Source organism: Winogradskyella sp. (assembly GCF_003712105.1).
Classification (GTDB): Bacteria; Bacteroidota; Bacteroidia; order Flavobacteriales; family Flavobacteriaceae; genus Winogradskyella.
The window spans coordinates 57,672-115,342 of record NZ_RHLG01000003.1; the positions used below are offsets into that span (position 1 = coordinate 57,672).

The 57,671-nt window shown below is 33.5% G+C and carries 61 protein-coding genes (2 of these 61 cut by a window edge); 27 read left to right on the top strand and 34 right to left on the bottom strand.

What is annotated here, in order from left to right; genetic code table 11:
* Positions 1 to 270, bottom strand: the 5' portion of a protein-coding gene (locus ED556_RS08125; protein ID WP_296321942.1) for a cation transporter. It extends 36 nt beyond the left edge of the window; 270 of the gene's 306 nt are visible here — the first part of the coding sequence; the start codon lies at positions 268 to 270; its stop codon lies off the left edge, out of view.
* A 238-nt stretch (positions 271 to 508) separates the two neighbouring features.
* Between ED556_RS08125 and ED556_RS08130 the strand changes: the two genes are divergently transcribed.
* The 6 genes from ED556_RS08130 to ED556_RS08155 all read left to right on the top strand — a co-directional run bounded on the left by ED556_RS08130 (position 509) and on the right by ED556_RS08155 (position 9,902).
* Positions 509 to 3,796 (top strand): exo-alpha-sialidase, encoded by a 3,288-nt coding sequence (locus tag ED556_RS08130; RefSeq protein WP_296321944.1) that lies wholly within the window; start codon positions 509 to 511, stop codon positions 3,794 to 3,796.
* A gap of 12 nt (positions 3,797 to 3,808) precedes the next feature.
* Entirely contained in the window at positions 3,809 to 6,637 is a 2,829-nt protein-coding gene (locus tag ED556_RS08135) for a prolyl oligopeptidase family serine peptidase (protein ID WP_296321946.1), read from the top strand.
* Between the two features lie 213 nt (positions 6,638 to 6,850).
* Positions 6,851 to 7,273 (top strand): ABA4-like family protein, encoded by a 423-nt coding sequence (locus ED556_RS08140; protein ID WP_296321951.1) that lies wholly within the window; start codon positions 6,851 to 6,853, stop codon positions 7,271 to 7,273.
* Positions 7,270 to 8,070 carry a hypothetical protein gene (locus ED556_RS08145; RefSeq protein ID WP_296321954.1) on the top strand — a complete coding sequence of 267 codons (801 nt, stop codon included), beginning with the start codon at positions 7,270 to 7,272 and terminating at the stop codon, positions 8,068 to 8,070. Before ED556_RS08140 ends, ED556_RS08145 begins: the two co-directional genes overlap by 4 nt.
* Before the next feature lie 10 nt (positions 8,071 to 8,080).
* On the top strand, positions 8,081 to 9,169 hold the full coding sequence (locus ED556_RS08150) for a histidine kinase (protein WP_296321956.1): 1,089 nt from the start codon (positions 8,081 to 8,083) through the stop codon (positions 9,167 to 9,169).
* Positions 9,150 to 9,902 (top strand): LytTR family DNA-binding domain-containing protein, encoded by a 753-nt coding sequence (locus ED556_RS08155; protein WP_296321960.1) that lies wholly within the window; start codon positions 9,150 to 9,152, stop codon positions 9,900 to 9,902. The genes ED556_RS08150 and ED556_RS08155 overlap by 20 nt, the downstream gene beginning before the upstream one ends.
* On the opposite strand, the gene ED556_RS08160 is transcribed toward ED556_RS08155, so the two are convergent.
* Complete coding sequence (locus ED556_RS08160) at positions 9,903 to 10,352, bottom strand: hypothetical protein (RefSeq protein WP_296321963.1); 450 nt, start codon at positions 10,350 to 10,352, stop codon at positions 9,903 to 9,905.
* A 199-nt stretch (positions 10,353 to 10,551) separates the two neighbouring features.
* Between ED556_RS08160 and ED556_RS08165 the strand changes: the two genes are divergently transcribed.
* The 8 genes from ED556_RS08165 (at position 10,552) to ED556_RS08200 (ending at position 17,747) form a co-directional block, all read left to right on the top strand.
* Positions 10,552 to 11,049 (top strand): CIA30 family protein, encoded by a 498-nt coding sequence (locus ED556_RS08165; protein ID WP_296321967.1) that lies wholly within the window; start codon positions 10,552 to 10,554, stop codon positions 11,047 to 11,049.
* 141 nt (positions 11,050 to 11,190) lie between these two features.
* Positions 11,191 to 11,739, top strand: coding sequence for an RNA polymerase sigma factor (locus ED556_RS08170; RefSeq protein WP_296321970.1), 549 nt, complete (start codon positions 11,191 to 11,193; stop codon positions 11,737 to 11,739).
* Positions 11,739 to 12,395, top strand: a complete 657-nt coding sequence (locus tag ED556_RS08175) for a hypothetical protein (protein WP_296321973.1) — start codon at positions 11,739 to 11,741, stop codon at positions 12,393 to 12,395. Before ED556_RS08170 ends, ED556_RS08175 begins: the two co-directional genes overlap by 1 nt.
* Positions 12,396 to 12,415: 20 nt before the next feature.
* Positions 12,416 to 13,177, top strand: coding sequence for a hypothetical protein (locus ED556_RS08180; protein ID WP_296321976.1), 762 nt, complete (start codon positions 12,416 to 12,418; stop codon positions 13,175 to 13,177).
* Positions 13,178 to 13,665: 488 nt separating this feature from the next.
* Positions 13,666 to 15,741 carry a hypothetical protein gene (locus tag ED556_RS08185; RefSeq protein WP_296321979.1) on the top strand — a complete coding sequence of 692 codons (2,076 nt, stop codon included), beginning with the start codon at positions 13,666 to 13,668 and terminating at the stop codon, positions 15,739 to 15,741.
* Between the two features lie 4 nt (positions 15,742 to 15,745).
* Positions 15,746 to 16,549 carry a hypothetical protein gene (locus ED556_RS08190; RefSeq protein ID WP_296321983.1) on the top strand — a complete coding sequence of 268 codons (804 nt, stop codon included), beginning with the start codon at positions 15,746 to 15,748 and terminating at the stop codon, positions 16,547 to 16,549.
* A 3-nt stretch (positions 16,550 to 16,552) separates the two neighbouring features.
* Entirely contained in the window at positions 16,553 to 17,458 is a 906-nt protein-coding gene (locus ED556_RS08195; RefSeq protein ID WP_296321985.1) for an SIR2 family protein, read from the top strand.
* Positions 17,459 to 17,504: 46 nt separating this feature from the next.
* Positions 17,505 to 17,747, top strand: a complete 243-nt coding sequence (locus ED556_RS08200) for a hypothetical protein (protein ID WP_296321989.1) — start codon at positions 17,505 to 17,507, stop codon at positions 17,745 to 17,747.
* Positions 17,748 to 17,804: 57 nt separating this feature from the next.
* Here the strand turns inward: ED556_RS08200 and ED556_RS08205 are convergent, their stop codons facing one another.
* The 4 genes from ED556_RS08205 to ED556_RS08220 form a co-directional block, all read right to left on the bottom strand.
* Positions 17,805 to 18,143, bottom strand: coding sequence for an HNH endonuclease signature motif containing protein (locus ED556_RS08205; protein ID WP_296321992.1), 339 nt, complete (start codon positions 18,141 to 18,143; stop codon positions 17,805 to 17,807).
* A gap of 123 nt (positions 18,144 to 18,266) precedes the next feature.
* The gene (locus tag ED556_RS08210) at positions 18,267 to 18,668 is read right to left on the bottom strand and encodes a DUF2452 domain-containing protein (protein WP_296321994.1); all 402 of its coding nucleotides are present in this window, start codon (positions 18,666 to 18,668) and stop codon (positions 18,267 to 18,269) included.
* A gap of 8 nt (positions 18,669 to 18,676) precedes the next feature.
* Positions 18,677 to 19,957, bottom strand: a complete 1,281-nt coding sequence (locus tag ED556_RS08215; RefSeq protein ID WP_296321997.1) for an FAD-dependent oxidoreductase — start codon at positions 19,955 to 19,957, stop codon at positions 18,677 to 18,679.
* 18 nt (positions 19,958 to 19,975) lie between these two features.
* Positions 19,976 to 22,462 (bottom strand): zinc-dependent metalloprotease, encoded by a 2,487-nt coding sequence (locus ED556_RS08220; protein ID WP_296322002.1) that lies wholly within the window; start codon positions 22,460 to 22,462, stop codon positions 19,976 to 19,978.
* A gap of 145 nt (positions 22,463 to 22,607) precedes the next feature.
* Between ED556_RS08220 and ED556_RS08225 the strand changes: the two genes are divergently transcribed.
* Genes ED556_RS08225 through ED556_RS08235 form a run of 3 tightly spaced genes read left to right on the top strand, consistent with a single transcriptional unit; the run spans position 22,608 to position 24,629 of the window.
* Positions 22,608 to 23,075, top strand: coding sequence for a VOC family protein (locus ED556_RS08225; protein ID WP_296322006.1), 468 nt, complete (start codon positions 22,608 to 22,610; stop codon positions 23,073 to 23,075).
* Complete coding sequence (locus ED556_RS08230; RefSeq protein ID WP_296322010.1) at positions 23,075 to 23,359, top strand: DUF3817 domain-containing protein; 285 nt, start codon at positions 23,075 to 23,077, stop codon at positions 23,357 to 23,359. Before ED556_RS08225 ends, ED556_RS08230 begins: the two co-directional genes overlap by 1 nt.
* Positions 23,360 to 23,396: 37 nt before the next feature.
* A complete protein-coding gene (locus ED556_RS08235) occupies positions 23,397 to 24,629 on the top strand; it encodes a mechanosensitive ion channel domain-containing protein (RefSeq protein WP_296322012.1) in 1,233 nt (410 codons plus the stop codon).
* Here ED556_RS08235 and ED556_RS08240 read toward each other — a convergent pair.
* The 4 genes from ED556_RS08240 to ED556_RS08255 form a co-directional block, all read right to left on the bottom strand.
* A complete protein-coding gene (locus ED556_RS08240; RefSeq protein WP_296322015.1) occupies positions 24,626 to 25,657 on the bottom strand; it encodes an Ig-like domain-containing protein in 1,032 nt (343 codons plus the stop codon). The two genes, ED556_RS08235 and ED556_RS08240, sit on opposite strands and share 4 nt — an antisense overlap.
* 32 nt (positions 25,658 to 25,689) lie before the next feature.
* On the bottom strand, positions 25,690 to 26,817 hold the full coding sequence (locus ED556_RS08245; RefSeq protein WP_296322018.1) for a hypothetical protein: 1,128 nt from the start codon (positions 26,815 to 26,817) through the stop codon (positions 25,690 to 25,692).
* Between the two features lie 96 nt (positions 26,818 to 26,913).
* Entirely contained in the window at positions 26,914 to 27,315 is a 402-nt protein-coding gene (locus tag ED556_RS08250; protein ID WP_296322021.1) for a hotdog domain-containing protein, read from the bottom strand.
* Positions 27,312 to 28,208: a DUF72 domain-containing protein gene (locus tag ED556_RS08255; protein WP_296322023.1), complete on the bottom strand. Its 897-nt coding sequence runs from the start codon at positions 28,206 to 28,208 to the stop codon at positions 27,312 to 27,314. Before ED556_RS08255 ends, ED556_RS08250 begins: the two co-directional genes overlap by 4 nt.
* A 153-nt stretch (positions 28,209 to 28,361) precedes the next feature.
* Between ED556_RS08255 and ED556_RS08260 the strand changes: the two genes are divergently transcribed.
* The 3 genes from ED556_RS08260 (at position 28,362) to ED556_RS08270 (ending at position 30,224) form a co-directional block, all read left to right on the top strand.
* Entirely contained in the window at positions 28,362 to 28,775 is a 414-nt protein-coding gene (locus tag ED556_RS08260; RefSeq protein ID WP_296322026.1) for a glyoxalase, read from the top strand.
* An 80-nt stretch (positions 28,776 to 28,855) separates the two neighbouring features.
* Positions 28,856 to 29,422, top strand: a complete 567-nt coding sequence (locus tag ED556_RS08265) for a TetR/AcrR family transcriptional regulator (RefSeq protein WP_296322029.1) — start codon at positions 28,856 to 28,858, stop codon at positions 29,420 to 29,422.
* 52 nt (positions 29,423 to 29,474) lie between these two features.
* Positions 29,475 to 30,224: a glucose 1-dehydrogenase gene (locus tag ED556_RS08270; protein WP_296322033.1), complete on the top strand. Its 750-nt coding sequence runs from the start codon at positions 29,475 to 29,477 to the stop codon at positions 30,222 to 30,224.
* A 10-nt stretch (positions 30,225 to 30,234) separates the two neighbouring features.
* Here the strand turns inward: ED556_RS08270 and ED556_RS08275 are convergent, their stop codons facing one another.
* Both ED556_RS08275 and ED556_RS08280 read right to left on the bottom strand, forming a co-directional pair.
* The gene (locus ED556_RS08275) at positions 30,235 to 31,086 is read right to left on the bottom strand and encodes a hypothetical protein (protein ID WP_296322035.1); all 852 of its coding nucleotides are present in this window, start codon (positions 31,084 to 31,086) and stop codon (positions 30,235 to 30,237) included.
* A 3-nt stretch (positions 31,087 to 31,089) separates the two neighbouring features.
* Positions 31,090 to 31,761, bottom strand: a complete 672-nt coding sequence (locus ED556_RS08280; protein ID WP_296322038.1) for a DUF2461 domain-containing protein — start codon at positions 31,759 to 31,761, stop codon at positions 31,090 to 31,092.
* A 172-nt stretch (positions 31,762 to 31,933) separates the two neighbouring features.
* Here ED556_RS08280 and ED556_RS08285 point away from each other — a divergent pair, with 172 nt between their 5' ends.
* Positions 31,934 to 32,185 (top strand): hypothetical protein, encoded by a 252-nt coding sequence (locus ED556_RS08285; RefSeq protein WP_366663747.1) that lies wholly within the window; start codon positions 31,934 to 31,936, stop codon positions 32,183 to 32,185.
* Between the two features lie 57 nt (positions 32,186 to 32,242).
* Here ED556_RS08285 and ED556_RS08290 read toward each other — a convergent pair whose 3' ends face one another.
* On the bottom strand, positions 32,243 to 33,031 hold the full coding sequence (locus ED556_RS08290) for a tRNA pseudouridine(38-40) synthase TruA (RefSeq protein ID WP_296322041.1): 789 nt from the start codon (positions 33,029 to 33,031) through the stop codon (positions 32,243 to 32,245).
* Positions 33,032 to 33,118: 87 nt separating this feature from the next.
* On the opposite strand from ED556_RS08290, the gene ED556_RS08295 reads away from it, so the two are divergent.
* A complete protein-coding gene (locus ED556_RS08295) occupies positions 33,119 to 33,532 on the top strand; it encodes a hypothetical protein (protein WP_296322044.1) in 414 nt (137 codons plus the stop codon).
* 78 nt (positions 33,533 to 33,610) lie between these two features.
* On the opposite strand, the gene ED556_RS08300 is transcribed toward ED556_RS08295, so the two are convergent.
* The 21 genes from ED556_RS08300 to ED556_RS08400 all read right to left on the bottom strand — a co-directional run bounded on the left by ED556_RS08300 (position 33,611) and on the right by ED556_RS08400 (position 54,542).
* A complete protein-coding gene (locus tag ED556_RS08300; protein ID WP_296322047.1) occupies positions 33,611 to 35,419 on the bottom strand; it encodes a GEVED domain-containing protein in 1,809 nt (602 codons plus the stop codon).
* Between the two features lie 101 nt (positions 35,420 to 35,520).
* On the bottom strand, positions 35,521 to 36,120 hold the full coding sequence (gene hisIE, locus ED556_RS08305) for a bifunctional phosphoribosyl-AMP cyclohydrolase/phosphoribosyl-ATP diphosphatase HisIE (RefSeq protein WP_296322050.1): 600 nt from the start codon (positions 36,118 to 36,120) through the stop codon (positions 35,521 to 35,523).
* 85 nt (positions 36,121 to 36,205) lie between these two features.
* Entirely contained in the window at positions 36,206 to 36,961 is a 756-nt protein-coding gene (gene hisF, locus ED556_RS08310; RefSeq protein WP_296322053.1) for an imidazole glycerol phosphate synthase subunit HisF, read from the bottom strand.
* A gap of 2 nt (positions 36,962 to 36,963) precedes the next feature.
* Positions 36,964 to 37,689, bottom strand: coding sequence for a 1-(5-phosphoribosyl)-5-[(5-phosphoribosylamino)methylideneamino]imidazole-4-carboxamide isomerase (gene hisA / locus ED556_RS08315; protein ID WP_296322056.1), 726 nt, complete (start codon positions 37,687 to 37,689; stop codon positions 36,964 to 36,966).
* Positions 37,690 to 37,742: 53 nt separating this feature from the next.
* Positions 37,743 to 38,324, bottom strand: a complete 582-nt coding sequence (gene hisH, locus ED556_RS08320) for an imidazole glycerol phosphate synthase subunit HisH (protein WP_296322058.1) — start codon at positions 38,322 to 38,324, stop codon at positions 37,743 to 37,745.
* Positions 38,324 to 39,457 (bottom strand): bifunctional histidinol-phosphatase/imidazoleglycerol-phosphate dehydratase HisB, encoded by a 1,134-nt coding sequence (hisB, locus tag ED556_RS08325; RefSeq protein WP_296322060.1) that lies wholly within the window; start codon positions 39,455 to 39,457, stop codon positions 38,324 to 38,326. Before hisB ends, hisH begins: the two co-directional genes overlap by 1 nt.
* Positions 39,454 to 40,506 (bottom strand): histidinol-phosphate transaminase, encoded by a 1,053-nt coding sequence (gene hisC / locus ED556_RS08330; protein ID WP_296322063.1) that lies wholly within the window; start codon positions 40,504 to 40,506, stop codon positions 39,454 to 39,456. The genes hisB and hisC overlap by 4 nt, the downstream gene beginning before the upstream one ends.
* Positions 40,499 to 41,830, bottom strand: a complete 1,332-nt coding sequence (hisD, locus tag ED556_RS08335; RefSeq protein WP_296322066.1) for a histidinol dehydrogenase — start codon at positions 41,828 to 41,830, stop codon at positions 40,499 to 40,501. The genes hisC and hisD overlap by 8 nt, the downstream gene beginning before the upstream one ends.
* Position 41,831: 1 nt before the next feature.
* Positions 41,832 to 42,689, bottom strand: a complete 858-nt coding sequence (hisG, locus tag ED556_RS08340) for an ATP phosphoribosyltransferase (RefSeq protein WP_296322069.1) — start codon at positions 42,687 to 42,689, stop codon at positions 41,832 to 41,834.
* 222 nt (positions 42,690 to 42,911) lie between these two features.
* Positions 42,912 to 43,724 (bottom strand): prohibitin family protein, encoded by an 813-nt coding sequence (locus ED556_RS08345; RefSeq protein WP_296322072.1) that lies wholly within the window; start codon positions 43,722 to 43,724, stop codon positions 42,912 to 42,914.
* Between the two features lie 10 nt (positions 43,725 to 43,734).
* Positions 43,735 to 45,762, bottom strand: coding sequence for a VWA domain-containing protein (locus ED556_RS08350; RefSeq protein WP_296322074.1), 2,028 nt, complete (start codon positions 45,760 to 45,762; stop codon positions 43,735 to 43,737).
* Complete coding sequence (locus ED556_RS08355) at positions 45,763 to 46,314, bottom strand: hypothetical protein (RefSeq protein ID WP_296322077.1); 552 nt, start codon at positions 46,312 to 46,314, stop codon at positions 45,763 to 45,765.
* A 13-nt stretch (positions 46,315 to 46,327) separates the two neighbouring features.
* The gene (gene fabG / locus ED556_RS08360; RefSeq protein ID WP_296322080.1) at positions 46,328 to 47,074 is read right to left on the bottom strand and encodes a 3-oxoacyl-[acyl-carrier-protein] reductase; all 747 of its coding nucleotides are present in this window, start codon (positions 47,072 to 47,074) and stop codon (positions 46,328 to 46,330) included.
* A 114-nt stretch (positions 47,075 to 47,188) separates the two neighbouring features.
* Entirely contained in the window at positions 47,189 to 48,061 is an 873-nt protein-coding gene (sucD, locus tag ED556_RS08365) for a succinate--CoA ligase subunit alpha (RefSeq protein ID WP_296322082.1), read from the bottom strand.
* Positions 48,062 to 48,149: 88 nt separating this feature from the next.
* Positions 48,150 to 48,533 carry a nuclear transport factor 2 family protein gene (locus ED556_RS08370; protein WP_296322086.1) on the bottom strand — a complete coding sequence of 128 codons (384 nt, stop codon included), beginning with the start codon at positions 48,531 to 48,533 and terminating at the stop codon, positions 48,150 to 48,152.
* Positions 48,533 to 49,471 (bottom strand): UDP-3-O-(3-hydroxymyristoyl)glucosamine N-acyltransferase, encoded by a 939-nt coding sequence (locus ED556_RS08375; protein WP_296322088.1) that lies wholly within the window; start codon positions 49,469 to 49,471, stop codon positions 48,533 to 48,535. The genes ED556_RS08370 and ED556_RS08375 overlap by 1 nt, the downstream gene beginning before the upstream one ends.
* A 5-nt stretch (positions 49,472 to 49,476) precedes the next feature.
* A complete protein-coding gene (gene efp / locus ED556_RS08380; RefSeq protein WP_296322091.1) occupies positions 49,477 to 50,043 on the bottom strand; it encodes an elongation factor P in 567 nt (188 codons plus the stop codon).
* 10 nt (positions 50,044 to 50,053) lie between these two features.
* A complete protein-coding gene (lpxA, locus tag ED556_RS08385) occupies positions 50,054 to 50,839 on the bottom strand; it encodes an acyl-ACP--UDP-N-acetylglucosamine O-acyltransferase (RefSeq protein WP_296322094.1) in 786 nt (261 codons plus the stop codon).
* Between the two features lie 2 nt (positions 50,840 to 50,841).
* A complete protein-coding gene (locus ED556_RS08390; protein WP_296322096.1) occupies positions 50,842 to 52,248 on the bottom strand; it encodes a bifunctional UDP-3-O-[3-hydroxymyristoyl] N-acetylglucosamine deacetylase/3-hydroxyacyl-ACP dehydratase in 1,407 nt (468 codons plus the stop codon).
* A complete protein-coding gene (gene lpxD, locus ED556_RS08395; protein WP_296322099.1) occupies positions 52,235 to 53,263 on the bottom strand; it encodes a UDP-3-O-(3-hydroxymyristoyl)glucosamine N-acyltransferase in 1,029 nt (342 codons plus the stop codon). The genes ED556_RS08390 and lpxD overlap by 14 nt, the downstream gene beginning before the upstream one ends.
* A 52-nt stretch (positions 53,264 to 53,315) precedes the next feature.
* Positions 53,316 to 54,542: an HD domain-containing protein gene (locus tag ED556_RS08400; protein WP_296322102.1), complete on the bottom strand. Its 1,227-nt coding sequence runs from the start codon at positions 54,540 to 54,542 to the stop codon at positions 53,316 to 53,318.
* A gap of 34 nt (positions 54,543 to 54,576) precedes the next feature.
* Between ED556_RS08400 and ED556_RS08405 the strand changes: the two genes are divergently transcribed.
* From ED556_RS08405 to ED556_RS08425, 5 genes are all read left to right on the top strand, one after another.
* A complete protein-coding gene (locus ED556_RS08405; RefSeq protein ID WP_296322107.1) occupies positions 54,577 to 56,130 on the top strand; it encodes a PglZ domain-containing protein in 1,554 nt (517 codons plus the stop codon).
* Between the two features lie 94 nt (positions 56,131 to 56,224).
* Positions 56,225 to 56,680, top strand: coding sequence for a tRNA (adenosine(37)-N6)-threonylcarbamoyltransferase complex ATPase subunit type 1 TsaE (gene tsaE, locus ED556_RS08410; protein ID WP_296322110.1), 456 nt, complete (start codon positions 56,225 to 56,227; stop codon positions 56,678 to 56,680).
* 158 nt (positions 56,681 to 56,838) lie between these two features.
* Positions 56,839 to 56,982, top strand: a complete 144-nt coding sequence (locus ED556_RS08415; RefSeq protein WP_296322112.1) for a hypothetical protein — start codon at positions 56,839 to 56,841, stop codon at positions 56,980 to 56,982.
* Between the two features lie 31 nt (positions 56,983 to 57,013).
* On the top strand, positions 57,014 to 57,475 hold the full coding sequence (locus tag ED556_RS08420; RefSeq protein WP_296322115.1) for a hypothetical protein: 462 nt from the start codon (positions 57,014 to 57,016) through the stop codon (positions 57,473 to 57,475).
* Between the two features lie 65 nt (positions 57,476 to 57,540).
* Positions 57,541 to 57,671, top strand: partial view of an alanine dehydrogenase gene (locus tag ED556_RS08425; RefSeq protein ID WP_296322119.1) — the 5' end (the start) only. It continues 1,069 nt past the right edge of the window; only the first 131 of its 1,200 coding nucleotides appear in the window; its start codon is at positions 57,541 to 57,543; the stop codon falls past the right edge of the window.

Consider the following 57,671-nt stretch of genomic DNA (forward strand, 5'->3'; position numbering starts at 1 on the left):
TTTTTCTTCTAAATCAATTTTTGAGATTTCTTCAGGCTTGTAAACGACTGAAACTTCTTTTGTATGCAAATTAAGAATGGACTGTTTTACACCAGCAACATTTTGTAAACCACCTTCAATTACCTTTTGACAATTAGCACATCTGGCTTTAGGAACTTGCATTACAAATACCTTATCAGCCTTGTCTTTTTCTAAAACGCGTTTTTCTTCTGGAATTCTATTACAAGACACTAGTGCTAATAAAACACTGAAATATATAATTCTTTTCATTCTAATGAATTTATGTCAATAACAACTATTGCAACTCAGTTGCAAATATATAAATTGTCAACTATTTTTGGTAAGATAAAGTTTACTTAAATATATTTTATAATATAATTCACATTTAATATTCATAAATACAATAATTTTAAAGAGATAAAATTCTCATATTACTAACCATCTATATAACTCAACTTTAAGCATAATCTTTTAGAACTAATACCAACCTTTATATTACCATATTATTATGAACAAATTCGTAGTTGTTGTGCTGACACTAATACTTAGTTTCAGTACATCTAGTCATGCCCAAAAAAAATCAAAAGAAAAAGAAGTAAAAACACCACTTGAAGACATAAATATTTCAGGACTAAAGTGGCGTAATGTTGGTCCAGCACTAACATCTGGACGAATAGCAGATTTTGCATTTAATCCTAATAATCCATTCGAGTATTATGTTGCAACTGCTTCAGGAGGAGTTTGGAAAACAGTGAATTCGGGAGTTACATACAAACCAGTTTTTGATAGTCAAGGATCTTATTCTATAGGTTGTATAACAATAGACCCTAATAATTCAAATGTTATTTGGGTAGGTACTGGAGAGAATAATAATCAACGATCAGTAGCTTATGGTGATGGTGTTTATAAATCTTTAGACGGCGGAAAATCATGGAAAAATATTGGTCTAAAGAATTCTGAACATATTGGGAAAATAATTGTCCATCCTGAAAATTCAGATATAGTTTATGTAGCAGCCATTGGACCATTATGGAGTAAAGGTGGCGATAGAGGATTGTATAAAACTGAAGATGGTGGTGAAACCTGGAGTTCTTTAATTGAGGTTGATGAGCATACAGGTGTAAATGATGTCGTAATGGATCCAAGAAATCCTGATGTATTATATGCTTCAACATTACAAAGAAGACGACATGTTTATACATATGTAGGTGGTGGACCTGGTTCTGCTATGCACAAAAGTGAAGATGGAGGAAAAACATGGACCAAGATAAATAAAGGTTTACCTAGTGAGGAGCTAGGTCGTATCGGCTTAGCAATATCACCAGCAAACCCTGAAATTATATACGCCATAGTTGAAGCCGCCAATGGTAAAGGTGGATTTTTTGCTTCAACAAATAGAGGAGCGAGTTGGAAAAAAAGAAGTTCACATGTCACTAGCGGTAATTATTATCAAGAAATAATTGCTGACCCTATTGATGAACATACTGTGTATTCTATGGATACCTGGATGTCTGTAACTCATGATGGAGGCAAAACATTCAAGTTGGTAGGTGAAGACACTAAACACGTTGATAATCATTGTATGTGGATAAATCCCAATAATAACAACCACTGGGTCGTTGGATGTGATGGTGGGATTTACGAAACCTTTGATGCAGCTAAAACATGGGATTTTAAAAAGAATTTACCTGTTACCCAATTTTACAAAGTTGCCGTAGATAATGATTATCCGTTTTATAATATTTACGGTGGGACTCAAGATAACTTCAGTCTTGGAGGTCCATCAAGAGTTTTAACTAACCACGGGATTCGAAATTCAGAATGGTTTATTACAAATGGAGGTGATGGTTTTGAGTCGCAAATAGATCCAAATAATCCAAATATTGTATATGCCCAATCTCAATATGGTGGTTTGGTACGCTTCGATAAGAAAAGTGGTGAAATTGTTGGTATAAAACCTAAGGCTCGTAAAGGAGAAAATGCATACAGATTTAATTGGGATGCACCTTTAGTAGTCAGTAGGCATGTACCTGGTCGTTTGTATTTTGCAGCAGAAAAAGTCTTTAAATCAGATGATTATGGAAATAGTTGGGATGTCATTAGTGATGATCTATCCAAACAAATAGACAGAAATACTTTAAAAGTGTATGACCGCATTGTAAGTATTGATGCCGTTATGAAAAATGGATCTACGTCTCTTTATGGTAGCATTGTAGCATTTTCAGAGTCACCAATAAATAAAGATCTTTTAGCTGCTGGCACAGATGACGGTTTAATTCATATCTCCGAAGATGGCGGTCAAACTTGGAACAAAATTGATAATATTCCAAATGCACCAAATCAATCTTACGTAAATAGTGTTTACTTGTCTAAACATGATGAAAATGTGATTTACTCAGCATTTAATCATCATAAATATGGTGACTTCAAACCTTATATATTTAAGTCAATTGATAAAGGCTTAAGCTGGAAAGCCATTCAAAGTAATCTTCCAGAACGTGGAAGTGTTTATGCTATAGAAGAAGATCATGTGGATAAAAATCTCGTTTTTGCTGGTACTGAATTTGGTGTATTCTTCTCACCAAACCAAGGACAAAATTGGAAACAATTAAAAAACGGATTACCAACTATTGCGGTTAGAGATATTGCAATCCAGGAACGTGAAAATGATTTAGTTCTTGGAACGTTTGGTCGTGGATTTTATGTTATGGATGATTATTCTGTATTGCGATCTGTAGAAAATTCTGAACCATCAGATGACGCTAAAATCTATTCGATAAGACCAGCTTTAATGTGGGAGCAGAGTAGTCCATTAGGGTTACCTGGCAAATCATTTCAAGGTGATAATTTTTATACTGCACAAAACTTAGGCCCTGAGGCAATTATTACATATTATTATAATACGTCTTACGAGTCTTTAAAAGATAAACGTCAAAAAGCAGATAAAGAATTAATTAAATCTAATAACAGCACACCTTATCCTAGTTATACGGACTTAAAAGCTGAAAATGAAGAATCTAAAGACGAACTTGTCTTTACTATAAAGGATGCATCAGGAAAAGTTGTAAAAAAAGAATTTAGGCCAGCGAAGAAAGGATTTCAACGTTTTCATTGGAATTTGAGATATACGCTTCAAAACCCAATTAATCTAAATAAACCTCAGTTTTATAATCCATTCAGTGGTGCAGATGAAGGCACACTAGTACTACCTGGTAACTATACAGTTGAGATGGGATTATTACAAAATGGTAATTTAAAATCATTGGTTAGCCCAGTTGTTTTTGAAGTAAAAGCATTAAATAATGTTGAAATGCCTGCCGATAATAGAGCAGAAAAAGTTGCGTTCCAAAAAGAACTAGCAAAGCTTCAAGCAGATTTTGGAATAGCTCAGAATTTAATGTCAGAATCAAGAAACAAACTCAGGTATATTAAAGCAGCAATAAAAAGAGCTGAACAACCACTCGGTAATTTATCTGCAAGTGTAAAATCAATTGAAGAGCAATTGAATGAAGTTCAACTCGCTATGTATGGAGATCCAATAAAACGCAGATTGGATATAGATCAACCACCTTCTCCCGCAAGTCGATTAGGGTCTATAGGTTATGAGCAAAAGTATACAACGTCTACACCTACAAAAACTCATTTAGATAGTTATGCTATTGTTAAAGAAGAGGTTACTGCTATTAAGTCACAAATGGAACGTATCTATAATGAGGCTATTAAAGCTTTAGAAGAGCAATTGATCAATTCGGGAGCGCCATACACACCTGGCCGTGGTTATGAAAACAAAAATTAAACATAGAACATCATGAGATTATTAGCCTTACTTATAGTTTTTGGATTTGCGTTGACTTTAAATGCTCAGAAAAAAGTAATGCAGCATGAAGACAAAGCCTTATGGAACCGTATTAGAAATACAAAAATTTCTAATTCAGGGGCAAATGTGCTTTTTGCGAAAGAAAAAGGTGAGAAAGAACAAATAATACAACTTTTAGATAGTAAAGGCGAAAAAATAATGTCTTACAAACGTAGCAAAGGTGGATCATTTACTTATGATTCAAAGTATGTCACCTTCGCTGTAAATGCCTTTAAAGACAGTATCAAGGAAATGAAGCGCAAAAAAGTTAAAAAGAAAGATTTGCCTAAAGATACTTTGATGATTTATAATATTGAAAGTAAATCTTTAACAAAGATACCTAATGTAAAAGCATATAAGCTACCAGAAAAATGGTCTGGTATTGTAGCATATACACTTGAATCCCCTAATCCTAAGAAGAAAGACAAGTCAAAGCGTAAAGACACTTTAAAGTCTAAAGTAAAAGATAGTATAAAAGCTAAAAAGAAGAAACTAAAAAAAGTTTCTAAAGAAAACGGATATCATTTAGTAATACGACATCTAGAAACTGGTGTAGAGGATACGCTAAGGTATGTGCATCGCTATGCCATTGCCAAAAAAGGTCGTCATCTCGTTTATGCCACATCTGGAGTTGTCGATAGTCTTGGTGGTGGTATATATCACTATGATGTAGATAAAATGAAAAACACGCAATTATTATCGAGTCATTACAAAACCAAATATCCACAATTGGGAATTTCCGAATCAGGAGAGCGCGTTAGCTTTATTGTCGATTCAGATTCTACAAAAAGCTTAATAAAAGCACCAAAATTATACGCTTGGACGCTTGGAGAAAATCAAGCTAGTGTCATTGTAAATTCAATAGATAATAACTCAAAGCTGTATGTTTCAACAGATAAGAGTTTGCAGTTTTCAAAAAATGAATCTCGTTTGTTTTTTGGACTTAGAACAAAGCCTATTGTTCAAGACACAACGTTACTAGACGAGGAAATAGTGAATGTAGAAGTTTGGACCTATGATGAACCAAGATTATATACCGTACAAGAGCTTGATGCTAAGAATGATAAGAAAAAATCCTATCTAAGCTTGTTTGATTTTAATAAAAATAAATTAATTCAAATTGCAAATAATGACTTTGATATTGCGCGTTACAGTGATGAAGGAAATAGCAATTATGCGGTAATTGGTAATCAAACACCATATTTATTACAAAGCCAATGGACAGCGCAACGGCCTATGGATATGCAGTTGGTGGATTTAAATACAGGAGAACATCGCGAAATAGCTACAAAGGTTTATGGCGGTTCTTCATTAAGCCCAAAAGGAAAATATCTATATGGCTACAGTCGTAAAGACAGCACATGGTTTACCTATAATCTCGAAACGTTAAAATATAAGGCACTTACAAAAGGGCGTCAATTTTATAATGAATTGCATGATTACCCTGATGATCCTTATAGTTATGGCTCAGCAGGTTGGACAGAAAATGACGATAAGTTTTTAATTTATGACCGTTATGATATTTGGGCATTCAATCCTGAAACTGGCACCTCTGAAAATTTAACGAATGGAAGAGCTTCGTATATGCGCTATCGCTACGTTAAATTAGATGATGATGAGCGCTCCATTCCTGCGAATAAAACCTGGATGTTAAGCACTTTTAATGAGGATAACAAATATGGTGGAACCGCAAGTTATGATCCTAAAAAGAAGGTTCTCAAACAACTGATGGAAGGTCCTAATTCATTTGGAGGATTCATCATGGCTCAAAACGATAAAAACAATCGAATGCTATTTACCAAAGAATCTTTCACTGAGTTCCCTAATCTTTGGGTCACGAATACAAGTTTTAAATCACCAAAACAGATCACTGATGTTAATCCTCAGCAACGTGAGTATAATTGGGGAACTGCAGAAATGGTAGAATGGACATCCTTAGATGGAAAACTATTGCAAGGTATGCTTATAAAGCCAGAAAACTTTGACCCTAATAAGACCTATCCGATGATTGTTAACTTTTATGAAAAAAGTTCAAACGGGTTGTACCGCCATCGTGCACCATCTTATGGAAGAAGCACCATTAACTATTCATTCTATGCCAGTCGTGGCTATGTTATTTTCAACCCAGATGTGCACTATAGAGATGGTTATCCTGGTGAAAGCGCTTTTAATTGTGTGATTCCAGGTGTAACTATGCTTATTGAGAAAGGATTTATAGACAAAGATAATATCGGTGTTCAAGGCCATAGTTGGGGTGGTTATCAAATTGCATATTTGGTGACTAAGACAGATATTTTTAAAGCTGCTGAATCTGGTGCTCCAGTTCCTAATATGATTAGTGCCTATGGTGGTATTCGATGGTGGACTGGTTTAAGCCGTCAGTTTCAATATGAGCATACACAAAGTAGAATAGGAGGTACGCCATGGGAATATCCACAACGATATGTCGAAAATTCTCCAATATTCAATATTGATAAGATTAATACGCCATTATTAATTATGCACAATGACGCGGATGGTCACGTACCATGGTATCAAGGTATAGAGTTCTTTGTAAGCTTGAGACGTCTCGGTAAACCATCATGGTTCTTAAATTATAATGACGAACCACATTGGCCATTAAAATGGCAAAACCGGATTGATTTTAATTTAAGAATGTCTCAATTCTTTGATTATTATCTCAAAGGTGCTCAAAAACCTATGTGGATGCAACGTGGTGTACCAGCACTTGAAAAAGGTATTAATCAAGGTTATGATTATGTAGATGTTGATAAGGATTAGTGCCTTATAAAATGAGCTTTTTTAAAGCCTAAGGAATATTAATCTTTCTTAAGCATATTAAAAAACCCATAGCAAAGTAGTGTTATGGGTTTTTTGTTATGGATACTCTATCTGTATCATTTCAACTACCAATAACGACGATTCAATAGAAAACTAGCAAAACACATTATATTTTAAAGACTTTTGTGTCATATTCAATCAAAAAATTATAATATGACAACAGCAGAAGTTTTTTCCATCGCAAATCTCATGGCAATGCTCATGTGGATTTTAATGATTGTGCTTCCTAAATGGAAAGGCACACGTTTTCTTATTGACTTTAAAGTCATTCCCTTACTATTATCGCTTAGCTATATAGTTTATATGCTATCATATATACAAGCTGGTGGCGGATTAGATTTTGGTAACCTAAGCAGTGTAATGGACGTCTTTACTAAAGAGAATGCCGTTATGGCAGGTTGGGTGCATTATTTGGCATTTGACTTATTAATAGGCATGTGGATGTTAAACCAGAATCAAAAATTAGGGATTCATCAACTTATTATGGTGCCTTGTTTAATTGGTACATTCATGCTTGGACCAGTTGGCTTCTTACTTTTTATGACTATAAGAGCTATTAAACTACAAACATCATGAAAACGCTAAAAGACATCTTATCCATAGTAAAAAGAGAAAGCCCAATCTTATATTACATTGGGATATTGCACTTTGTTTTGGTCGCTGTTTGTATTGTAGGTTTCTTTCTAGATACGCGCATGGTTACAGGCATTAATACTTGGATAAAACCATTAAAATTCTCCATATCAGGAGGAATTTATGTATTGACTTCTGGATATTTAGCCACGCTTTATCCATTTTCAAAACGCAAGCGAAACATCATTAATAATTTAGTGTCTTGGCCATTAGCATTCGAAATTGTTATTGTAGTATTTCAAGCATCAAGAGGCGTAAGATCTCACTTTAACCGAGGTAATGCTTTCGATGGTATCCTTTTTGGAATTATGGGGCTCTTAATCAGTATTGTAGTAATGACCATGGTATTCTATATTGTCGAAACTATAAGGCTTAAAATGAAAGTCTCTAGACCAGTGCAATGGGGTATTTTATTAGGCTGGCTGGTCGTATTTTTTGGAAGTTGGGTTGGTGGTCAGATGATTGGCCAAATGGCACATAATGTTGGTGTTGTTGATGGTGGCGAAGGATTACCATTGCTCAATTGGAGTACAATCGCTGGTGATTTACGTGTTGCGCATTTCTTTGGGTTGCATGGTATTCAAATTATACCTTTATTCGCAGTAGTAGTTACTCAAAAACTGAAAACTTCAAGACATATTCAAAGTTCAGTGGTCATTGGTTTTGGGTTATTATATGCATTATGGATTGCTTATACATTTTATCAGGCGAAGCAGGGTATGCCTTTTATAAGCGTATAATCTTTTAAATATGGGATTTTTAAATAAGGAAAAACGTATAAAATACTTAGGGTTTAATGATATCTGGTTCACGATAGCCGGAATTATACTCCTGAGTTTCGTCACAGACTTTCTATTTTCAAGAGGCTCTTTTACACGTCTACCTTTTATTGAAGCTACGATAAACTGGAGTGTGTCTTTGATGTTTTCAACATTAAATTGGCTGATTATCCGAATTATTCTTATTGCATTACGAAAACGATATCCAACATTAAGAGACAACAGAAGACGTATTCCGCTATTCTTTTTATCTATCGTTATAGTAGTCTTTGCAGTAGATTATATAGGAAATGCATTTCTCGGGTTTATTTTTAATGAGAGTTATAATCACCCAGCAAGATTCCAAATTATTGTCCCAATTATTTTAATTAGCACAATGACCATGGCTATTTATGAAGCGATTTACTACTACGTACTTCTTCAAAAATCTATTCGTGAAGAAGAACAAGCAAAGCACGCTATCGTACAAGCACAGCTAGATACTTTACGAAATCAAGCTCAGCCACATTTCTTTTTTAATAGTTTGAATACGCTACGTGATATTATAGATCAAAATACGAAAGCTGAAGCGCGCGAATTTGTAAACCGATTATCAGAAGTATACCGATTCATTCTAGAATCTGGAAATGCAGATCTTATCTCGCTGTCGGATGAGCTTCAATTTGCTGAAGCCTATATTCATATTCAAAAAGAACGATTTGGAAACAATTTAGATGTGCAATGGCATATTAATGATTCTGAAAAAGAGCATTTAATTATTCCTATGAGTTTACAATTGCTATTAGAAAATGCCGTAAAGCATAATGTCATTTCTAAGGCGAAGCCTTTGGTTATAGAGGTTGGAGTAGAAGCTGACTATTTGGTAGTTAGCAATAAATTACAACCAAAATCAACGCAATTACCATCGACTAAACTTGGTCTTAAAAATATAAAAGAACGTTATACGCTGATGTCTGATAAGCAAATAGAGATTAATAAAACCGATAGTCATTTTACGGTGAAATTGCCATTGCTAACACATACCGATCAAAAGAAATTTTATGCAAATACTCATTATTGAAGACGAACCTAGAGCTGCTAACCAGCTTCAAAACCTATTAAAAGACTGTGGTTTCGATTACAACCTTCAAGCTATTATAGATACGGTTGAAGATAGTATTGCATGGTTTCAAAATGGAGGTGAAGCTGATTTGGTGTTTATGGATATTCAACTTGCAGATGGACTTAGCTTTGAAATCTTTCAGAATGTCACAGTAAATAGCCCAATTATTTTCACCACAGCTTTCGACCAATATGCCATCCGTGCATTTAAGGTGAATAGTGTCGATTACCTCTTAAAACCTATTCAAGAGCAAGATCTACGACATGCCTTAGATAAGTTTATGAGCTCAAAACAGAATGCTACTGTCGATATGCAAATGATACAGCAACTCATATCTACCTTGCAAGTTTCTGAACAACGCGAAAGTATCTTAGTAAAAGAAGGTGATGGTTATAATCAATTACGAATAGCAGATTTATTGTATGTCTATTCTGAAGACAGTATGACCTTTGGTGTCACTGCCACAAAACGTTTTATTATTGAAGAAACGATTGATGCCTTGTATAATACTTTAAATCCAAGTGAATTCTTTAGGATTAATCGTGGACAGATTGTGTCTAAACATGCCATAATTAAAATTGATAAATATTTCAACCATCGCTTAAAGCTAAATCTGAAACAACCAATAGATCAGGAGTTTATAGTAAGTCGACAAAAAGTTAATGACTTTAAAAATTGGCTAAATCGCTAACTAGGTAATTAACTTCTCTCTTAGGTAATAGATGCTATTAGAATTAAGCTGGTAATCTAACCCAGGAATAAAAGCTGTAATGGTATTATTGGTAAAATTAGCCCTAATACTTGGCATAATCGTAACCATGTTTTGATAGTAGGAGCGAAGTGGCTCAGTACTTATTTTAATACCCTGAAAATTTAGCCAGTTTAAATAATCAGTAGAATCTTCTATTTCCTCTAACTCTTGTAGGCAAAGCATTATGGTTAATAAAGGGTTGCCAATACTTAGGTCATTGTACTCATCTTGTACATGTATAGTAACATCTATGGTACCTATGCGCAATTGTAATGGCGTTAAAAACTCATGAATGGTATAAGGTGCATCCAACACCTTTGCAGAGCAGTTGTTTGCTTTTATAAAGCGTTTTAGAGCTGTAACTTCTGGATATGTCGGTACAGAGGACATTGATATAAAAATAATGATAACCTAGATGTAACACTAAGTAAATGAAGAGATTTTTTAGCCACGCATAATTAGCACACAATGGTCATCATCCACCTAAAGTATCGTTAATAATTTTTCAATAGAGATAATACCCGGTATTTTTGCATATCATTATTAAGTTATGCGGTTTTATTTACTAATAGTGCTTTGCTTAACAAGTATGCAGCAGCAAAAGAACATGCTTTTCGATTTCACAAAAACGACGAATACAAACAGTTGGTATGTAGTCAATGATGGCGTTATGGGTGGATTGTCACAAAGCACAATGCAGCTCAATAATAATGGGCATGGGGTTTTTAGTGGTTATGTAACAACAGAAAACAATGGTGGCTTTGCTTCCATTCGTCATGCATTTAGCACTAAAGATGTCACAGATTACGATTACATTGTGCTTAGAGTAAAAGGTGATAACAAAACCTACCAATGCCGTTTAAAAGCTGATGAATACCAGCGATTTACTTATGTTCAAGAGTTTAAAACCTCAGGCGATTGGCAAAGTATAAAATTGCCATTAAAAGACTTTTACCCCTATTTTAGAGGTTATCGACTTAACCGACCAAATTTCAACGACAATAAATTAGAACAAATTGGCATTTTAATCGGTAACAAAACCAACGAAAGGTTTAGTTTAGAAATTGCCAGTATTCATTTGGAGTAGAGGACAAGCTACACGCTTTACTGCCATTCTCAATTTATAATCATTGCTCAGATCACCCAAATATCCTATTCTGGGCAAACCACGCACATTTTTTTATCTTAAAAGTGAAATGAAAGCACGACTTGGAAGTATAATAGATGTATGACTGAACTAAAAGACGAAGTTTTACTAGATAATTTAAAGCGTGGCGATGTTAATGCGCTTGGTAAGCTTTATGAGCGCTATAAAACCGTGCTGTTTAATTATTTCTTAAGAACCGTCAGAGATTATGATGCAAGCAACGATTTACTCATGGAAACTTTTGAAAGAGTTTATAAATACCGAAATAGCTATCAATCATCCCGAAAGGTGAGATCCTGGTTATTTCAAATTGCATCTAATCTCACTAAAGATTATTTCAAAAAGACCAAACAATCGACCGCTATTGGAAATTCGTGGCGTGAACATACAGAGACTAAAACCACTGAAAGCGAAATATCAAGTGATATAACTTATAGAAACAGCGCATTGATGCGGGCTTTAAATCAACTAAAACCTACTGAACGTAACCTCATTAACATGTATTATTTGTTAGAAATGAGTTATGAAGATATGGCAACAGCAGAAGGTATTACAGTTAATAATGCTAGGATTAAAGTCTGTAGAGCATTAAAGCGATTAAAAGAGACACTAAAAGACTCAGAGTTATGATGAATGACGAACTAGATAAAACCATTATGGACTATGTAGATGGCAATTCGCAAAGCATAGATGATACAGTGGTCCAAGAACACGCAAAAGAACTGAAGCAATTGGTAGCTGATCTTAAGGTGATGCCGCATGAGCAACCAAATACAACAACAGACAATAAACTCTATCAATTTATTGCCGATACATCCGCTAAACCAAAACCTGTTATTAGGTTGAAACCATGGCTACCAATAAGTTTAGCTGCAGCTAGTGTTATTATATTACTCATCGTGTTTAATACTGGTCAAAGCTTTGAAAACGAATACAGAACCTTAAGCCACAATCCTGAAAAGCTAAACTATATCTACCAATTAAATACAAAACAGCTAGAAACTGCAGATATCCATTGGTTACAAGCTGAATTGCAAAACGATATTAATCCAAACATTAAAGTAGCTATCGTCGATCTGTTAGCACAACATCAATTAAAACTAGATGAGGCATTTTATAAGAGTTTACAGTCGCAATCTATACCATCAGTGCAAATGGCCATTTTAAATGTCTTTGAAACCGCAACTCATATCGATGTATCTAACGAATTACTAGACTTTACCGTAAGGCAAGATCTAGATAGTTATGTGATACAACGTGCAACATATATTTTATCAAATCAGTAATAATCAAAAAACGAACACTTATGAAAACAATTCAAATCACAGTAATCGCATTGGTTTTAGCTTTAAGCACTTATACCAACGCACAGCAAGATTTATCACAATTTAATGCCGTTTCTGGTGTGTATATCACGTCGTATTGGGGCGATGTCAATGTAAAAGGCGTAGACTCCAAAAATGAGTTTAACATTACTGCAACCTATACCAATACCTCAAAAAAAGCTAAAACGCTCAAGGATGTGACCGGTTATCTCACGTTTGAAGTTAAAAACAAAAAGTTATTTATAAGTGCAAGAGCACCAAAAGGTTTTGAATCTATAGATATGGCTATAAACCTACCGAACCATTTATTTCTAGAAATAGAGTTAATTAAAGGCGGTAATATTTATGCCAGCAACGTTAAAAATGGCGTGGAAATTAATAGTCTTAATGGCTCTGTAAAGCTAGACCGTATTGGTAAATATGCATTGGTTAATGCAGCTAATGGTGAGATTAATGCAAGTTTTAGTAAGCTAAACAACAGCTATCCAATCTCTCTGGTAACCATGAATGGTGGTGTTACGGCGACCTTACCAAAGGCATCGCAACGCGATTTACGATTAATATCTCGAAAAAACGGTTATGTAGAAACCGACTTTACCTTAAGCTCCGATAAGCCCATTATTAACCTAAACGTTAAAGACTACTCCAAACACCCTATAATTAATACAGCAACTATAAATGGTGGTGGCAGCTTATTATTTTTATCTACCGAAAATGGACCTATTGCGATAAAGAAATCGTGAGGTAATTTTACAGCTCTACATATTAAAAGTAAAAAGGATTTTCGTTTGGAAATCCTTTTTTTCTTAACTATGTCTTTTGCACAAGAGCTCTTTTTGTTGGAGTAGAGTGGTGGTGCAAATATTAAATTTAAGATTCGGTTGAACATAGTAAGATGAAATCATCTCTAATAAGATTCGTAAATACAAACTGATTTTGCAGGCAAATTGAAAGAGGATATGCGAATGGAATGGGATTTTCAAAAAAGCATCACAAGATTTCTATATACTTTCCGTATAGATATTTTTGGGTTTAACATCATTGTTAATTAATTTGTTAATTATTATGAAATTCATTTAATCCTCTGATTATTATATTTTTATAAATTTACTTTTCTCTTTTCGAGTTAATAATTAGCAGTTACTTTATTAAACAGTTCTATTATGCTTCATTTGGGCGTAGTACTGAAATATGTCAAGTGCTGTCATAAAAAGATAGAGTTTTTAAATTTATGTGGATAAAAATTGATTATAAGAAAGAAGAATTTGAATATGAAATATTCAAGCCAGATACTATATCTGTTTCATTTGAGTATTCAGAAACAGCACCACTAAATAATCTTGATAAATCAGTACGTTTAAGTAAAATTTTTCCACTGGTTGAAAATAGTAGAGAAATTAAAATTAAAAATGCATCATTATACTTTTTTGATTTTGAAAATCCATACAGAGTACTTGGAAAAATTAGTCAGAAAGGTTCTGATAACCTCAGGTCTAATGTATATTTTAGTAATGGAATTTGTTCAATCTTATTGCTTGATGAAAATAGGAATTTATATGATGAATTTATGGCTATAGTGAGTGTAGAACCAGATTCATTTGAAAATTGGGAAGTCGAAAATGGTCTAATTAAGCATGTAGACTTTAAATTACCAGAGAAACAGGGATTATCAGTTCCTGAAATTTCACCCTATGATAATCTAACCAAAGTCGAAAAGGTAACATTGGATGAATTTGTAATATCAATGAAAATACTTATCACTAAAATTGAGACTCACGACAACTATAACTTGTCTACACTAAGTGCAATTATTAATGAAGTAAACACTTTTATCAAAGAATTACAATTTTTAACATATTTTGTAGGTGATCAACCAATTTCGTTAATCGAACATGATATAGATTTATTGAAGGATCCGTTAGAGAATCAGATAATGAAACAGCAAATTCTTGATAGATTAATTCAGATTAATTCATCAATATCTTATGTTTCTACACAGTCTTATTCAGGTGCCATCCCCATTTTAGAGAGAAGGAGCTTAATTAGAAGAAATAGTTTACTAGGTGTAGGTTCCACCATAAGGGCATTGAATCGACTTGTAGAATATATTGAATCTGCAATTAATAAAGTCGATTTTAAGGGTATTCTTACGGAAGGTATAGTTGATAAGGCAACTTATTTAAGAGGACTTGGAGAGTTACCTAAATATGATTCTTCAGATTGGTCTAAACTAAACCTTCAAACTTTTAATAAAAAAAATGGAACCAATCCTAACCAAAAGTTGGCATATTTTAGTTCTCGTCTAGGTTTTAGAGAAACAGAATACTCCATTACAGCATCAATAAATTCGATTACCTCTGGTCTCTCATTAGAGTGGAGTATGATGACCATAACACATGAAATGCTACACTCACACGTAAGATTAGTTTTAAATTCTATTTTTTACGGTGCAGAAAACAAAACAACAGAGGTTAACTTTGATAATTTTTACGAGACGTATTTATCATATATGTTAAATCGTAAATTAGATGATCACTCATTAATTGATTCAATTAGAAACGTAATATTCTCGTATTGCTGTAACACTAAATACTGCGGTTCTTTAACAACGGAAATGGAATACAACCCAGAAGGTTTCAAGGTTGAAGTACCTTCAAAAGTTAACTTTTGGGAGTTATTCAGAAATGAATATAGAAACTTAAACGAGATTTTTGTTCATGTTCTTGATCTTCACTATTTCTATGGCGGAAGAACTAGTAAATATATTCCTCTAATTTGGTGCTCATGGTCAGCTGTTCCTCACATAAATGCGGATATAAGACAATATATACTTAGAAGTTTATTAGCGATAGCCTCTAAAATAGATAACAATCCTTATGAGCGATGGAAGTTAGCAGTTCAAAAATTTAGAGATATTTTGGCATCTAATTTTCCTGATGAAAGTAAGTTCCCAATTTTTACTAAATTGAAAGAAGTTATCCAAAATGATGAAGTTTTAAAGAATTACTACTTTAATGCTTTTAAGAACTCTTTAATTATTGTTGATTTAGTGATGAAGGTGTTTTATTCTTCAAATATTAGGGCAAAGTTACTAGATGATGAGCATATTATATTTGAAAGAGACGAAACAAAACAGGAAGAAGAGTTAGTTTATAACATAGAAGAGGGCTTTTATGACTTAAAAATAGATTGCCCAATACCTTTTCTTTTTTATTCGATGACTAAAATATTAAAAGGTGAATACAAAATTAACGATATAGAGAGAGAAACATCTTTACATTTTCTGGCTATGAATTCAAAATCATAAAACTATGGCTTCAATATTTAATTTAATTAATCCTCAACGATACTTTCATGTAGTGGTATTTAATAATGAGAATGATTTTTTCAATAAACGACTTTTAAAAATATTAAATTTTGAAGTTGAGTTTTCGTATAACGATATAGATAATGTCGAAATTAATCAATTATCGATTGTTAGTAATCTTCCATTTTACAGAGGTGAAAAGGATTTTTCTGTTAATTCAGACGGGAAAGCACCTTTTAAGTATGATTCAATTTTAATAAACCAAAAATCTCTTGGGATTTCAATGCTTTGCCTACCATTTAAATTACTTGCTAAAGTAATTGTTGAAAAGCTAATAAATGACCACAATGTATTAGCAAAAAATAATTTTGTAAAAGTAGATTTAAATAAGTTAATAAAAAGCAATCACAATCATACGGATTATTATACAGAAGATTTGACTTATTTTTTTAGTAGTATTAATTTAACACTTAAAGAGGAATCTACTTTATCATCAGTTAAGTTAGATGGTGATAAACCGATTGACTCCTCACTTTATAAAGAAGTATTTAAGAACAAGATTAATGACGGAAAGTGTTCTTTAGAAAAATGTGTTCTGAAGTTAAATACTTCAATATCTGAAAATAGTAATGTCCCTAAGACTAAAGCTGCTGTGCATATCGATACATTTGGTAATTATAAATTATACGTGCACACATCAGGTAATAACACAGTTACATTACCTCTTTTGTTTGAGAATTTAGAACAAATGGGGTGTTTAAATTATACTCCTATTAATCCAATTAAAAATCTAAAAGAAGAGATATAATTTATGGCTTTTCAAGAATTAAAAGAAAAGGATTTTGCTATTAAATTTTTAGCAAAGCAACTCATAAAAGGAAATTTAACCTTGTTTTTAGGTGCCGGAACGTCAAAAGGCTTTGGTTTGCCAAACTGGCTTGAACTAGTAAATGCTTTGAGAGTTCGTTCAGGCTTAGATCAATTGGACGAAGCTACTTCTGCAGAAGACTTACAAAGAGGTGCAGATGATGTCCTAGATGAATTAAAGGATAATCAAAAATTAATAAATCAAATCGGTGACATCCTGTATGAAGATAAAGAGGATTTAGATGTAAAACTTGCCTATGAAAATCATTTATTGATTGCTATTTCATCTTTGATGATTGGAAGTAAAAGAGGTCATGTAAGCAATGTGATAACTTTGAATTATGACAGTATGTTAGAGTGGTATCTGCAGTTGTACGGCTTCATGGTTAATTCTATTTATGAAATCCCTTCTTTAGAAGGCTCAGAAGATGTTAGAATATATCATCCACATGGATATATTCCCCATTCTTCCATAAGTTCTAAATCAAGTGATTTTGTGATTTTAGGATTACATGATGCAAATAAAAGATTAGGAAATCCATCAGATCCCTGGTTTGAAAAAACTAGAGCATTATTAGAATCAAGTACTTGTTTATTTATTGGATTATCAGGTCAAACTTTATCAGATAGAGTAATTGCGCCACTCCTAGCATCTACAGGTGAGAAGTTAAAGGACAAAAGACCTTTAGGTATTTGGATATCCAAAGAAGAATTAAGTGGTTCAAAAATAAAAGAGTTTGAAAGGAATAATATTTATCCTGTAGTAATTCAAGATGTTTATGACATAACTGAATTTATACTTAAAATTAGCCAAGAAGCGATGAAAATGACATTAGAAACTGTTAAATAACAGGTTATTAAAATAATTATATTAAATTTGCACTCTTAAATTTATAATGAAAAAGTCAAAAATCATACGGAAATTCGAAAGATTTATGTTTCATGGTGTTCCTGAAAGACCAGAACCTACGTTCCAGAGAAACGATCATGCTAGCTATACAGATAGACATACTGGCAAGTCGAACTATACTGTAACATCAGAGAACAAAGGGGAAGAGGCAGTTCTAATTGGCTATTTAAAAGAGGATTTTGATGCTCAAAAGGAAACTTTTGTAGAAGCATCTTCTTCAAACAATTAATTTTTTGAGATCTTGCAATAAGGGTTAATTGTTTAATGATTTTTATTTTACATAATATCAGTGCAAGTCATCATGACAAGATTTACAAACAGATTCTAACCACTCGATAGGTTCTTTACCAATATTATATTTTGCATAGCGTTTATGGTGTACTTGTGTAGCACGTTCACCACAATAAACGCATTTCCAGTTATCACGTTTAAGAACTACATACCGTTTACGTCTCCAAGCATCAGATTTTAAATATACATTTCGGTAATAATCGCGTCTAGCTTTCCATTGTTTTCTCCATTTATATTGTTTATACCATAATAGAAATATATATATTGAGATCACTATAAATACAATCAATATAATCTTATAATCATCACTTGATAATTTGGATAGCTTTTCCATGGGTTCAAGTTAATTATTATCAACTTAACTAAACGAACTATAATTTATATTATGTAAAATATAATACTTTGTAACATATACTCTTTCAGGTATATACATAAATTGCAGAATATTATTCAGAAACTATTCTATCTTATCCCATAAATAGTCAGAGGTTAATTTAAAACTCCCTAGAAATTCAAAATTACTACTCTCGGGTTCTATGATAGATAAAAATGGTTCGTTGTTATCATTACTATACAAATGATACGTTTCACCAACTAATGGTTCAAAATTAAATTTGGCATTAGTCACCAGTTGGTTGTATTCAAATACCGTCATTAACGCTTCGTATTCAGCTTTAAGCGTTAAATATTTATCGCGTAAGTGTTTATTGGCTTTATAGATCTGTGTATTTTTCCAACTGCCTGTATCGGGCATTTGTATTTGTGGCGCACTAAAACTTGTTGCATAAGGTAAAAACGCTGCATTGTATTGCGCTTTCTCTTCATCGTACACCACCATATCCGGTTTTTTCTTTGCCATAGTTCTTTTTAAATATATTCTGAGGTTAATTTTTCGGCGACAGCGCCACCTTCTAATTTTTCTATCAAGCCTTGTGCAGCGCGTTCTCCAGAGATCATCGCAGCATTCAATGAGCCATTTAGTAAATAATCGCCAGCCATAAACACTGTAGGTTTAATTTCGGTTTCAGTTGGCGACATATCGTAATACAAATGCTCTAAATCTGGTAATGCATTAGCTATATGATAGGTTTTAATATGTTGTAGTGCTGTGATATTACAACACTTTTGGAGGTCCTGCTCTACCTGTGTTACAAGTTGTACACCATCCAAATCTGTGTCTTTTACAACGGTTACGGATAACAACTCATGGGCGCCTTTACTGTGCGTCTCTAAGGTATTATGGAAAAAGATGTTGTTGATTAAAGCCTCTTCTTCCGCAATAAGCCCAATTAATGGTTGTGCAATATCCTGTGAAGCCACTTCAAAATACAGATTATAACAAGATTTCCATGTTACACCAGCATCTTTAAGATTACCGACTAAGCTATTTGAGTTGGCGGTAATTATCGTAAAATGGGTATCTAAGGTTTTGCCATTGGCTAAAAAAATCTCAGAATCCAATACAGATTTTACTTCGGTATTAAACTTAAACGTGGTTTGTTGTAATTGCGATTTTAACTGTTGAGCTATAGCACCAATACCAGCTTTTGGTAGAACAGCATAACCTTCTCCAAACATTTTGTACACAAACTCGAACATACGGCTTGATGTACCGAGGTTTGGTTCTAAGAAAATGCCAGAGAAAAACGGTTTAAAAAATTGTGATATCACCTTGTCGCTAAAGCCTTTAGCCTTTAAATAGTCGAGTGTTGACTTAGATTCAGATTGAAAAATAGCATCCAAAGATTTGCGTTTTAGACTTTGATTCAGTTTAAATATCTTAAGCTTATCTGAGAATGATGCTACACCAGAAAACAGCGTTGGAAATAACAAACTACTGTTACGTAATGGGTCACCAATAACTGAGGATTTCCCGTTCACAAAGACCTTTGCTCCTGGTAAAAATGCTTGTAATTCAAGAGTATCCAAATCCAAATGCTTTTGCACTTGCGGATAAGCATCTAACAACACTTGGAATCCATGGTCTAATTGGTAACCATCTATAATGTCGGTCTTTACTCTACCACCAACACCATCGGATTGCTCCAGAATTACTGGATGATACCCACGTTCTTCGAGCGTTTTGGCAGCAATAAGTCCACTAATCCCAGCACCTACGATATGAATCTTGTACTCGCTTTTATCCATAGCTAAAGGACCAATCTTCTATTTTGGGTCTAAAATATTATCTATACGTTCTACCAAATCTCTGTAATGGTATTTGGTTTCTAAATTAACTCCTGAATTTGCTGCAGACTTTAAACGTTGCTTAACTACATTCAGCTCACCACGTACCAAAGCACGCACATCCGATTGGTCTACATTATAAAACTTACGAGAGAAACGTCTGTTCATGTCTTCAGTCATTAAATAGCCCATTCTGTCGACATATACACGTTGTAAGTTTCTACGATATACTGTAACATTTTGCCCTAATCGCGTTTCTGACAATAAGCCATTACGTAAATCACGTAACATCTCTAATGCAGAATAATTAGCACTATCTAAAGCGTTATAATCTATTAATCGCCCTAGGGTTTCAAAATCAAGTAAGCGATTCACTTGTCTGGCTTGTAAACCGCGTAATCGCTCTGTATACCCAGCATAATCGATATTATTTAAAATCGAAGCATCTACTAACCACGTTGGGCTTGCAAACGCATTTTTATGCAACCAAGCCATAGCTTCTTTCTGCTGTGCTTTTGGTACCATGCTGTACACATCACCAGATTGCGATGGGTTTTTAGTGTCTTCGTAAACACCGCCAATATGCGTCACTACATGACCCACATAACGGTTCCAAACTCCTAATAATTCGCCATACAATTCACCTAAATCATCATAATTATTTGTCTGATTGCTCGTCCAATCTGGTAAACTTTTAGCAACAATTTGAAGGTTTTTAAGTCCGTAATCACTGGCTTTCATACTGTTATTTCCAATATCTTCAGTTTGTGATCTTGGGTCGAAACGACTACTCTGCTTACCAAAACTATACACTGGATCACCAGCTTTAGATGTTACTAATTGGTCTAAAACTGTGCGCTCATCGTCTGCTGAATTCGCATTTGGATAATAACGATACCCGTAATCGATAGCATATTCATCATAAGGTCCTAACTGACGTATAAAACGAATGTTCTGATCACCTGGTTGTGCGATATAATTGTAACGTGCATAATCCATAATTGTAGCAGCAATACCATTCTTTTGAGTAAACGCTCCATCACGATAACTCTCAACATCGTAAGCATTACTTGCCGACATGTTGTGTGGCAATCCTAAAGTATGGCCAACCTCATGAGCAATTACCATTTTCATCATCTCTCCTATTTCAGCTTCTGGTGTGTCTAATGTCCGTGCCGAAGGATTTGCAGCTCCAGTTTCTAACAAATAGCGGTTACGATACGAACGTAAATGGTTATGATACCAAATAATATCACTCTCAATAATTTCACCTGTACGTGGGTCAGATACACTTGGTCCAGTAGCATTACGTGTGGTGCTCGCTACATAACGTATTACAGAATATCTAATGTCTTCTGGACTAAAATCTGGATCTTCTTCTTTAGTTGGTGGGTCTTTGGCAATAATGGCATTTTTAAAACCTGCAGCTTCAAACGCTTTTTGCCACAACTCTACGCCTTCTTTCATGTACGACCTAAACTTCTCAGGAGTAGCAGGATCTAAATAATAGACAATAGGCTTTATCGGTTCTACCAATTCGCCACGCTTGTAAGCTTCAATATCTTTTGGAACCAATCGCCAACGTCTGATGTAGGTTTTACGATCCGATTTTAATTTCTCACTACTATAATCGTATTTACTCAATGTAAACCAGCCCACACGCTCATCAAAATAACGTGGTTGCATTTTGTCTTTTGGTAACAGAATCATAGACTGATTCATTTGTATACTAATCGTCTCATCACCTGTATTTACTGGTGGTTCAGAAGCATTATAGGTAAAGTCTTGAATCACTTCTATATTTTCTGGAAAACTTTTCACCGAATTAATAAAACTTCGGTTTTTATCCAGATTTCTCACTTTATATTGTTTTCTGATAAACGATGGCATGCCACTTATGGCCTTTACATCGGTACCATAAAACGAACTTACATCAATAACCACAGCTGAAGAATCTTTAGAAATCGCTTGAATATCAAAAGCATATAATGTGGGTTCGTAGTTATTATTCTGAACCGAAATATTTATCGGTAGACTATCATCTGCAACTGCGCTATACGATTTCTCTTTTATTAAAATCTTGTTCTTAAAACGTTCCCATCTTACCAATCGTGTATTGGTCTTCGTACCCGCATTGACATAACCACCACCAAGACCTGATGGCAATTTTGCAAATCGACTAACCAACAACATATCTGTATCTAAGTAGTCGTTAGGAATTTCAAAAAAGTACTTCTCTCCTACTAGATGTACTGTAAATAAACCATCATCACTTATGGCATCTTTAGTAATGACCTTGTCATAAGGTTTTATTTTACCTTTCTTTTTGGGTTCTGGTTTTGGTTTTTCTTGTTCGGTTTTTGCGTCTTTTTTACGCTTTCGCTTAGATTGCGCGTCGGCTAGATTGAAGTTTAATAGTAACGAAAAGCATAGTAGTACTAGAGTGAATTTCTTATTCAGTAGCATTGAATTAAACGTATTTGGTAGTTAATTTTGGTAAAGATAATTAATCGGATTTTAGTTTTAATGTAATTCTTAAAAGCTGTTAAAATGATACTATTTTGGTATTCCTGAAGTATCTTTGTAAAACTTCGATACCAACCAAAAATCTATGATAAAAGGTCTTTTTGAAACCCATTTATTTGTCGAAAATCTTGAACGTTCTATAGATTTCTATACCAATGTCCTTAAGCTAGAACAATACCTTTATGAAGAAGAGCGCCGTGCAGCGTTATTCTGGATTGGCGAAAGGGGTAAAAACATGCTAGGCCTTTGGGAAAAGCCTAAAGAAGAAATAGATCTAAGACATTTTGCTTTTGAATGTGATTGGGAATGGGTTTTGAATGATTCTGTGGATTTCCTTAAGTCTCATAATATTGGGTTTTGGAACTTTCTCGGTGATGACTCAGAACGTCCTATGGTCTTTGCTAACATACCAGCAATAGCGATCTATTTTACGGATCCTGATGGACATTATTTAGAATTTATAGGAAAATTACCTGGTACATATCGCCCAGAAAAAGGAAGTTTGGTTGTATCGTATGAACAATGGCTCGAAATTGAAAAACAAGAACACTAATGATTACTTTTTTTAGAATTATTGCCTTTTTAGAAGGCTTGTCTTACCTCCTATTATTATTTGTTGCTGTACCCATAAAATATCTTAATGGCGACCCACAATATGTAAAACTACTTGGTATGCCTCATGGCATATTATTTATTGGATATATAGTGCTGGCCATTTGGTTGAAACCAGATTTTAAATGGAATCAAAAAACTTTTTTAATTGTATTAGCGGCATCTGTAATTCCGTTTGGGACTTTTTATGTGGAAAAGAAATACCTAAAACCACATACAGCTTAATATATATTTATTAGGTTTACATTGTATTTCTTACAGCATGAAACATTATATCTACGATTTACTTATAGAGCAAGGCTTATCTGAAACTGCAGCTAAGTATTTAAACATGCTGGCATTGCTAATCGCCTTATTAATTGTAGCATTTGTTATTGACTTTATCACTAAGCGTTTGTTAAGGCGAATTTCTTCTGGAATCGCAAGGCGAACTAAGACTAATTTTGACGATATCTTAGTTGCTAATAAACTTCCTAGAAATGTTGCGCATATTATTCCGCTATTAATACTTATTGAATTTGTACCACAAGTATTCTCTGATTTTGAGTTTGTCGAAGACATTATTGAGAAAACACTTAAAGTCATTGCCATACTGTTAACATTAAGTATTCTTAAGAGCTTTTTAATGGCAGTAAGAGATTACCTAAAAACCTTACCTCAATTTAAAGACAAGCCTGTGTATAGCTATATACAAGTCTTTATGATTTTTATGTGGCTTCTAGGTATATTCTCAATATTTGCGATAGTTACAGGTATTTCGTTCTTAGAGTTTTTTGCAGGAATTGGTACAGCCTCTGCAATAATCATTTTAGTATTTAGAGATAGTATCCTTGGTTTTGTAGCTAGCATTCAGGTTACGGTTAACGATATGGTGCGTATTGGTGACTGGATTACTTTTGATAAATACGGCGCTGATGGTGATGTTACTGAAATTACTTTAGCTACTGTTAAAGTGCAAAACTGGGACAAAACTATAACTACAATTCCAACTTATGCACTAATATCTGACTCGTTTAAGAACTGGCGAGGTATGTCTAATTCTGGCGGGCGACGCATAAAGCGTTCCATCATTATTAAAGCTTCAACGATTAAGTTTTTATCACCAGAAGATATTATAGAATTGAAAAAAGTTCAGATTCTAAAGGATTATTTACAAGATCGTTCGGCAGAAATACATACACATAACACTGAACACACCATTGATAAATCTCTATTAATCAATGGTAGAAACCTTACCAATTTTGGTGTGTTTAGAAAGTACCTTCAAATCTATATCGAAAATCATCAGGAAATCAATAAGGATATGACCTTGATGGTACGCCAATTAGAACAGACTACACAAGGTATTCCACTAGAAATCTATGCATTTAGTAGAGATCAAGTATGGCAGAATTACGAAAACATTATGGCCGATATTTTTGACCACGTATTCTCTGCGGTTAATTACTTTGACTTGGAGATATACGAATTCCCTGGAATTGTTGAGAACGTCTAATCGATTTTAAACGTTAACGTTTTATATTCTGAATTGTCGGTAGCTGTATGTTGCGTGACATCTCGATCGAATAAATGATTAAGATTATTACCTGCCAAATCCTCCAATTTTGAATCTACACTGATGGTATACGTCTGGGATGTAAAGTCGTGCTTAGGTCGAAACTCTAGTGAAGTTTCATTGGTTTTCAATACAATTTCGCCAAGTACAATTGTTCCATTTTCATCTTTAATATTAAGAGTTTCCTTGACTAAAATGGCATCTAAAGGTTCTTTAAAATCAATAGTCAATACGGCATTATTTACAGTAATTTCCCAGTTTTCAACGTGTGGTTTTAGAGCATCACGTTCCACAACATTAAATGTCTTGCTATAGGTTTTATCTAAAGATAATCCATCAGCATCTCGCCATGATTTATCAATATGGATGGTGTATGTATTATTCTTAAGTATTGGCAATCCAAGTGTTTTGTTAGGTATTAAATCTGTTTTAATACGTCCAGGATCTAGCCATAAGGTTAACATAGTGTGCTCTTTATTCCAAAGCTCGGTATTCAATTTTAAAAACACATCGACCTCCTTACCTGTTGTTTCATTAATAACAGTAACATAATCCAGGGCATCACCAACTTCTTGCATTGGCTTTGAAAACTGTAAATACATCTTTAATAAGTTCTCCGGAACCGTATCTATTGATGGAAAAATGGCCGTGAGTTTAGGATTATTTTCGTCTGAATTTTTATCAATTATAAATTCAGCAATTTGGATAGTATCCTTAAACACTAGATATTTCTGCCCATTTGTAAATGGAATGACTGGTCTGAAAATATGACTATCGTTAGTTTTATAAATAGCTCCTAAAATAGGAGTGCTTTGATTAGTGTCTAATACAACTTTTATGTTTTCAGAATCAAGACCAGAATCCAAAGATAGTGCTACTGCTCTATCAGCTTCATAAATGATTTTAAATTCTGAAGCATCATTTCGACATGCCATAACGACTAGAGCACAAAAAAAGACCAAGTACATCTTGATCTTTTTTTGATAGTTATATCTATGTATTACATCCATCTTTTAGGACGACTTCTTAATATTAAATCTCCTGACGATGTGCGTTGCATATACACTACTTTTTCAGCATCTAAATTGTCGAGCTGAAGAACATTAACCATTGGCAGATTATCATAAGCAACACCAGTTGCAACACCAAATTCAGTAACAGGTTCTGTCATTGTATCTTTAAAATCTGCAATAGTCTCATATTTAAAGCGCATAATTGGCCTGTTTGTATTAGACATAAAGAAGTATTGTTGTCCACCTTTTTCGAAAGAAATCATGTCTAAAGGCGAATTTCCGGCACCTAATTCAGCTACTGTTCTACCTTTAAGATGCTTACCACCTTTTATATCTTCCATCGGAAATAACACTAAAGGCGTACATGTGTAACTCGCCATTAAATAATCTTTTCCTTCAATTTTGATGACATCAAATGTCTTTATTGGCGCATGAGTTTCATATTTACCATGAGCTGCATGCCAGATTTCGAGTGATGCATAATCTTGATTCCCCTTAAATGGAAATGGAATACTTCTAAATGTTGAACTGAATTCTTTATTAGATAATCCAGAAACCAAAACATTTCCATCATGATAGCGCAAGTCTGAAATAGCCCAAACACGTTGTGGTCTATTTCTGTGGTCTTTAGCGTCAACAGCAATAGCGTTTTCTAATTCAATTTTTGAAAAGCTAGCATCTGTTAATGACACATTTTCAAAACTTTCACCTTTTAATTTTAAAATAACTGGTGTGCCGTCAGTAACATTTACAGAAAAATAAACAGCTTTTGATACTGGATTTACAGCCATATCTGTTATGCGTATATTATCTGTGGTTGTACCTAATGATGCTGCGATTTTTTCATCAACCTCACCTATGCCGATACGCTCGGACGTAGCTACAGATGCATTATCCTTAGTATCTAATGCATAAATGGCAGCGTTTTTAGAATCGCCAATAAATAGAATACCTTCAGGGCCAAAGCTTAATGCGTTTATAGATGCAATGCCCGTGTTACCTTCAATAAAATTACTCGTTAAAATGTCGTTTGTAGATGGTGTGCTTTCTTTTGAAGCTACTAATACTACCAAAGCTGTGGCAATAAAAAAAATACCTAGCGTAATTCTTTTCATTTTTAATAAATTTTAGTCAGATTTTGTTGCCTAAATTTACTTATTAAAACAGTCCACAACGATCTTAGGATTGCCAATTAACTCTAATTTAACAGCTTATAAATTGGTTTTATTGTTGAGCCTATCGCTCACAAATTCTACTTCGGTCTTGCCATGTGGTGCAGGTTTACCATCTGGACCAAGATTAACCATCACCATATTGTCTACAGTTAAAATAGTTTCTCGTGTCATTTTATTGCGAGCTTCACACTTCATAGTTATAGATGATCTACCAAATTTTATAACCTCGATACCAATTTCAACAATATCGCCTTTACAAGCAGAAGCCATAAAGTTAATTTCGGACATATATTTAGTTACAATCTTTGAATTTTCTAACTGTATTATGGTGTATAAGGCCGCTTCTTCATCTATCCAAGCTAATAATTGCCCTCCAAATAAGGTTCCGTTAGGGTTTAAATCTTCAGGTTTTACCCATTTTCGTGTATGAAATCTCATATATAAATATGTTTATTTTGAATATTAGTTTTGCCAGGAATATTTAAAGTTGTCCCTAATTCAGAATTCAATTGTTTTATAAAATATGCCGAAAGCAAAGGTGAATTTTTCTCTATATTTTGGTGCACAAAAAAATTAATATGTTCTATACCAGCATTTTTCCAAATTTTTAATCGTTCTACCCAATCATCCAGTCTGTTATAATCACTTTTATGATTTGCACTTACAAATCTTATAAATGCTCTTGAATTGGTAAGTCGCATATGCATAATGTCTCTACGACCGGCAGAATCTACAATGATATTAGAAATATTATGCTTTTCAAGCAATTGATATAAATCCTCAGAAACCGATGGGTCATTGTACCAATTGGTATGCCTAAACTCAACAGCTAAAGGGATTTCATTTGGCCAAGATTCAACAAAATTAATCACTCTATCGAAATCTTTTGGAGCAAAATTAGAATTCATTTGCAAAAACACACAACCAAGTTTGTCTTTAAGATTGACTGCACTGTACAAATAATTGTCAACTGCTGGTTTTACCTCTTGGTTTAAGCGCTTCCAATGGCTAATCTCTTGATAAAGTTTAGGAAAAAATCTAAAGTTATCAGGTGTTTTACCATGCCATTTTTCAAATTGTTCGGGTGGAAATATTCTATAAAATGTAGCATTAAGTTCGATGGCATTGAATTGCCTTGAATAATAGGTTAATTCGTCTTTTGTTCCTCTAGGATAAAAGCCTTTCAAATCTGCTCTGTTCCATTTAGCACATCCAATGTACATTTTAAGCTTGTCAGATGTATTTTTTTTTAAAACTTCTAAAGTGTCTGGATGATCATTTGGTAAAGTAAAGTCAATATTTTCAGGGTTATCAACGCTCCCAAACTTCATATGCTGTAATTTTTAGTAAAGATACTAACTAGAATTGCTAAAGACTAATCTTTATACTTGTTAATAACACCGTTAACAACATAAAAGCAGCTTGTAAATTTTACTTGAGTATATGTTTAAATTTAAATCCATATTCAATTAATCCCTATTAATATGGAACGCTCTACTAACCTACTCAACATTAGACCAGAAATTCCGTCAGCAAAGTTTTACGATTCAATGACTAGTGATGAAGCTTTTCAGAATAGAACATTACGTCCTATTATTAAAATGCAGCATGACTTATTTATTGCAGTCTTTAGCAACTATATAAAGAAGCGTAAAAATGTATTTTACGATTTAACCTTGACCAAACAGCTTGCTTACATTGAGAATGCCATACATAAAGATATGAAGTTTAGAAACTCTCTAAAAGGTATGGTGATTGGTCAATTTACTGTCGAAGAATACGAAGAATACATAAAAAATTCGTCTGCACTTAATAAGCGTATGATGAATATTGTAAAAGAACGTTTGATAGACAGCGTTCAAGTATTTATCAGACCGCAAATTCTACAAGCGATTTAAAGGGTTTTTAAAATTTATTAAAATCTTAACAGTTAGACTTAAATTTCTTTCATAATTTTGAAACGTTCATTTCAAATAAAATGCCAAGAGTAGAAATATTTAATCGCGAAGACGTCCTTGAAAAAGCTGTAAAGTTATTTCATAATAAGGGCTATAATGCTACATCTATGCAAGATTTAGTAGACGCAACAGGATTAAATAGATCTAGTATTTATAACTCGTTTGGAAGCAAAATGGAATTGTATCAACAAAGCCTAAGAGCATATAAAGCGCAAGCAAACAAATATGTGCAAAAGGTTTTGGTTCATAATTCGGACCCATTAGAAACTATTCGTAAAATTTTTGCTACTTCTCCAGATGATAAAGTAAATGGATGCCTTTTAGGAAACTGTACTACTGAGATGGCCAATCAGGATATAGATATTAAAAATTTCCTAACTAACAATTTAATTTCTATGCAAGACCTTTTTGTAGAACTAGTGGCAAGTGGTCAAGCTTCAGGATCAATTAATGGTAATAAAAGTGCTAAAGACTATGCGGCATATTTATTTACTGCTTTGCAAGGCATTCGCGTTACTGGAATATTATTAGATGAACAAAAAGATTTTGAAAGTATTGTAGATACTATGCTTTCAGTTTTAGAGTAATATATTTTTTTAACCTTTTTTGAAACGAACGTTTCAAATAAAACAACACATTATGAGTAAATTAAAGAACAAAGTAGCAGTTATCACCGGTGCAAATAGTGGTATTGGTCTAGCAACGGCAAAGCGATTTTTAGAAGAGGGCGCAAAAGTTGTGATTTCTGGCCGTAGAGCGGAAGCACTAAAAGAAGCCACCAATGATTTACATGGTGATTTTATAACCGTAACAGCTGACGTCTCAATTGAAGCAGACAATAAAAGATTAATTAATGAAGCACTATCAAAATATGGAAAAATTGATATTCTATTTTTGAATGCAGGCGTGGCTCCAGTGTCGCCGACTACAGATGTCACTGCTGAGCATTATAATTATATTTTTGATATTAATGTAAAAGGACCAATTTTAACAGTAACAGAAGCATTACCTCATATAAACGATGGTGGTACAATATTATTTACCAACTCTATTGTGCATCAAAAAGGCTTTGAAGGACTTGCTGTATATTCTGCAAGTAAAGGTGCTTTACGTGCATATTCTAGAGTATTAACTAATGAAGTAAAGTCTAGAGGAATTCGAGTAAATTCTATTGCTCCAGGACCAATTTATACGCCTTTATATGGTAAAATGGGATTACCACAAGATGTTGTGGAAGACATGGGTAAAGGTTTTGCAGCTGCAAATCCATTAGGACGTTTTGGTACTTCAGAAGAAATTGCTAATACTGCTTTATTTTTAGCTTCAAGTGAGGCATCGTATATCAACGGAATTGAGATAGAAGTTGACGGTGGATTAAGTCAAATATAGATTAATAAAGTCAATGTAAATAAGGCCTTGGATCTCCATCGAAGGCCTTATTTTTTGTTAATTGTATTGTTTTATTAGTGTTTGTATCAAAACGGTAAATTTCCCAATCTCCAGTTTCATTGCCTCCATAGTACAAGTATTTACCGTTTTTAGACCATCTGGCAATAAGCTCATTACCTTCACTCCTAGTGATGTTTATATATTCTTTAACCATCAGGTCCATAATTACAATATCTTGCTGGCCTTTTTTGAACATATCCGAGCTAAATGCTAAGAAGCGACCATTTGGAGACATGGAGCCACGCTCATTATTATCTTGTGTATCTGTTAGCTTAACTACGGTATCTAAATCATTAATGTTTATTTTATAAATATCGTTTGTGCCCTCATGATTACTTGTAAATAGTATTTCATTACCATTATGCCATGCAATATAGTTTGCGGTTCCGTCGAGAGTTGCTGTAAGATTAGTAACCTTGCTATCCAACATTAAAAACACATCACCTTTACAACTAAAGATGCGCTTATCCATCGATTTATAAAACACAAAATTCTTATCATCCAAAATACATTCTGCAGGATGATTAAGTATACGTTCGTAATTGTTTTCAAGATTCTTATCTACAACAATTATACTATCCTTTAACTGTCTTAAAAACACAATATTGCGCTCAGAAACCCATACAGGTGACCACTCATCAAAATCAGAGTTAGTAATCTGTTGAAGGTTTTCACCTTCAGAATCCATTAGGTATATATCAGAATTGCCATCTCGATTTGATGAAAACAAAATCTTATCGCTTTCTTCAGCACAGGAAGAAAAAAGTAAAATAGCAATCAGTAATAAGGAATTTATACGCATAAGTTATAGCAAGGATTCACCATTTAAGTTTGTAGTGAGCACGTCGCTCATATAATCAAAATAAGGTCTAACAGTTTCAAAATCCGAATTTACACTATTTAAAAAACCATCTGATAACACGTCGTTATCAGTATACTTTTTAGTGAAAATATATTGCTTGCGTCTTATTAAATCTATTGCAGGATGTTCTTTATCAAATCCTTTTGGGGCCGTTTTTAATGTATCACCTACAAAATCACCCCAAGTAGTTTTGAATGTTTTATTATTTAAAATAGCTCTCATTTCACTGTCGTCCATCTCAAACTCTTTCCGTATTCTCAACAGGTCTTCCTTATTAGGCTCCCAAAATCCAGTAGCAATAAACGATTCATTATTTGGTTGAATATGCAAATAATAGCCACCGCGTAACTCAGGTTTTAGTCTATGGAACGATCCTCCAAAATGAGTTTTATAAGGTAATTTGTTTTTCGAGAAACGTACATCACGATAAATTCTGAATATTTTAATTCTATCAATTTGATCATGTTCGCTCATTAATTCACCTAAGTGGTTGTAAGCCGATTTAACCTTTGCTTCAATAGCTTTAAATTGGGGTTTATGTTCATTAAACCAATCTCTATTATTGTTTTTTGATAGTTTTTTAAAAAATGAGAATGTCTCTTTAGGAATTACCATAATCTGTAAGGTTTTACTCAATAATATTGAATCGCTAATGTTACCGTAATTTAAAAAAGTATTTCATTCAGAAAATAATCTCGATAAGATTTTTAAGTTTTTGTTAACAATACTTAAGCTTTGTTTAGAATATTTCAAAATAAACTTGTAGAATGGGAGAAATTTCACTATAATGCAAAAAATTAAAAATTATAGTAATTTTATGGGTAGACCAGCAACACGACCAACAAAACTAAAAGATGGTTTTTATATCGAGATTAGAAATAAAGGTTCAAAATCAGGTGTAAAGCTATACAATGCTACAAAGCTTCAGATGCATCGTGCAATTAAAATGTACGAAAGATCTAAGGAAGTTTTAATCCTGGGAGAATCTATAAATGGAAAATTTGTTGAAAAGGAACCAACTTTACACGTTGTAAAGTAGCGTTTTTTCTTACGAAATAAATCAACTAAAGAGCTAGCAAATTGCTGGCTCTTTTTTTTATTCAAATTCTACAGATTGGAGTATCAATCCCGAAGCTGGTGCTATGTAATCTTGATGAGAATCGATATTAGGTTTTAGACTTTCTTCAATAAAGTCTAAAGTCACCTCACCTTTGCCTAATTTTAGTAATGTACCCATCATTAAACGGATTTGATTTCGCCCAAACCCTTTTCCTACAACTCGCAACAAATAAGAGGTTTCTGGGAAAAAGTTTGCCGAATAGACCTCATTGACGACCAACTCACATTTTTCAATAGTTCTGTTATACACACCATTATCAGTGGCTTTGTAGCAATAGTTCTTAAAATTGTGAGTGCCTTCAAATAGTCTTGCACCTTGCATCATCATTTCTATATCTAAATCATCCTGAATTGTAGTTAACAGTGGTGCACAAAACGGGTGAAACTTTCCTCCAAATGCAAATAGATATATGTACTCTTTTAGTTTAGGGTGTTGTATGATATTAAAGTTTTTATCAACGTCTTCAATTTTTAATGCTCTAATATCTTGTGGGAGATTATAATTAAACCATTTTAAAAACACATCCTTATCTTCTATAGGGTTTTCTAAAAACAGCTCGAAAGCGGTTTTATTTGCAGATACCATTGCATCTGTTCTTCCAGAAACTAATGTCTTAAAAGGCTTACCTTCTAAAATATAGTTGAAAGTCCTATCAATCATAAGATGTAAAGTCTTTAGGTTTGGCTGTTTTTGCCAACCATGAAAACGATATCCTAGATACTGAATAGTGAAAACGTAGTAATATTTTTGCTTTTCGAATGCCATAATTAAGGTTTCAAAATAACAGAACTCTGCACTGCTGTCAAAATTTTTTTTAACTTGAAGACATATTCTAACTAAATCAATTTAATTATGACTACAACTAAACCACCAATTTGGTTCTGGATTATTAGTGTTTTGGCACTTATCTGGAATGGACTAGGTATTATGGCTTACTTAGGTCGTGCATTTATAACCGACGAAATGATTGCCGCACTTCCTGAAGAACAACAGGCTGAATTTTTAATTGAATATCCTGCTTGGTATACTGCCGCATTTGCCTTAGCTGTTTTTTGTGGTGCTCTCGGCTGTTTAGCACTATTATTACGAAAAAAATGGGCACTATTTTTACTCGTTATATCTGCTGTTTGTGCTATTATACAGCATATATATCTATTTATGAATGTAGAAATACCAAGCATGGTAATGCCAATAATGATAATCGTATTTTGCCTTTTCTTAGTTTGGTTTGCAAAACATTCGGCTTCCAAAGGATGGCTTAGCTAAACTTTAGAATAACTGATTCACCATACTAAATAGGTAAACATATAAGAAAGGCTGATATTAAATATCAGCCTTTTTTATTTATTTTATAATGATTTTTTGAGTCTTTACTTGGCTGTCATCATGTATTTTTATTATATATATCCCCGATGAAATACTAGATACGTCCATTGAGTTTACAGAATTTGACGACTCTAACTTTTTACTTATAAGTAATCGCCCATTGATATCGTATAAATCAGCTATAGGCTTTGGAGTTAATTGACCAGCTATATACAATTCATCTGTATCCGCTGAAGTATAAATTTTCAAGCTTTTCAACACATTCGATTCAACAGATAAAACAGACGATGCTTGTACATATATTGTATAATCCTCAGATTGCCCAGTTACTAAACCAGTGTAACAAGCAGAGTCAATTAAACTTACGCCAGAATATCTATTATCTACTTCAGTAACAAGTCTAACTCTTACATAATCTTCATATGGAATACTACTCGGATAACTAATTGTAATTGGTACTGTAGAACCCGCAGCTATGTCATTATCTAAATATTGTTGTTCAGCGTCATCATCAAAATCTCCATCATCATTCCAATCAATCCATACACCTAGCTGTTGCCAATTTACACTAAACATACCTACATTTATTGTATTGGATTGATCAGCATCAATTTCAAAATAATTAGAACAACTATCAGAATTGTCAATATTTCCTCCATCACTTGCAGATGAAAAAGAACTGTATGTTACACCGTTTAATTCTACACTTGTAATACCAGAATTATTTGTACTTGTAGTGTTTGTGTTACATACGGTTGTTGGAGCTGAATACGTTAAATCAGGAGCTTCATCACCATTTGAGTTTGCTATAGCTGTACCTACCATAGCAGCTCTAGCTCTAGTTTTCTGATCATTTGTGAGTCTATCAGTACAATTGTAATAACTCATTACGTTATTAATTGTATTACTATCTACCCATGCACTACCTGTGCAAGAATTATTAGATGGACATGTACTTGTTTCTCTTTGGTGAGGTACAGTATCGGCGCATCCATCGCTATTGTTACCTACTAAAGTATTTGCAGGACATGTGTCTGATGCACCGTCTCCGTTGGTATCATCCCCTTGAAAAGTATGGTATAAATGGAAATAATGCCCTAACTCATGCACAACAGTACTATTATCGCCGTTTGAATTAAGTCCCCAACCATTTGTATTTCCAGGGTCATATCCAAAAACAGAAGACATCATTACAGAGCCATGGTTACTTGATGATTCGTTATAGAAGTATGCGTAACCTTGAAAACCAAAGCCTCCATTATTACCATCTAATTCAGTTACGATCCATATATTGAAATAATCTGTCTGGGGCCAACTTATTAATGTTTTTATATCATTATAACTTGCACCGTTAGAATTTAGAACATTAACTCCAAAGTTTGAATAGCCAGATAATCCTGAAGCATCTATTCTATTAATACCAGTAGTTGCATTACAATCTGGATCTCTTTGAGCCAAAGCAAATTCTATTTCAAAATCTACAGGACTATCTGCAGTTAATCCTCGGTAAAAATCATTTAAGTTGTTAATACTACTAAATATTTGTGCATCAGAAATATTAGATCCAGTACCAATTGCTTCTCCAGCTAGATGCAATACATGAACAACAACGGGTATAGTTAATACTGTTCCACTGCTACGTTGTACAGTGCCATCTAAAATTGCATTTTGAAGATTTTCTTCTGAAATACGCTCTAGATCAACATAATTAGGATTTTGCCTTAAAATTTCTCTTTGATTATCAAATGCACATTGTTGCGCATTGACATAAAATGTGATAGTTAATAACATTAGCACAAGTGCTAATGAAAGGGTAGTTTTTTTCATACGATTTGGGTTATAGTTGCTTATAGCAATGCGCAATATAACTTTATTTTATGAAAAAACGCATTTTATCGTAAAAAATTACTTTTAAACGATGCTTTTGATTAATTATGTCGCTGTTTAAGGACAGAAATTATATCATTAAGCTGATAGCCTTTTGCTTGTAGAAGAATTAAATAATGAAACAATAAATCAGCACTTTCGTTTAGAAACAAATCATCATTCTGGTCCTTAGCTTCAATAACTGTTTCTACAGCTTCCTCTCCTACTTTTTGGGCAATTTTATTAATCCCTTTTCGGAATAAGGATGCTACATAAGACGATTCGTTTTCTGGATTGTCTTTCCTATCGGTAATAATTTGTTCTAGTTCTGATAAAAATCCAAATGATTGGTTGTTCTCTTCGTGCCAGCAGGTGTCGGTACCAGTATGGCATGTTGGTCCTTGTGGATTTACTTTTACCAGTAATGTGTCGTTATCACAATCTAACTTTATGTCAATTAGATTCAACACATTACCGCTTTCTTCACCTTTAGTCCATAATCTATTTTTGGTACGACTGAAGAATGTTACTAGTCTAGTGTCTTTGGTCTTTAAAAAAGCCTCTTCATTCATGTAGCCTAGCATTAAAACATTCTTTGTGTTTACATCTTGAATGATTGCAGGTACTAGACCGTCTTTATTTTTATTGAAATCTATTTTCATTTCAAACGTGTTTGTTATTCCGCGATCAAAAGCGGAATCTTATTTAAATTTATTATGAGATACAGAAACGAGTTCAGTATGACAGTTATATTCTAACAGGAATTCCCTGTTGTTTTAATTCTTCTTTCAATTCTACTATTGGTATTTCTCCAAAATGAAATACACTAGCAGCTAATGCAGCGTCTGCTTTTCCTTTTTTAAATGCATCTACAAAATGCTTCACTGTTCCAGCTCCACCAGAAGCAATTATCGGGATATTTATCAAATTGGATAGTTTTGATAAGGCTTCATTTGCAAATCCGGATTTAGTGCCATCATGGTTCATGGATGTGAAAAGTATTTCACCAGCTCCACGTTGTTCTACTTCAATGGCCCAATCAAATAATTTTATTTCTGTTGGAATTGTGCCACCAGCCAAATGCACAATCCATTCACCATGAATTAGCATAGCGTCAATGGCTACCACAATACATTGACTTCCAAATTTATTTGATAATTCATTAATTAATTCAGGTCGCTTAACAGCAGAAGAATTAATAGATACCTTATCAGCACCATTTTTAAGCAATGCATCCACATGTTCTATTGAAGATATTCCACCACCAACTGTAAATGGAATATTTACTTGTTCTGCAACTCTCAACACCATATCTAAAGTTGTACTTCTATTCTCCAAAGTAGCCGCAATATCTAAAAACACCAATTCATCAGCACCAACTTCGGCATATTGCTTGGCTAATACCACTGGATCACCGGCATCACGCAAATCTACAAAGTTGACACCTTTTACAGTACGGCCATCTTTAATATCTAAACAAGGAACAATTCGTTTTGTAAGCATAATTAGTTTGTTAGAATAAATTGTTCTAATTCTTTTAATGATATATGATGTTCATAAATCGCTTTCCCAATGATAACACCTTCGCAACCTATTGCTCTTAGCTGTGGTAATTCATCATATTTAGAAATTCCTCCAGAAGCTATCAATTTTAAGTTTGGCGATTCTGATAGAATACGTTCATACAAACTAAAAGAAGGTCCTTGTAGCATGCCATCTTTTGAGATGTCTGTACATATAACATAATCAACACCTTTGCTCTGATAATCTTTTATAAAAGGTATAACATCTAAATCACTTTCTTCTTGCCAACCAGAAATTGCAATTTTTTCGTTAATGCAATCTGCGCCTAAAATAATTTTATCTGAACCATAGGTTTCTAGCCAACTTTGGAACACATTTGGTTGCTTTACAGCAATACTTCCTCCTGTTATTTGATATGCACCAGACTCAAAAGCTATTCTTAAATCATCATCAGATTTGAGTCCACCACCAAAATCAATTTTAAGATTGGTCTTAGAAGCAATAGCTTCTAACACTTTATAATTAACGATATGGTTAGCTTTTGCACCATCTAAATCAACAACATGTAGATGCTGAATTCCCGAATCTTCAAAAGCTTTAGCAACTTCAACAGGGTTTTCGTTATAGACTTTTTTTGTGTTATAATCACCCTTAGTAAGACGCACACATTGTCCGTTAATAATATCTATTGCTGGTATAATTCTCATATTTGTTTTCATTCAGACCTTTCGACTGCGCTCAAGGTGACATTAAGTATAATTTAGAGTTGTAGAAAATTTTTCAATAAAACCTCTCCCGTTTTTCCAGATTTCTCTGGGTGAAACTGTACACCAAAAAAATTATCATTCTCCAAAGCAGAGGCATATTCTAATTCATAATCTGTTGTAGCAATAGCTTGGCAGCAGTTTTCAGCATAAAAACTATGAACCAAATACATGTACGAATCATTATCAATTCCTTTAAATAAATCTGACTTTAGATTCTTTACTGTATTCCAACCCATTTGTGGTACCTTGACCGTATTTGAAAAACGTTTCACATCAACATCAAAAATTCCCAATCCTTTTGTTTCTCCTTCTTCAGTATAATTGCACATCAACTGCATACCCAAACAGATACCTAAAACTGGTTGTTTAAGTTCAGGGATGACTTTATCAAGCTTTGATTCCTTTAATTTTTTCATCGCAGAACTAGCCTCACCAACACCAGGAAAAATTACTTTATCAGCTTTTAGTAATTGTTCAGGATTATTTGTTAAGACCGCTTCATAGCCTAATCGCTGAAAAGCAAATTGAATGCTTTTAATGTTTCCTGCGCCGTAATTGACTATTTTTAAGTTCATTATAGCATTCCTTTTGTTGACGGTAATATCATCTTTTCAACATCTTGTTTTACTGCCATTTTAATTGCTTTTGCAAAAGCTTTGAATATAGCTTCAATCTTGTGGTGTTCATTTGTACCTTCAACTTTTATATTTAAGTTACACTTTGCACCATCTGTAAAAGATTTGAAAAAGTGATAAAACATTTCTGTCGGCATTTTGCCAATCATTTCACGTTTAAAATCAGCATCCCAAACGAGCCAGTTTCTACCCCCAAAGTCAATTGCGACTTGAGCAAGGCAATCGTCCATTGGTAAAGAGAAACCATAGCGTTCTATACCTAATTTATTCCCTAAGGTTTTAGCAAATACTTCTCCTAATGCAATAGCAGTATCTTCTATAGTATGGTGCTCATCAACTTCTAAATCGCCATTAACCTTTATGTCTAAATCCATTTGACCATGACGTGCTATTTGATCTAGCATATGGTCAAAAAAGGCAATACCAGTATCAATACTACTTTGTCCTGTGCCATCTAGATTAAGGTTGATTTTAATTTTGGTCTCATTTGTATTACGCTCAATTGAACCAATACGTTCAGTAGTTTTTAAGAAACGATAAATCTCTTCCCAATCGTTAGTTTCTAATGCTATAAATGACTGCAATTCATTTTCAGCTACAGTAACTTCATCAACACCCAAATGTGTTTCATCATTGATGAAAATACCTTTTGCACCTAGATTCTTAGCTAATTCTATATCGGTTAATCGATCTCCTATGACATAAGAGTTGGATAAATCATAATCACCAGAGAAATATTTTGTTAAAAGTCCTGTATTTGGTTTGCGAGTTGGTGCATTGTCTTTTGCAAAGGTTCTATCAATAAATTGTTCTTTAAAAACAACACCTTCTTGTTCAAAAGATTTTATGACAAAGTTGTGTACTGGCCAAAATGTATCTTCAGGATAGACATCAGTACCAAGACCATCTTGATTTGTAATCATAACAACCTCAAAATTTAACTCTTTGGCTATCTTACTTAAATATTGAAATACTTTTGGATAGAACTCTAGCTTCTCAAACGAATCTATTTGTTCATCCGCCGGCTCTCGTATTAGTGTACCGTCTCTATCTATAAATAATACTGGTTTCATGATAATTGATTTAATGCTTCAATTAATGTCTTGTTTTCTTTTTCTGTACCAACTGTAAATCTCAAACAGTTTTCGCAAAGCGGCTGGGTTGTTCGGTTTCTCACTACTATTCCTTTTTCAATTAATTCTGAATAGCGTTTATTAGCAGCATCTACTTTTACTAAAATAAAATTGGCGTCCGAAGGATAAATAGTCTTAATAAATGGAACCGTTTCTAATGCTTGTTGTAACCATTTTCGTTGTTCTAATATGTTCGAAACTTCAGCATTGACTTCATCTATTTTCAGCAATCGCTCTAATGCTTTTTGCTGTGTAAGCTGATTAACATTATATGGCGGTTTTATTTTGTTTAGAACAGAAATAATAAATTCTGAAGCATAACAAATTCCTAATCGTATTCCTGCTAAACCATAAGCCTTGGATAAGGTTTGAGTTACAATTAGATTAGGAAATTTATTTAGTCGACTTACCCAACTTTCTTGATTTGAAAAATCTATATAAGCTTCGTCAATTACTACAATTCCTTCAAAACCACTAATCAAGTCTTCTATTTTATCAGAATTAAAACTATTCGCCGTTGGATTATTAGGAGAGCATAAAAACAAAAGCTTTGAATTGTCATTTTGTGTAGTAAGAATTTCTGATACTTTAGGCTCAAAATCACTATCTAATTCTACTGAAATAATATTAATAGCATTTAAATCTGCCAATACCTTGTACATACCATATGTTGGTGGCAATGTGACAATATTATCTACATTAGGTTCACAAAAAGCTCTGAAGATTAGATCCAATACTTCATCACTACCATTTCCTAATAAAATCTGTGAAGGTGGAATGTTTTTAAGCTCAGAAAGCTGTTGCTTTACGCTTGACTGTTGCGGATCTGGATAGCGATTAACATTGGTTTGAAATGGACTTTCATTTGCATCAATAAATACCATATCAGCAGAAGCATCTTTATATTCATCTCTAGCCGATGAATATGCTTTTATCGTTTTTATGTTTTCTCTAAGTAAATTAAATATGTTTAACTCTCTCTTATTCATTGTTAGCTTTAAGTTTTGAATTAGAGATTCCTGCCTTTGAAGGAATGACATCATTTAATCGTAATGTAACAGCGTTTTTATGTGCCTGAAGGCCTTCAGCTTCAGCCATTAATTCAATAGCTGGTCCAATAGTAGCTATACCTTTTTTAGATATTTTTTGAAAGGTCATACTCTTCTGAAAACTATCTAAGTTAACGCCCGAATATGCTTTTGAATAGCCATTTGTTGGCAATGTGTGGTTTGTACCTGAAGCATAATCACCTGCACTTTCAGGCGTATAGTTTCCTATAAATACTGAACCTGCATTCCCAATTTGCTCCACAAAAAAATCGTCATTTTTTGTGCATACTATAAAGTGTTCTGGGCCATATTGATCAATTAACTCAAGTGCTGTTTCAAAATCTTTTACTACTATTGATTTGGAGTTGTTAATTGCATCTTTAGCTATTTCCTTTCGCTCAAGTTTTTCTATCTGAGTTCCAACTTCAATTTCAACGTCTTTTGCAAACTCAGTAGATGTTGTTACTAATATCACTTGACTATCAGAGCCATGTTCTGCTTGGCTTAATAAATCAGAGGCTACATATTTTGGGTTAGCCGTTTCATCAGCCATTACTAATAATTCACTTGGTCCTGCAGGCATATCGATAGCTACACCATACTTTGTAGCAATTTGTTTTGCGACTGTAACATATTGATTACCAGGTCCAAATATTTTATATACCTGCGGAATACTTTTTGTACCAAAAGTCAATCCTGCGATAGCTTGTATACCGCCAGCTTTTACAATTTTAGTAACACCACATAATGAAGCAGTATATAATATTTCACTTGAAATTTCACCTTCACTATTTGGTGGCGTGCACAATACAATGTCTTTGCATTTAGCGATCTTAGCAGGCACTGCAAGCATTAAAACCGTAGAAAATAAGGGCGCCGTACCGCCAGGTATGTATAAGCCTACTTTCTGGATTGGTCGTTTTTCTTGCCAGCATTCAACGCCATCCATGGTATTGAGCTTTACTTTTTCAGTTTTCTGAGCTGCATGAAATCGTTCAATATTTGACTTTGCTAATTGAATAGCTTGCTTTAACTCGTCTGAGACATTTGCAATAGCACCTTTAATTTCTTGATCTGAAACTAATATTGATTCTAATTCAGCGTTGTCAAATTTTGAGGTGTATTCGTTTACAGCTTCATCTCCACGAGTTTTGACTTCATTAAAAATAGTCTTAACGATGTCTTCGATATCATCAACCGTTTTGGTCGGTCTTTTTAAAATTGACGACCAATTAGTTCTATTTGGATTTTCTATTAGTTTCATCTTACAAGACCATGTTTTCGATTGGACATACTAATATGCCTTCCGCGCCATTTGCTTTAAGTTCATCTATAATATTCCAGAAATCATTTTTATTAATAACTGAGTGCAAAGAACTCCATCCTGTTTTTGCTAAAGGCAAAATAGTTGGACTGTTCATTCCTGGTAGAATTTCAACAATCTTATCTAGCTTCTCATTTGGAGCATTGAGTAGTACATATTTGTTCTCTCGTCCTCTCAAAACAGATTTTAACCTGAATTGTATCTTATTGATTATGGCTTGATTTTCTTCAGAAATTTCAGGCGATGTTGCCAATACAGCTTCAGATTTCAGAAGCACTTCTATTTCTTTTAAGCCATTTTTAAACAAGGTACTACCACTTGATACGATGTCACAAATTCCGTCCGCAAGACCAATATTTGGTGCAATCTCTACAGAACCATTAATGATATGGAGGTTAGCATTGACATTATTCTTTTCTAGAAATTGATTTACGGTATTTGGATATGAAGTCGCTATTCGTTTTCCTTCTAAATCTTTTAAGCTTTTAGCATCCGAAGACTTAGGAACAGCAATTGATACACGACATTTTGAAAAGCCCAAACGCTCTACAATTGTCAGGTCGCTACCTTTTTCTATCAATACATTTTCGCCAATAATAGCAGCATCTACTACGCCATCTCGTAAGTATTGCGGAATATCTCCATTGCGTAAATAAAATACTTCCAATGGAAAATTTCGAGCTGACGCTTTTAATTGGTCTTTACCATTATCAATAGAAATCCCTATTTCTTTTAAGATTCTTAGTGAATCTTGGTTGAGTCGTCCTGACTTCTGAACAGCAATTTTTAATTTACTCATTTTAACTTTAGTCTTGTATGAGAATATCATTTAAGTCAATAAAAAAACCCATTTGATATTCTCAAACGGGTTTAACTTATATGTTGACTTTAATCAATACATCTTCACCTCGCTTGAGCGATTACCTGAAAATGATGATGTAATTGATTGTTTTTCATTTAATTTTTTATTGAAACAAATTTTCAGAAAAAATATTTACAATTCCAAGTGTTTTAGCAAATTTTATTGATTACCTAAAATTATAGGCATTCCGCTTTCACCAGAACCTATAACAATTACTTTGCTGTTTGGTGATTCTGCCAACTTATTTGTAGCCTCAATGCCTTTGTCTTGTAGAATCTTATCTGTTAGAGACGCACTTAAAATCTTGTTTGCATCTGCTTTACCTTGAGCTTCGATTCGTTGACGTTCTGCCTCTTTTTCTGCAGTTACTAATCTAAACTCATACTCCAAAGATTCTTGCTCTTGCTTTAGTTTTCTTTCAATCGCATCTTTAATAGTAGACGGTAATGTTACATCCTCTACAAGTACTCGTTTTACATTGATATATTGACCTTCAAGCTCTTTTCTTACTTCTTCTAAGATTTCTTGTTCAATAACATCACGCTTACTAGAATACAACTGCTCAGGTGTGTAACGTCCTACTACACTACGTGCAGCTGAATTAATTGCTGGATCTAGAAGCTCTGAAATAAAGTCTTTCCCTTTGGTTTTAATCAAATTACCAAGGTTACTATACTCAGGCTCAAACCATATAGTCCCATTTACAGATACCTGAAGACCATCTACAGATAGTACATTCATATTATCAGATATTGATTGTTGTCTAACTTTAAATACTAGCATTTCGTTCCAAGGTGCTACGATATGAAAACCTTCGCCATAGGTTTTTTCGGTATTTATACCATCTCCAAAGCGCTCAAAAATAACGCCGCCTTCACCAGGACCAATGGTTACAGCAGATTTAGCTATCAATACTATTAAGATAATTGCTGTAATTAATATTGGTAATCCAATTTTAGGTAATTTATCCATGTTTTTATTTTTATATTAATCCGTTATATTTTCTAATAAACCACTCCAAAGATAAGCTTAATACAATTAATCCTAATAAATACTGCCAATCAATTAAAGGAATCACATTTCGTTTACTCTTTTGAATTATAGCATAACGAGAATCATTAATTAGATTATCTATTAGGTCACTTACTTGATTTGGAAAATACGATTTACCACTTGTAATAGTCGATAAACTAGTAAGCTTTGTTACATCTGCATTCAAAAATTGTTGTTCAATATTATATTCTAGAACACTAAATGTACCTGAGGACGAAATCGGCTCGTCAGTATTTCTAATTGTAAAGTTATACTCTCCGGGTTCTACACCACTTAAATCTATGAGATAAGAAGAGTTTTTGAGTAGTAACGGTAAGGTTTTGGTTACATCCGTCTCTTTATTTTTATAGGTTAATTCTAAGCTAGCATTGGCATCGAACTCATAATTTTTATTGAAGAATTGAGCATTTACAATAATTGGCTCATTTTGATTATAAAATGACCTGTAGTCTATATTTAGTCTATTGCGTTTTTTATTTGACCTTAGGTACTGAACCAATTTGCTCATAAAATTATCAAAATCTAAAAAGCGTTCTTGCTCCAAATAATTTTGAGCTCGCCATTTCCATATACCTTCACCATTAAGTAAAGCGTACTTATTATTGCCTGACTCGTATGTACTGAGCAATGGTGTTCCCGTATTAATTCCATTTACTGTTTTATATAGAATTGTTTCTTCGGGAACAGCAAAGGATAGTGTTCCAAATTCTGATTGTAATGGTGGATAATTGTCAAAAGAAATGCTGTTAACTAAAAAAGTCCCATAATTAATGTTCAACTCTGGTTGATAGTCTTCATATTGATCAGTAATTTCTTGATAAAATAAAGATTGAATATTATTTAAAAAATCAAAATCAGTAGAATTTCCTGTGATGATAAATGTATTAATTCCTAGATCTTGAATTCTTGAAAATACGGAGTTGAAGTTATTAGTTGGTTGATACAATATAACTAATTGAAAATCATTAGATTTTGAAATAAAATCATTGGGTTTTAAAATCGAAACACTACGTTGTTCATTGCTTTCTATTGAGCGTTTTATTGCTCCTAAATCTGGATGTAATCCATCACTAATTAAAGCAATATTTGTCTTTTGATCAATAATTTCGACACCAAAGTTTTTATAGTTATTTACTTTATTTTTTTCATTTTCAAGAGGTAAAATTTCTACACGATATGTTTTAATTCCGACACGGTTTGCATTAAGTGTAGTATTTACTATTTCGGATGATTTTGTATCGTTTAACTCAATTATCTTTGAAAATAATACATTATTGCCAGAGCTAATTTTTAATTGACTTTTAATTGGCGCATCTCCAGAGTAGTTTATTATGACTTCAATTGGGAATCTATTTTTGAAATACGCATAGCGGTTAACATTTACTTGTTGTAATCGTAAATCTGAAAAACTTAAGGTATCACCTAAGATAACTGGATATATAGGCTGATTATTTTGCTTTGCGACATATGTATAATCACTACCTATAGTTTGATTTCCATCAGAAATTAAAACTACTGGTGCTGTATTTCCCTTATGCAGTTCGTTATAGCTCTTAAAAAAATTGGAGAAATGCGATTGGTTATCCGAAAAATCGATAGAATCTAAAATATTAGTCTCTTTGCCAAACTTGTAAGATTCAATATTAAACTTTTGAGATAAACGCTCATCTGTAATTAATTGTTGATAAGCATTCGTTGCATTTTCAACTTGTTTGAGATGATTGATAGATTCAGAGTTATCAACTGCTATTACAAGATTCGGTTTTTCTTCGTAAAAACTAACCGCTTCAAATTTGGGGTTAAGTAATAGTAGTAATACCCCAAAAACACTCACAAACCTTAGGATTGACAAGACTACCCTAAGTTTTTTATTAGTATTTTTTAAATACTGAAAAAGCGCTAATGAAAGCGCTATTATTCCAATTAATATAATATATACTAATGTGTCTGTTTGCAATTAGTTTTTCACTTTAATCAACTCAAAAGAGTCGAGAAATTTTTTAAAATTGTCATTTTCTTCAGAACCTTTTAGTGCAATGGTCTGTACAATATACATCCTATAATCTACTAGGATGTTCCACATGGTCAAAATATAAGTACTACCTGCTTGATCTACTTCGATTTTAAAATGACGCCCAGGATAACCATTAAATACGATATCTTTTTTGCTTAATAATGTACCATTTACATTAGTTACTGCACCATTTACAGCACCTTCTAAAACAGTATCGATTTGCTCTTGTGTTTTTAGACCTTCAGGGAAGAAGCTTTCAGGATACTCAGAAAACGAGCTCATATAAAGTATATTGTCGTCACCTGCCGCAGGATAAGCTGTATACGTATGCATTACAACATTGCCTTTTGCTGTAGGTACATCTTTATTGTCTTTTGTTGCAGTTGTCGGAAAATCTAAACGATAACCCAAATCTATATCTTTAACTGTAACCCAATCTTGAGCGTTTAAGCTTAGGGTTAGTAAAAAAGCAATTGCAAAAAGTAGATTTTTCATGATAATCAATGTATTACGTTAACATACCACCGTCGACATTTAATGTCTGACCAGTTACGTAAGCACTCAAATCGCATGCCAAAAACACACAAGCATTGGCAATATCTTCAGGTGTTCCACCTCGTTTTAAAGGAATAGCAGCTCGCCAGCCCTTAACAGTATCTTCATCTAATTTAGCTGTCATTTCAGTTTCAATAAAACCTGGAGCAATAACATTACTTCTTATATTTCTTGAGCCTAATTCTAGAGCGACAGATTTAGAAAAACCTATAATACCAGCCTTTGATGCTGCGTAGTTTGTCTGTCCTGCATTTCCTTTAACCCCAACAACAGAACTCATATTTATTATAGATCCTTTACGTTGTTTTAGCATTGTGCGCTGAACAGCTTTGGTCATATTAAAAACCGATTTAAGATTTACCTCAATCACCTTATCAAAATCTTCTTCACCCATACGCATTAGGAGGTTATCTTTTGTTATTCCTGCATTATTTACAAGAATGTCAATGCTTCCAAATTCTTCTAAAACATCTTCAGCTAGTTGTTGAGCTTGTTCAAAACTCGCGGCATTACTCTGATAACCTTTGGCTTTAACTCCTTTACTATTTAACTCTTTTTCTAATGCATTTGCTGCATCTACAGATGAGCTATAAGTAAATGCTACATTGGCACCATGCTCGGCAAATACCTCAGCAATACCTTTACCTATTCCTCTTGATGCTCCAGTTATTATAGCTGTTTTTCCTTCAAGTAATTTCATGTTATTATTGTGGTTGTTTGGTTTTATCTATTTCAAATATATAAATTACAAATTGCACCAAATAAAAAAACCCTACAAGATTTTGTAAGGTTTTTAACAGTATTGTGATTGAGACTAGTTAAGTACTTCTGCGACTCTTTTACCAATCTCAGCAGGAGAATCCACTACGTGAATGCCACATGCTCTCATAATTTTCTTTTTAGCTTGTGCTGTATCATCGCTTCCGCCTACAATAGCTCCAGCATGACCCATTGTACGTCCAGCAGGTGCAGTCTCACCAGCAATAAAACCTACAATTGGTTTTGTACTTCCGCTTTCCTTATACCAGTTTGCAGCATCAGCTTCTAATTGACCACCTATTTCACCTATCATTACAACAGCTTCAGTCTCTGGGTCATTGATTAATAATTCAACAGCTTCTTTAGTCGTTGTCCCAATTATTGGGTCACCACCAATACCAATTGCTGTTGTAATTCCTAAACCTTGTTTAACAACTTGGTCAGCAGCTTCGTATGTTAACGTTCCTGATTTAGAAACAATTCCTACTTTTCCTTTTTTGAATACAAAACCTGGCATGATACCAACTTTAGCTTCTTCTGGAGTAATTACTCCTGGACAATTAGGACCTACTAGTCTGCAATTTTTATCTTTAATATAATCAGCAGCTTTAATCATATCAGCTACAGGAATTCCTTCTGTGATAGTAATAATAACCTTGATTCCTGCATCAGCAGCTTCCATAATCGCATCTGCTGCAAATGCTGGTGGCACAAAAATTATAGTTGTATCAGCTCCTACTTTTTCTACAGCTTCGGCTACAGTATTAAAAACTGGTTTGTCTAAATGTGTTTGACCACCTTTACCTGGTGTAACTCCACCGACCACATTAGTACCGTATTCTATCATTTGACCAGCATGAAACGTACCTTCACTACCAGTAAATCCTTGTACTATTATTTTTGAATCTTTATTGACTAAAACGCTCATTTAACTTTTGAAAATTTTTAGGTTTAAAAACGATGCAAAAATAAGTCTTTTACGACTTATTTGCGAATTGTTTGTAGTAATTATTTGGTCAAGAGCTTAAAGTCTTATCGTCAGCAAGTTGGCTTAATTCGTAACAGCGAAAAAGCTTACCATCTTTTACTTCCCAGATAGCTATAAAATGTGCTAAAAGGACTTCCTCATCAGGTTCTTCAATCGTTTGGGCATAAAGATGATGGCGACTAGTAACCGCATCACCACTTTCTAATAGATGTGTATGAACAAATCTTAAGTTGTTATATGATGCTCTTACACCTTGAAAAAAAGCATCAATGTCTTTATATTTTAATAAGGCAAATCCGTTACTACTATTCCAATGTAATTCACATTCTTGGTGAAAAAAGTCTTGGACAACATTCGGGTCATTTGCCAAGTCAGAATTGTAAAATTTTTCGAGTATACTTTTAGGAGACATTATTTTAGGTTCTTAAGTTTTTCAAGTATTTCAGGGATTTTCTTGATAGAGGCAATCTCTTTATATTTTGTTCTAAAATCTTCAGCCGGTATTCCAAAATAATGTTTACCGCCTTCTAAAGATTTACTAACACCTGCTTTTGCTGAGATTACAGTTTTGTCTCCAATAGTAATACCACTAGTAATACCAACTTGTCCCCAAATGGTTACATCATCTCCAATAATTACACAACCTGCAATACCTGTATGAGAAGCAATAAGACAATTTCTACCTATCACGGTATCGTGCCCTACTTGTATTTGGTTATCAAGTTTAGAGCCTTCACCTATGGTTGTATCTGCGGTAACTCCTCTATCTATAGTACATGAAGCACCCAAATCTACATTATCTTTTATTACTACTCTACCACTAGATTTTAGTCTATCATAACCTTCAGGTCTTTTTTTGTAATAAAATGCATTAGCTCCTAAAACAGTACCAGAATGAATAGTAACATTATCTCCTATTACTATATCATCATAGATACTTACATTAGAATGAATTACGCAGTTATTACCAATAACAACATTATGACCAATAAAGCAATTTGGTTGAATAACCGTATTCTCACCGATTTGAGCCGTTGATGATATAGATAAATCTGACTTTACAAAAGCTTTAAACTTATCTGTTAACTTATTGAAATCACGAAATGGATCGTCCGAAATTAATAATGCTTTACCTTCAGGGCATTCAACCTCTTTATTTATTAAAATTATTGTTGCAGCTGAGTTAAGTGCTTTATCATAGTACTTTGGATGATCAACAAAAACAATGTCACCTGGTTCTACGACATGAATTTCATTCATGCCTAAAACTGAAAAATCATCAGCTCCTACATATTCAGAGTTGATGATTTCAGCAATTTCTTTTAATTTATATACTCTAGGAAATTTCAAAGTAATTATTCTTTAATACGTTCTTTATAAGTCCCTTTTTCAGTTTCAATCTTTATTTTATCGCCTTCATTGATAAACAAAGGGACATTAACTGTTGCGCCAGTTTCCACAGTTGCAGGCTTTGTAGCATTCGTCGCAGTATTTCCTTTGACACCTGGCTCTGTATGTGTTACTTCTAGAATAACACTAGCAGGCATTTCTACAGATAATGGTGAATTATCTTCGGTGTTAATTAATACTGTTACTACTTCTCCTTCTTTCATTAAATCTGGAGCATCTAATACCTTTTTCTGTAATTCAATTTGTGTATAGTCTTGAGTATTCATAAAATGAAATGTATCACCATCATTATATAAATATTGAAACTTATGAGTTTCAACTCTTACATCCTCAATTTTATGACCAGCAGAAAATGTGTTATCTATGACTTTACCCGAAGTAACACTTTTAAGTTTTGTTCTTACAAATGCTGGACCTTTCCCAGGTTTTACATGTAAAAACTCAATTATTTTGTAAATATCATGGTTATACCTAATGCATAATCCATTTCTTATATCCGATGTGCTTGCCATTCTGTTTTGTTTAGTTTGATTTAAAATAGCCTTTCATTATACCTCTGTGAGAATTCTTTATAAACTGAAGAATTTCATCGCGCTCTGGTGTGGCTTCCATTTCTGCTTCTATGATTTCAGAAGCTTGAGTATTATTATAATTTTTTTGATAAAGTATTCGGTATATACTTTGTACTTCTCTGATTTTTTCGGTGGTAAAGCCTCTACGGCGCAATCCAACTGAGTTAATACCAACATAAGATAATGGTTCTCTTGCTGCTTTTACATATGGAGGAACATCTTTTCTAACCAATGAACCACCTGTTACAAATGCATGATTACCAATAGAGCAAAACTGATGTACAGCTGTCATACCAGCTAGAATGACAAAATCACCTACTGTAATATGCCCTGCCAATGTGCTATTATTTGAAAAAATACAATTGTTACCAACAATGCAATCATGAGCAACGTGACAGTATGCCATAATTAAGCAGTTGTTGCCAATTACAGTTTTCATGCGGTCAGCTGTGCCACGATTAATCGTAACACATTCTCTTATCGTAACATTGTCACCAATCTCTGCAGTTGTATCTTCATCATTATATTTTAAATCTTGAGGTACAGCAGATATTACAGCACCCGGAAAAATATTACAATTCTTTCCAATACGTGCGCCTTCCATTATAGTTACATTACTACCAATCCATGTACCTTCTCCTATTACCACATTATTATGGATCGTTGTAAAGGGTTCAATAACTACATTTTTTGCAATTTTTGCACCTGGATGTACGTATGCTAGTGGTTGATTCATTCTTATTTTACTTTTGAAATTTGGGCCATTAATTCAGCTTCAGCACAAAGTTTTCCATTACTATAGGCATAACCTTGCATATGACATATTCCTCTTCGAATAGGCGTAATTAAATCACATTTAAAAATCAGTGTGTCTCCTGGAACTACTTTTTGCTTAAACTTTACCTTATCTATTTTCATGAAAAACGTCAGGTAATTTTCTGGGTCAGGAACAGTACTTAAAACTAAGATTCCACCAGTTTGCGCCATGGCTTCCACGATTAATACACCTGGCATTACTGGAGCTCCTGGGAAATGACCTCTGAAGAATTCTTCATTCATGGTGACATTTTTCATTCCAATGACACGACTGTCAGTCAATTCAAAGATTTTATCGATAAGCAGAAATGGTTGCCTGTGAGGTAACATATCCATAATCTGATTTACATCCATTAATGGTGTTGCGTTCAAATCTATACTTGGAACATTGTTACGCTTTTCATTTTTAATAATTTTAGACATTTTCTTTGCAAATTGAGTATTTACAAAGTGTCCTGGTTTATTAGCAATGACCTTACCTCTTAATCTTGTACCAATTAATGCCAAATCTCCAATAACATCTAATAACTTATGTCTTGCCGCTTCGTTTGGATAATGCAATGTTAAATTGTCTAATATTCCATTTGGTTTAACGGCAATTTCATCTTTATTAAAAGCTACTCTTAACTTCTCCATGGTTTCAGGAGAAAGCTCTTTGTCGACATAAACAATGGCATTATTTAAGTCTCCACCTTTAATCAATCCATGTTCTAAAAGCATTTCTAATTCGTGAAGAAAACTAAACGTTCTAGAATCAGCAATATCAGTTTTAAAATCTGATAACTTCTTTAAAGTAGCATTTTGTGTGCCTAAAACCTTAGTGCCGAAATCCACCATTGTAGTGACTTCGTAACTCTTAGCTGGCATAAGAATTATCTCACTTCCTGAATCTTCATCGGTGTAAGAGACTACCTCATTTACAACATATTCTTCACGAAACGCATCTTGCTCAACAATGCCTGCACTTTCAAGAGCTTCAACAAAAAACTTAGAAGAGCCATCCATTATTGGAGGTTCTGATGCATCAAGCTGAATTAATGCATTGTCTATGTCAAGACCTACCAATGCCGCTAAAACATGCTCACAAGTCTGAATTATTACACCGTTTTTTTCAAGGCATGTACCACGTTGTGTATTTGTAACGTAGTTTGCATCAGCTTCTATTTTTGGGCTACCTTCTAGATCAACTCGTTCAAAAATAAAACCAGAATTTGGTTCGCCAGATTTAAAAACTAAGGTAACATTATCACCTGTGTGAAGACCAACACCCTGAAGCTTGACTTCTTTCTCGATGGTTCTCTGTTTAGTATCGGTTTTAATTATCGCCATTTACCTTTTTCTCTAATTCATTAATACTTTTAACAATCTTAGGTAAGTTCTTAAAGTACACATATGATTTGTTATAATCTCCATATGCAAGTGCTGGTGATCCTTGAAGTACCTCATTATCTTTAACATTACGTCCTATACCAGATTGTGCTTGAATTTTTACATTATTACCTATAGATATATGTCCTACAATACCTACTTGACCACCAATTTGGCAATTTTCACCTATCTTGGTTGAGCCAGCTATACCTGTCTGAGCAGCTATTACAGTATTCTTTCCTATTTCAACGTTATGTGCTATTTGAATTTGATTATCTAGCTTTACGCCTTTTCTTATTATGGTTGAACCTAAAGTAGCTCTATCTATTGTTGTGCCGGCACCTATATCTACATTATCTTCTAAAATAACATTTCCAATTTGAGGAATTTTAGAATATTCTCCTTTTTCATCCGGAGCAAAACCAAAGCCATCAGCTCCAATTATAGCGCCCGAATTAATAACACAGTTATTTCCTATAACACATTCAGAATATATTTTACCTCCAGAAAACACAATGCTATTATCGCCAATTGTTACATTATCTCCAACATAAGAGTTTGGAAATATTTTTACGTTATCACCAATTGAAACATTATCACCAATATAGGAGAATGCACCTATATATATATTCTCACCTAATTTTGAGGACTCAGATACATGCGAAGGATTTTCTATTCCTGATTTATTAAGTTTAATCTGATTGTAATACTCTAATAACTTGGTAAACGCTGCATAAGCATCTTCAACTTTTATGAGTGTTGTTGACAGTTCTTCTTCAGCTTCAAAATTAGAATTTACAATAGTAATTGATGCCTTAGTTGAATATATATATGGTTTGTATTTTGGATTTGCCAAAAATGTCAAGGATCCTTCAGTTCCTTCTTCAATTTTAGATAATTTAGAGACTTCTATTGTTTCATCTCCTACTACGCTTCCGTCTAAAATACCGGCTATTTGTTGAGCTGTAAATTTCAATAGTTATTGGTTTAAGCTTTACTTGGTTGTGGCAAAAATAGAAAAAAATGCATTACATTTTCTTTTTAGGATAGCATATGTAGTATTTGGTTACTGGCTTGCTTAATGCCTTTAGGTTTAAATGGTCGCTCACTTTAATAATATCCTTTGTTTTTCCTGATTTCAGCAAAATATTTATTTGATTGCTTGAGCTTTGATATGCTTGGTTTGAAATCTGACCGCTAAAGACAAAATATTTGGCTTCGTCTCTGGTAATATTATATTTTTCTATTAAAGCCTCTTGGTGAGTTTTTAAACTAGACTGCTTAATGGATTGATTCTTTATTTTAATACGTAATAAGTCTCTGTTAATTATAATCTCGCATAGATTACTTAAAACAAAATCATCATGATATTGCCATGCTTTCATTGCCGAAACAATATCATAATCATCTAATCTTGAAAACACCTCCAAACGCTCTTCATCAAAATTCGAGATATTAATGTCGTTTTTTAAAAAGAATTGCAATGGCGCACTACAATCTAATTCAACACCTTGCTTTACTAATTCTTTTGCTCTTTTAAGAACACGCGTTAAAATTTGTTCTGCAACTAGACCAGTTTTATGCAAGTACACTTGCCAATACATAAAGCGTCTCGCGATTAAAAACTTTTCTACACTGTAAATGCCCTTTTCTTCAATGACTAAAGTATCATCAACGACATTAAGCATAGTAATTAATCTCTCGCTATTAATGTTTCCTTCGGCAACTCCAGTATAAAAACTATCACGCTTTAGGTAATCAGCTCTATCCATGTCTAACTGGCTAGAAATTAACTGACACATAAAGCGTCTTGGATATTTACCTTTGAAAATTTCGATGGCAGTGGTTAAATTTCCGTTAAATTCAACATTCAATTTTTCCATGAAAGCCAAAGAAATCTCTTCATGAGAAATACCATCTACAATGCTATGCTCCATCGCATGCGAAAACGGACCATGACCCATGTCATGTAATAAGATAGTGACATAAAGTGCAGATTCTTCGTCTTCAGAAATGCTAACCCCTTTAAAACGAAGCACATTCACTGCTTTTTGCATAAGGTGCATGCTTCCTAAAGCATGATGAAAACGTGTATGATGCGCTCCTGGATATACCAAATAAGACATTCCCATTTGGCTAATACGTCTTAGTCTCTGAAAATATCTATGCTCAATTAAATCAAAAACAAGCCTATTAGGGATTGTAATAAAACCGTAAATTGGGTCGTTAAATATTTTAAGTTTGTTACTGGACAACTTTTAAAATTTATTAATCAAAAAACAAATATACATGAACACTATAAATATTCTCTGGGTTGATGACGAAATTGACTTACTTAAACCTCATATCTTATTCTTAGAAAAAAAGGATTATGAAGTTTCAACATGTCAAAGTGGTACAGAAGCTTTAGAAATTATAGATGATGTAAATTTTGATATCGTATTCCTTGATGAAAATATGCCAGGTTTAACTGGGTTAGAAACACTAAATGAGTTAAAAGAAAAACGGCCTAATCTTCCGGTAGTAATGATTACTAAGAGTGAAGAAGAATATATTATGGAAGAAGCCATTGGTAGTAAAATAGCAGATTATTTAATAAAACCTGTTAATCCAAATCAAATTCTTTTAAGCCTGAAGAAAAACTTAGACTTATCGCGTTTAGTATCTGAAAAAACTACTTCTAACTATCAACAAGAGTTTCGAAAGATCGCTATGGATTTGTCTATGGTGAATAGTTATGAAGAATGGGTAGACTTGTATCAAAAGCTTATTTATTGGGAATTAGAGCTTGAAGATATTGAAGATGCTGGCATGACAGATATATTAGAATCACAAAAAACTGAAGCTAATTCTCAATTTGGCAAATTTATAGAACGTAATTATGCAGATTGGTTTCTGCCTAACTCAGATGCACCTTTAATGTCGCATAACCTCTTTAGAGAAAAGGTTGTCCCTGAGTTAAGTGATAAACAACCTACTCTACTTATTGTTATTGATAACCTGCGTTATGACCAATGGAGAGCTTTTGAGCCTATTGTAAATAATTACTACAAAAAAACATCTGAAACATCGTTCTATAGTATTTTACCGACGGCGACACAATATGCTCGTAATGCTATATTTTCTGGATTAATGCCTAGCGATATGGAAAAACTATATCCGCAATATTGGAAGAACGATACTGATGAAGGTGGCAAAAATTTACACGAAGAAGATTTTTTAAGAGAACAATTAAAGCGATTAGGTCTTACTCATATAAGTTATGAGTATCATAAAATTTCTAGTCTCAAAGCAGGTAAAAAGTTAGTAGATAACTTTAAAAGTTTAAAAAATAACGACTTAAATGTTGTTGTGTACAACTTTGTGGATATGCTATCACATTCTAAAACCGAAATGGAAGTTGTAAAAGAGTTGGCCTCTAACGATAAAGCATATCGTTCATTAACAAGGAGTTGGTTTAAAAACTCTCCGTTGCTAGAAATGATTCAATTAGCACAACAGCTCAATTTTAAGTTAATACTTACCACAGATCATGGTACAATAAATGTAACTGCACCAACAAAGGTTATAGGAGATCGAGACACTAGTTTAAATCTTAGATATAAAACAGGGAGAAGCTTAACCTATCAAGATAAGGATGTTGTTGCCGTTAAAGACCCTAAGTCTATTCATCTACCTTCTATAACTATGAGTAGCTCATTTATTTTTGCTAAAGGTGATTTGTTTTTGGCCTATCCAAATAATTTTAATCATTATGTAAGTTATTACAGAAACACCTATCAACATGGTGGTGTTTCATTAGAAGAAATGATCATTCCGTTCGTGGTTTTAGACCCTAAATAACTCCATGTAAGGCATAAAAATCCGACGAAATACACTTTTTTCTAGGTTTTTTGGATAAAATTATGTAATATTGCTAGCCTTAATCTCATGAGCTTTGGCTATAAAAGAGTTTACATATAACCTAGAAGACATTTATGTTACGGCTTCTCAACTATTAAAACACCTTAAATCTAAGGCTGTTGTGTTTAATGGTGAAATGGGAGTAGGTAAAACAACATTGATTAAAGCTTTACTCAAAGCTATGGGAAGTAACGATAGTGTTACTAGCCCTACGTTTTCTATAGTGAATGAATATTCTATCCCAAACGATAAAGTTTTTCACTTTGATTTTTACAGAATTGAAGATATTGAAGAAGCTTATAATTTTGGTATAGAAGATTATTTAAACTCCGACCATTGGTTATTTATGGAATGGTCAGAGCGTATAGCTCCACTATTACCTGAGCACTTATCTATTATAGATATAGCGGTAAACAGTACAGAAAATAGAACCCTCAAACTAACCATAGAAACAAATAATTTAACTGAAAAAATGCAACATAGCGGCTAAACATATCATACACATTACTGCCAAAGGCGTATAGCTATTACGGTTTTTCCGTAATAAGAAACTTAAAATTCATCGGATTTTAACACAAAGTGGTTTCATCTAAAGGTAAATGCATACTTAAATTTGTACCATAATTAATTAATTAAATCCCTTGAATTATGAAAAGTAAAAAATTAATCTTAGCTATTGCCATTTTTGGTGGTATGTTGTTTACTGCAGAAGCAACTAATATCATTGACCTAGATGGACAAGCCAAAACTGAACTTAAGAAAAAGAAAAGAAAAGTTCCTACAGCAGGATAAGAACAGTAGGAAGTCAATTATAGTAGGTACGTTGATTGCAACATTCATTGGTGCATCTCCGTACCTATTTTATTTGTATGAAAATGTACCTACTACACAAGTATGGGAAAATTCATGGTTTACATATGACAGTAAAAGTTGGGAGGATGCTAATTATGCAATGTGGACATTTACCAATAAAATGCTACCATTACTGTTTTTGTTAATTTGGTTTTTCACGAGTAAACATTGGTGGTATCATGTATTAATAGTTCCAATAACAATGTACCTATACCAAACTATCAATATTTTTAATGATAACATTCCAGATATAGATAAGTTTGAACTGATATACATGTTTCCTGTAATGGCTGTGATTATACCTTCTATTTATCTGGTAAGAGCTCAAATGTTTAATAAAATTAATACGGCTGACAAAACCATGGAGGAACTAGAAGCTGAATTTATGCTAAAACCAACAACTCTTTGGGGTAAGATTAAGCAGTATTTTTAAAATTATATCTTCTTTATTTTATTTTTATTCGTAATTTGAGTTATCAAACCAATTAATCAACTCAAATGAGTAAATCGTTGTCTCCGTTTACCAAAGCGCAACTACTCCCACAAGAAGAAACACTAGAGATTCTCAAACAAAAAGGTGAACTTTTTATTGGTATCCCAAAAGAAACGCACTTTCAAGAAAAACGGGT

Bases quoted from the DNA above. Each gene is read 5' to 3' on its own strand.
- ED556_RS08130 (WP_296321944.1), top strand. From the start codon at position 509: ATGAACAAATTCGTAGTTGTTGTGCTGACACTAATACTTAGTTTCAGT.
- ED556_RS08135 (WP_296321946.1), top strand. From the start codon at position 3,809: ATGAGATTATTAGCCTTACTTATAGTTTTTGGATTTGCGTTGACTTTA.
- ED556_RS08140 (WP_296321951.1), top strand. From the start codon at position 6,851: ATGACAACAGCAGAAGTTTTTTCCATCGCAAATCTCATGGCAATGCTC.
- ED556_RS08145 (WP_296321954.1), top strand. From the start codon at position 7,270: ATGAAAACGCTAAAAGACATCTTATCCATAGTAAAAAGAGAAAGCCCA.
- ED556_RS08150 (WP_296321956.1), top strand. From the start codon at position 8,081: ATGGGATTTTTAAATAAGGAAAAACGTATAAAATACTTAGGGTTTAAT.
- ED556_RS08155 (WP_296321960.1), top strand. From the start codon at position 9,150: ATGCAAATACTCATTATTGAAGACGAACCTAGAGCTGCTAACCAGCTT.
- ED556_RS08160 (WP_296321963.1), bottom strand. From the start codon at position 10,352: ATGTCCTCTGTACCGACATATCCAGAAGTTACAGCTCTAAAACGCTTT.
- ED556_RS08165 (WP_296321967.1), top strand. From the start codon at position 10,552: ATGCAGCAGCAAAAGAACATGCTTTTCGATTTCACAAAAACGACGAAT.
- ED556_RS08170 (WP_296321970.1), top strand. From the start codon at position 11,191: ATGACTGAACTAAAAGACGAAGTTTTACTAGATAATTTAAAGCGTGGC.
- ED556_RS08175 (WP_296321973.1), top strand. From the start codon at position 11,739: ATGAATGACGAACTAGATAAAACCATTATGGACTATGTAGATGGCAAT.
- ED556_RS08180 (WP_296321976.1), top strand. From the start codon at position 12,416: ATGAAAACAATTCAAATCACAGTAATCGCATTGGTTTTAGCTTTAAGC.
- ED556_RS08185 (WP_296321979.1), top strand. From the start codon at position 13,666: ATGTGGATAAAAATTGATTATAAGAAAGAAGAATTTGAATATGAAATA.
- ED556_RS08190 (WP_296321983.1), top strand. From the start codon at position 15,746: ATGGCTTCAATATTTAATTTAATTAATCCTCAACGATACTTTCATGTA.
- ED556_RS08195 (WP_296321985.1), top strand. From the start codon at position 16,553: ATGGCTTTTCAAGAATTAAAAGAAAAGGATTTTGCTATTAAATTTTTA.
- ED556_RS08200 (WP_296321989.1), top strand. From the start codon at position 17,505: ATGAAAAAGTCAAAAATCATACGGAAATTCGAAAGATTTATGTTTCAT.
- ED556_RS08205 (WP_296321992.1), bottom strand. From the start codon at position 18,143: ATGGAAAAGCTATCCAAATTATCAAGTGATGATTATAAGATTATATTG.
- ED556_RS08210 (WP_296321994.1), bottom strand. From the start codon at position 18,668: ATGGCAAAGAAAAAACCGGATATGGTGGTGTACGATGAAGAGAAAGCG.
- ED556_RS08215 (WP_296321997.1), bottom strand. From the start codon at position 19,957: ATGGATAAAAGCGAGTACAAGATTCATATCGTAGGTGCTGGGATTAGT.
- ED556_RS08220 (WP_296322002.1), bottom strand. From the start codon at position 22,462: ATGCTACTGAATAAGAAATTCACTCTAGTACTACTATGCTTTTCGTTA.
- ED556_RS08225 (WP_296322006.1), top strand. From the start codon at position 22,608: ATGATAAAAGGTCTTTTTGAAACCCATTTATTTGTCGAAAATCTTGAA.
- ED556_RS08230 (WP_296322010.1), top strand. From the start codon at position 23,075: ATGATTACTTTTTTTAGAATTATTGCCTTTTTAGAAGGCTTGTCTTAC.
- ED556_RS08235 (WP_296322012.1), top strand. From the start codon at position 23,397: ATGAAACATTATATCTACGATTTACTTATAGAGCAAGGCTTATCTGAA.
- ED556_RS08240 (WP_296322015.1), bottom strand. From the start codon at position 25,657: ATGTACTTGGTCTTTTTTTGTGCTCTAGTCGTTATGGCATGTCGAAAT.
- ED556_RS08245 (WP_296322018.1), bottom strand. From the start codon at position 26,817: ATGAAAAGAATTACGCTAGGTATTTTTTTTATTGCCACAGCTTTGGTA.
- ED556_RS08250 (WP_296322021.1), bottom strand. From the start codon at position 27,315: ATGAGATTTCATACACGAAAATGGGTAAAACCTGAAGATTTAAACCCT.
- ED556_RS08255 (WP_296322023.1), bottom strand. From the start codon at position 28,208: ATGAAGTTTGGGAGCGTTGATAACCCTGAAAATATTGACTTTACTTTA.
- ED556_RS08260 (WP_296322026.1), top strand. From the start codon at position 28,362: ATGGAACGCTCTACTAACCTACTCAACATTAGACCAGAAATTCCGTCA.
- ED556_RS08265 (WP_296322029.1), top strand. From the start codon at position 28,856: ATGCCAAGAGTAGAAATATTTAATCGCGAAGACGTCCTTGAAAAAGCT.
- ED556_RS08270 (WP_296322033.1), top strand. From the start codon at position 29,475: ATGAGTAAATTAAAGAACAAAGTAGCAGTTATCACCGGTGCAAATAGT.
- ED556_RS08275 (WP_296322035.1), bottom strand. From the start codon at position 31,086: ATGCGTATAAATTCCTTATTACTGATTGCTATTTTACTTTTTTCTTCC.
- ED556_RS08280 (WP_296322038.1), bottom strand. From the start codon at position 31,761: ATGGTAATTCCTAAAGAGACATTCTCATTTTTTAAAAAACTATCAAAA.
- ED556_RS08285 (WP_366663747.1), top strand. From the start codon at position 31,934: ATGCAAAAAATTAAAAATTATAGTAATTTTATGGGTAGACCAGCAACA.
- ED556_RS08290 (WP_296322041.1), bottom strand. From the start codon at position 33,031: ATGGCATTCGAAAAGCAAAAATATTACTACGTTTTCACTATTCAGTAT.
- ED556_RS08295 (WP_296322044.1), top strand. From the start codon at position 33,119: ATGACTACAACTAAACCACCAATTTGGTTCTGGATTATTAGTGTTTTG.
- ED556_RS08300 (WP_296322047.1), bottom strand. From the start codon at position 35,419: ATGAAAAAAACTACCCTTTCATTAGCACTTGTGCTAATGTTATTAACT.
- hisIE (WP_296322050.1), bottom strand. From the start codon at position 36,120: ATGAAAATAGATTTCAATAAAAATAAAGACGGTCTAGTACCTGCAATC.
- hisF (WP_296322053.1), bottom strand. From the start codon at position 36,961: ATGCTTACAAAACGAATTGTTCCTTGTTTAGATATTAAAGATGGCCGT.
- hisA (WP_296322056.1), bottom strand. From the start codon at position 37,689: ATGAGAATTATACCAGCAATAGATATTATTAACGGACAATGTGTGCGT.
- hisH (WP_296322058.1), bottom strand. From the start codon at position 38,324: ATGAACTTAAAAATAGTCAATTACGGCGCAGGAAACATTAAAAGCATT.
- hisB (WP_296322060.1), bottom strand. From the start codon at position 39,457: ATGAAACCAGTATTATTTATAGATAGAGACGGTACACTAATACGAGAG.
- hisC (WP_296322063.1), bottom strand. From the start codon at position 40,506: ATGAATAAGAGAGAGTTAAACATATTTAATTTACTTAGAGAAAACATA.
- hisD (WP_296322066.1), bottom strand. From the start codon at position 41,830: ATGAAACTAATAGAAAATCCAAATAGAACTAATTGGTCGTCAATTTTA.
- hisG (WP_296322069.1), bottom strand. From the start codon at position 42,689: ATGAGTAAATTAAAAATTGCTGTTCAGAAGTCAGGACGACTCAACCAA.
- ED556_RS08345 (WP_296322072.1), bottom strand. From the start codon at position 43,724: ATGGATAAATTACCTAAAATTGGATTACCAATATTAATTACAGCAATT.
- ED556_RS08355 (WP_296322077.1), bottom strand. From the start codon at position 46,314: ATGAAAAATCTACTTTTTGCAATTGCTTTTTTACTAACCCTAAGCTTA.
- fabG (WP_296322080.1), bottom strand. From the start codon at position 47,074: ATGAAATTACTTGAAGGAAAAACAGCTATAATAACTGGAGCATCAAGA.
- sucD (WP_296322082.1), bottom strand. From the start codon at position 48,061: ATGAGCGTTTTAGTCAATAAAGATTCAAAAATAATAGTACAAGGATTT.
- ED556_RS08370 (WP_296322086.1), bottom strand. From the start codon at position 48,533: ATGTCTCCTAAAAGTATACTCGAAAAATTTTACAATTCTGACTTGGCA.
- efp (WP_296322091.1), bottom strand. From the start codon at position 50,043: ATGGCAAGCACATCGGATATAAGAAATGGATTATGCATTAGGTATAAC.
- lpxA (WP_296322094.1), bottom strand. From the start codon at position 50,839: ATGAATCAACCACTAGCATACGTACATCCAGGTGCAAAAATTGCAAAA.
- ED556_RS08390 (WP_296322096.1), bottom strand. From the start codon at position 52,248: ATGGCGATAATTAAAACCGATACTAAACAGAGAACCATCGAGAAAGAA.
- ED556_RS08405 (WP_296322107.1), top strand. From the start codon at position 54,577: ATGAACACTATAAATATTCTCTGGGTTGATGACGAAATTGACTTACTT.
- ED556_RS08415 (WP_296322112.1), top strand. From the start codon at position 56,839: ATGAAAAGTAAAAAATTAATCTTAGCTATTGCCATTTTTGGTGGTATG.